The organism is Bryocella sp. (assembly GCF_058498515.1).
The window spans coordinates 57,289-114,959 of record NZ_JBMHYI010000005.1; the positions used below are offsets into that span (position 1 = coordinate 57,289).

General features: G+C 64.5%; 45 protein-coding genes and 1 tRNA gene (2 of these 46 only partly in view). 25 read left to right on the forward strand and 21 right to left on the reverse strand.

What is annotated here, in order from left to right; all coding sequences use genetic code 11:
• The 5 genes from AC5E6W_RS01235 to AC5E6W_RS01255 form a co-directional block, all read left to right on the forward strand.
• A protein-coding gene (locus AC5E6W_RS01235) for a hypothetical protein (protein WP_491750436.1) crosses the window boundary here: on the forward strand, positions 1–1,124 show its 3' portion. It extends 730 nt beyond the left edge of the window; 1,124 of the gene's 1,854 nt are visible here — the last part of the coding sequence; its start codon lies beyond the left edge, outside the window; its stop codon occupies positions 1,122–1,124.
• 38 nt (positions 1,125–1,162) lie between these two features.
• Positions 1,163–2,122, forward strand: a complete 960-nt coding sequence (locus AC5E6W_RS01240) for a polyprenyl synthetase family protein (protein WP_491750437.1) — start codon at positions 1,163–1,165, stop codon at positions 2,120–2,122.
• A 123-nt stretch (positions 2,123–2,245) separates the two neighbouring features.
• Positions 2,246–2,662, forward strand: coding sequence for a hypothetical protein (locus AC5E6W_RS01245; RefSeq protein WP_491750438.1), 417 nt, complete (start codon positions 2,246–2,248; stop codon positions 2,660–2,662).
• A 7-nt stretch (positions 2,663–2,669) separates the two neighbouring features.
• A complete protein-coding gene (locus AC5E6W_RS01250; protein ID WP_491750439.1) occupies positions 2,670–2,969 on the forward strand; it encodes a DUF59 domain-containing protein in 300 nt (99 codons plus the stop codon).
• A 45-nt stretch (positions 2,970–3,014) separates the two neighbouring features.
• A complete protein-coding gene (locus AC5E6W_RS01255) occupies positions 3,015–3,848 on the forward strand; it encodes a class I SAM-dependent methyltransferase (RefSeq protein WP_491750440.1) in 834 nt (277 codons plus the stop codon).
• 697 nt (positions 3,849–4,545) lie between these two features.
• Here the strand turns inward: AC5E6W_RS01255 and tsaE are convergent.
• Both tsaE and AC5E6W_RS01265 read right to left on the reverse strand, forming a co-directional pair.
• Positions 4,546–5,007: a tRNA (adenosine(37)-N6)-threonylcarbamoyltransferase complex ATPase subunit type 1 TsaE gene (gene tsaE / locus AC5E6W_RS01260; RefSeq protein WP_491750441.1), complete on the reverse strand. Its 462-nt coding sequence runs from the start codon at positions 5,005–5,007 to the stop codon at positions 4,546–4,548.
• A gap of 35 nt (positions 5,008–5,042) precedes the next feature.
• The gene (locus AC5E6W_RS01265) at positions 5,043–6,743 is read right to left on the reverse strand and encodes an NAD(P)H-hydrate dehydratase (protein WP_491750442.1); all 1,701 of its coding nucleotides are present in this window, start codon (positions 6,741–6,743) and stop codon (positions 5,043–5,045) included.
• A 277-nt stretch (positions 6,744–7,020) separates the two neighbouring features.
• On the opposite strand from AC5E6W_RS01265, the gene AC5E6W_RS01270 reads away from it, so the two are divergent.
• Positions 7,021–8,535 (forward strand): outer membrane beta-barrel protein, encoded by a 1,515-nt coding sequence (locus AC5E6W_RS01270; RefSeq protein WP_491750443.1) that lies wholly within the window; start codon positions 7,021–7,023, stop codon positions 8,533–8,535.
• Between the two features lie 27 nt (positions 8,536–8,562).
• Here the strand turns inward: AC5E6W_RS01270 and AC5E6W_RS01275 are convergent, their stop codons facing one another.
• The 4 genes from AC5E6W_RS01275 to AC5E6W_RS01290 form a co-directional block, all read right to left on the reverse strand.
• Positions 8,563–9,861, reverse strand: a complete 1,299-nt coding sequence (locus AC5E6W_RS01275; RefSeq protein ID WP_491750444.1) for a GGDEF domain-containing protein — start codon at positions 9,859–9,861, stop codon at positions 8,563–8,565.
• A 128-nt stretch (positions 9,862–9,989) separates the two neighbouring features.
• Complete coding sequence (locus AC5E6W_RS01280) at positions 9,990–11,087, reverse strand: penicillin-binding transpeptidase domain-containing protein (RefSeq protein WP_491750445.1); 1,098 nt, start codon at positions 11,085–11,087, stop codon at positions 9,990–9,992.
• A gap of 401 nt (positions 11,088–11,488) precedes the next feature.
• The gene (gene ftsZ / locus AC5E6W_RS01285) at positions 11,489–13,132 is read right to left on the reverse strand and encodes a cell division protein FtsZ (protein ID WP_491750446.1); all 1,644 of its coding nucleotides are present in this window, start codon (positions 13,130–13,132) and stop codon (positions 11,489–11,491) included.
• A 193-nt stretch (positions 13,133–13,325) separates the two neighbouring features.
• Entirely contained in the window at positions 13,326–14,075 is a 750-nt protein-coding gene (locus AC5E6W_RS01290; protein WP_491750447.1) for a hypothetical protein, read from the reverse strand.
• 180 nt (positions 14,076–14,255) lie between these two features.
• Here AC5E6W_RS01290 and AC5E6W_RS01295 point away from each other — a divergent pair, with 180 nt between their 5' ends.
• Positions 14,256–15,623: a Zn-dependent hydrolase gene (locus AC5E6W_RS01295; protein ID WP_491750448.1), complete on the forward strand. Its 1,368-nt coding sequence runs from the start codon at positions 14,256–14,258 to the stop codon at positions 15,621–15,623.
• Between the two features lie 160 nt (positions 15,624–15,783).
• Here the strand turns inward: AC5E6W_RS01295 and AC5E6W_RS01300 are convergent, their stop codons facing one another.
• Positions 15,784–17,454 (reverse strand): hypothetical protein, encoded by a 1,671-nt coding sequence (locus AC5E6W_RS01300; protein WP_491750449.1) that lies wholly within the window; start codon positions 17,452–17,454, stop codon positions 15,784–15,786.
• Between the two features lie 270 nt (positions 17,455–17,724).
• Between AC5E6W_RS01300 and ygfZ the strand changes: the two genes are divergently transcribed.
• The 4 genes from ygfZ (at position 17,725) to ribF (ending at position 21,756) form a co-directional block, all read left to right on the forward strand.
• Complete coding sequence (ygfZ, locus tag AC5E6W_RS01305; protein ID WP_491750450.1) at positions 17,725–18,696, forward strand: CAF17-like 4Fe-4S cluster assembly/insertion protein YgfZ; 972 nt, start codon at positions 17,725–17,727, stop codon at positions 18,694–18,696.
• Positions 18,697–19,022: 326 nt separating this feature from the next.
• Positions 19,023–19,685, forward strand: coding sequence for a DUF1844 domain-containing protein (locus AC5E6W_RS01310; RefSeq protein ID WP_491750451.1), 663 nt, complete (start codon positions 19,023–19,025; stop codon positions 19,683–19,685).
• Between the two features lie 242 nt (positions 19,686–19,927).
• Entirely contained in the window at positions 19,928–20,776 is an 849-nt protein-coding gene (locus AC5E6W_RS01315) for an MBL fold metallo-hydrolase (RefSeq protein WP_491750452.1), read from the forward strand.
• Positions 20,773–21,756 carry a riboflavin biosynthesis protein RibF gene (gene ribF, locus AC5E6W_RS01320; RefSeq protein WP_491750453.1) on the forward strand — a complete coding sequence of 328 codons (984 nt, stop codon included), beginning with the start codon at positions 20,773–20,775 and terminating at the stop codon, positions 21,754–21,756. The genes AC5E6W_RS01315 and ribF overlap by 4 nt, the downstream gene beginning before the upstream one ends.
• On the opposite strand, the gene AC5E6W_RS01325 is transcribed toward ribF, so the two are convergent.
• The 4 genes from AC5E6W_RS01325 to AC5E6W_RS01340 all read right to left on the reverse strand — a co-directional run bounded on the left by AC5E6W_RS01325 (position 21,757) and on the right by AC5E6W_RS01340 (position 26,543).
• Positions 21,757–22,236 carry a hypothetical protein gene (locus AC5E6W_RS01325; RefSeq protein WP_491750454.1) on the reverse strand — a complete coding sequence of 160 codons (480 nt, stop codon included), beginning with the start codon at positions 22,234–22,236 and terminating at the stop codon, positions 21,757–21,759.
• Between the two features lie 108 nt (positions 22,237–22,344).
• Positions 22,345–24,951 carry a penicillin-binding protein 1A gene (locus AC5E6W_RS01330; RefSeq protein ID WP_491750455.1) on the reverse strand — a complete coding sequence of 869 codons (2,607 nt, stop codon included), beginning with the start codon at positions 24,949–24,951 and terminating at the stop codon, positions 22,345–22,347.
• Positions 24,952–25,099: 148 nt separating this feature from the next.
• The gene (locus AC5E6W_RS01335) at positions 25,100–26,347 is read right to left on the reverse strand and encodes a S41 family peptidase (RefSeq protein ID WP_491750456.1); all 1,248 of its coding nucleotides are present in this window, start codon (positions 26,345–26,347) and stop codon (positions 25,100–25,102) included.
• Between the two features lie 119 nt (positions 26,348–26,466).
• Positions 26,467–26,543 (reverse strand) — tRNA-Met (locus AC5E6W_RS01340).
• Positions 26,544–26,665: 122 nt separating this feature from the next.
• Here AC5E6W_RS01340 and AC5E6W_RS01345 point away from each other — a divergent pair.
• Together AC5E6W_RS01345 and kdsB are read left to right on the forward strand one after the other, a co-directional pair.
• Positions 26,666–26,956, forward strand: coding sequence for a hypothetical protein (locus AC5E6W_RS01345; protein ID WP_491750457.1), 291 nt, complete (start codon positions 26,666–26,668; stop codon positions 26,954–26,956).
• Positions 26,953–27,717, forward strand: a complete 765-nt coding sequence (kdsB, locus tag AC5E6W_RS01350; RefSeq protein ID WP_491750458.1) for a 3-deoxy-manno-octulosonate cytidylyltransferase — start codon at positions 26,953–26,955, stop codon at positions 27,715–27,717. Before AC5E6W_RS01345 ends, kdsB begins: the two co-directional genes overlap by 4 nt.
• Positions 27,718–27,741: 24 nt before the next feature.
• Here kdsB and AC5E6W_RS01355 read toward each other — a convergent pair whose 3' ends face one another.
• The 4 genes from AC5E6W_RS01355 to AC5E6W_RS01370 all read right to left on the reverse strand — a co-directional run bounded on the left by AC5E6W_RS01355 (position 27,742) and on the right by AC5E6W_RS01370 (position 32,370).
• On the reverse strand, positions 27,742–28,410 hold the full coding sequence (locus tag AC5E6W_RS01355; protein WP_491750459.1) for an HAD-IA family hydrolase: 669 nt from the start codon (positions 28,408–28,410) through the stop codon (positions 27,742–27,744).
• On the reverse strand, positions 28,407–29,852 hold the full coding sequence (locus AC5E6W_RS01360) for a phosphoglucomutase/phosphomannomutase family protein (protein WP_491750460.1): 1,446 nt from the start codon (positions 29,850–29,852) through the stop codon (positions 28,407–28,409). Before AC5E6W_RS01360 ends, AC5E6W_RS01355 begins: the two co-directional genes overlap by 4 nt.
• 80 nt (positions 29,853–29,932) lie before the next feature.
• Complete coding sequence (locus AC5E6W_RS01365; RefSeq protein WP_491750461.1) at positions 29,933–31,078, reverse strand: mannose-1-phosphate guanylyltransferase; 1,146 nt, start codon at positions 31,076–31,078, stop codon at positions 29,933–29,935.
• Positions 31,079–31,176: 98 nt separating this feature from the next.
• A complete protein-coding gene (locus tag AC5E6W_RS01370; RefSeq protein ID WP_491750462.1) occupies positions 31,177–32,370 on the reverse strand; it encodes a pyridoxal phosphate-dependent aminotransferase in 1,194 nt (397 codons plus the stop codon).
• Positions 32,371–32,552: 182 nt separating this feature from the next.
• Here AC5E6W_RS01370 and AC5E6W_RS01375 point away from each other — a divergent pair, with 182 nt between their 5' ends.
• Together AC5E6W_RS01375 and AC5E6W_RS01380 are read left to right on the forward strand one after the other, a co-directional pair.
• A complete protein-coding gene (locus AC5E6W_RS01375) occupies positions 32,553–33,647 on the forward strand; it encodes a gluconeogenesis factor YvcK family protein (RefSeq protein ID WP_491750463.1) in 1,095 nt (364 codons plus the stop codon).
• 237 nt (positions 33,648–33,884) lie between these two features.
• Positions 33,885–34,691, forward strand: coding sequence for a DoxX family protein (locus AC5E6W_RS01380; RefSeq protein WP_491750464.1), 807 nt, complete (start codon positions 33,885–33,887; stop codon positions 34,689–34,691).
• Here the strand turns inward: AC5E6W_RS01380 and rlmN are convergent.
• Complete coding sequence (rlmN, locus tag AC5E6W_RS01385) at positions 34,688–35,992, reverse strand: dual-specificity RNA methyltransferase RlmN (RefSeq protein ID WP_491750465.1); 1,305 nt, start codon at positions 35,990–35,992, stop codon at positions 34,688–34,690. The genes AC5E6W_RS01380 and rlmN overlap by 4 nt on opposite strands.
• A gap of 93 nt (positions 35,993–36,085) precedes the next feature.
• Between rlmN and AC5E6W_RS01390 the strand changes: the two genes are divergently transcribed.
• Positions 36,086–36,553 carry a YybH family protein gene (locus AC5E6W_RS01390; RefSeq protein WP_491750466.1) on the forward strand — a complete coding sequence of 156 codons (468 nt, stop codon included), beginning with the start codon at positions 36,086–36,088 and terminating at the stop codon, positions 36,551–36,553.
• Between the two features lie 31 nt (positions 36,554–36,584).
• On the opposite strand, the gene AC5E6W_RS01395 is transcribed toward AC5E6W_RS01390, so the two are convergent.
• Entirely contained in the window at positions 36,585–37,004 is a 420-nt protein-coding gene (locus AC5E6W_RS01395; RefSeq protein ID WP_491750467.1) for a hypothetical protein, read from the reverse strand.
• Between the two features lie 111 nt (positions 37,005–37,115).
• Between AC5E6W_RS01395 and AC5E6W_RS01400 the strand changes: the two genes are divergently transcribed.
• Positions 37,116–38,450, forward strand: coding sequence for a M16 family metallopeptidase (locus tag AC5E6W_RS01400; RefSeq protein ID WP_491750468.1), 1,335 nt, complete (start codon positions 37,116–37,118; stop codon positions 38,448–38,450).
• 37 nt (positions 38,451–38,487) lie between these two features.
• Here the strand turns inward: AC5E6W_RS01400 and AC5E6W_RS01405 are convergent, their stop codons facing one another.
• Together AC5E6W_RS01405 and AC5E6W_RS01410 are read right to left on the reverse strand one after the other, a co-directional pair.
• Positions 38,488–39,498 (reverse strand): 6-bladed beta-propeller, encoded by a 1,011-nt coding sequence (locus AC5E6W_RS01405; protein ID WP_491750469.1) that lies wholly within the window; start codon positions 39,496–39,498, stop codon positions 38,488–38,490.
• Positions 39,499–39,822: 324 nt separating this feature from the next.
• Positions 39,823–40,971, reverse strand: coding sequence for an acyl-CoA dehydrogenase (locus tag AC5E6W_RS01410; protein ID WP_491750559.1), 1,149 nt, complete (start codon positions 40,969–40,971; stop codon positions 39,823–39,825).
• A gap of 250 nt (positions 40,972–41,221) precedes the next feature.
• Between AC5E6W_RS01410 and AC5E6W_RS01415 the strand changes: the two genes are divergently transcribed.
• The gene (locus tag AC5E6W_RS01415; protein ID WP_491750470.1) at positions 41,222–43,423 is read left to right on the forward strand and encodes a hypothetical protein; all 2,202 of its coding nucleotides are present in this window, start codon (positions 41,222–41,224) and stop codon (positions 43,421–43,423) included.
• A gap of 31 nt (positions 43,424–43,454) precedes the next feature.
• On the opposite strand, the gene AC5E6W_RS01420 is transcribed toward AC5E6W_RS01415, so the two are convergent.
• Complete coding sequence (locus AC5E6W_RS01420; protein WP_491750471.1) at positions 43,455–45,038, reverse strand: WD40 repeat domain-containing protein; 1,584 nt, start codon at positions 45,036–45,038, stop codon at positions 43,455–43,457.
• A gap of 231 nt (positions 45,039–45,269) precedes the next feature.
• Entirely contained in the window at positions 45,270–49,919 is a 4,650-nt protein-coding gene (locus tag AC5E6W_RS01425) for a glutamate synthase-related protein (protein ID WP_491750472.1), read from the reverse strand.
• A 344-nt stretch (positions 49,920–50,263) separates the two neighbouring features.
• On the opposite strand from AC5E6W_RS01425, the gene AC5E6W_RS01430 reads away from it, so the two are divergent.
• From AC5E6W_RS01430 to argH, 7 genes are all read left to right on the forward strand, one after another.
• The gene (locus AC5E6W_RS01430) at positions 50,264–50,701 is read left to right on the forward strand and encodes an arginine repressor (RefSeq protein WP_491750473.1); all 438 of its coding nucleotides are present in this window, start codon (positions 50,264–50,266) and stop codon (positions 50,699–50,701) included.
• Between the two features lie 126 nt (positions 50,702–50,827).
• Positions 50,828–51,949, forward strand: a complete 1,122-nt coding sequence (gene argC, locus AC5E6W_RS01435) for an N-acetyl-gamma-glutamyl-phosphate reductase (protein ID WP_491750474.1) — start codon at positions 50,828–50,830, stop codon at positions 51,947–51,949.
• Between the two features lie 100 nt (positions 51,950–52,049).
• The gene (argB, locus tag AC5E6W_RS01440) at positions 52,050–52,841 is read left to right on the forward strand and encodes an acetylglutamate kinase (protein ID WP_491750475.1); all 792 of its coding nucleotides are present in this window, start codon (positions 52,050–52,052) and stop codon (positions 52,839–52,841) included.
• A gap of 94 nt (positions 52,842–52,935) precedes the next feature.
• Positions 52,936–54,195: an aspartate aminotransferase family protein gene (locus AC5E6W_RS01445; protein WP_491750476.1), complete on the forward strand. Its 1,260-nt coding sequence runs from the start codon at positions 52,936–52,938 to the stop codon at positions 54,193–54,195.
• Positions 54,196–54,296: 101 nt separating this feature from the next.
• Positions 54,297–55,340: an ornithine carbamoyltransferase gene (gene argF, locus AC5E6W_RS01450; RefSeq protein ID WP_491750477.1), complete on the forward strand. Its 1,044-nt coding sequence runs from the start codon at positions 54,297–54,299 to the stop codon at positions 55,338–55,340.
• A gap of 421 nt (positions 55,341–55,761) precedes the next feature.
• Positions 55,762–56,202: a hypothetical protein gene (locus AC5E6W_RS01455; protein WP_491750478.1), complete on the forward strand. Its 441-nt coding sequence runs from the start codon at positions 55,762–55,764 to the stop codon at positions 56,200–56,202.
• A 10-nt stretch (positions 56,203–56,212) separates the two neighbouring features.
• On the forward strand, positions 56,213–57,671 hold the 5' portion of the coding sequence (gene argH, locus AC5E6W_RS01460; protein WP_491750479.1) for an argininosuccinate lyase. Its footprint extends 44 nt past the window's final position; only the first 1,459 of its 1,503 coding nucleotides appear in the window; the start codon lies at positions 56,213–56,215; its stop codon lies beyond the right edge, outside the window.

Genomic DNA, 57,671 nt, shown 5'->3' on the forward strand with positions numbered 1-57,671 from the left:
TCGTCGGCTTCTATCTGGTTCCAGCCGCGTATGAGCAACGCTGGGTGCAGATCGCGATGGCGACGCTCCCCAACATGCGCGTGGAAGATAGCTTCCTCTTCGGCCACACCAGCGACGCTGGCCACAACATGGTGCTGCATACGGCCAGCGTGATCGCCGTGGTGTTGCTCGCAGCTACCGTGCTTGCGCTGGGTGCGGCTTGGCGACGGAGTACATCCCCGGACACTCTGGCCGGGAGGGAGAAGAACGTCGCTGTAGAGGAGCGAGGTCTCAGGTCTCCAGGCGTGAGTGAAGTGGTGGGACTGCGGGGGCTGATTGCGTTGTTAGCGGTGACGACCGCAACCGTGCTCTTCCTGCTGACGCCGCCATCCCTCTTCCTCTGGCATCTGCTGCCCAAGCTGGCCTTCCTGCAGTTTCCCTGGCGGCTGCTATCGCTTGAAGGCGTCGTACTCGCCCTCGCCGTGGCGCTGGGCCTGCCGCAACGCAAGCTCTCCCTCCGCTGGGCGGCGCTGCTGGGCATCCTCTTCGCGCTGAGCATGAGCGCGATGGCGAATCATCTGTTCCGCCAGGGCTGCGACACGGACGACCTTCCCGCGACGCGGGCTGCGCTGCTCGCCTCGCACCACGGCATGCCGCCCACCGACGAGTACACCCCGCGCACCGCCGACAACGACGCCCTGCGGACGACGGACCCCGGCTACTGGCTCGCAGACGATGCCAACGCTCCCGCGCCCCGAACGCGACCCAACCCCGTCGAGGTCGATCCAAACTTCGATCCCAACGACCTCGACGACACGCAGACCGTCTCAGCCAATGCCCCGCTGCACCTGACGGTTCCCCTGGCCAAGCCCCACTTCCTCATCCTCAACCTCCGCGACTACCCGGGGTGGGACGTCACGTTGACCGCTCCCGACCAAGCCCAGCCGCAGCATCCCGCGCGCCTGCAGCGCGACGATGGCCTGCTCGCCGTCGCTCTGCCCGCAGGCGACTCGATCGTCGACATACGGTGGCATCCGACGCCGGATCATGAAGCGGGCCTTGGCCTCAGCTCGCTGGGTCTGGCTATCCTTGGATTGGCCGCGGGGCTGAGCACATGGCGCTCGCGTAGAGGCAAGGTCGCGTAGAATCAGGGATTGATCGCACCTTTCCGATCGGCCCCTCTATGAACGTTGATGTCCAGCAAATCCTGAAGAGCGGCGTGGTCGTCACCGACGCCGCGCTGGAGCGGCTGCTGCCCTCCGCCGACACGCTCCCCTACTCCATCCACCGCGCCATGCGCCACTCCACCTTCGCCGGTGGCAAACGTCTGCGCCCCATCCTCGCGATGGAGGCGGCGAAGATGGTCGCCGGCCGCGAAGTCCCCGGCGCCGATGAGCTCGGCGCAGCGTTGGAGATGGTGCACACCTACTCGCTGATCCACGACGACCTGCCCGCGCTCGACAACGACGACCTGCGCCGCGGCATGCCCACCTGCCACGTGGCGTTCGGCGAGGCCATCGCGATCCTCGCCGGCGACGCGCTGCAGACGCTGGCCTTCCAGACGCTCTCGCAGATCGCTGCACAGCCCGCGACGCTGATCGACATCCTCCGCGAGTTCTCCTTCGCCATCGGCACGGGCGTCGGCATGGACACGGGCCTGCCCTCGGGCATGATCGGCGGCCAGGTCATGGACATCGAAGGCGAAGGCAAGAAGCCCACCGCCGAGCTCGTCGAGCGCATCCACCGCGCCAAGACCGGCGCGCTCATCACCACCTCCATCGTCTGCGGCGGCATCCTGGGCCTGGGCGACCTGCTCGCTCAGCCCGGCGGCGATACTAATCTCGCGGGCAGCCCCAAGGACGTCATCGCAGCGCTGCGCGCCTTCGGCGAGAACGCCGGCCTCGCCTTCCAGATCGTCGACGACATCCTCGACGTGACCCAGAGCTCCGAACAGCTGGGCAAGACCGCCGGCAAGGACACCGCCAGCGACAAGGCTACGTGGCCCGCGGTCTTCGGTCTGGAGCAGGCCGAGAAGGACGCCGCCAGCTACATCGCCGACGCCTTCGCCGCGCTCGAGCCCTACGGCGAAGCCGCAGCCCCACTCAAGGCCCTGGCGCAGTACCTCGTAGAACGCAAGCACTAGGCCCCAGCGGCTGAAGTCGCCATTGGGCGAACGCAAATGGCACGGCTGAAGCCGTGCCCTGCCGATCCTGCAAAGCGCAGTCATCGCCGTCACTATTCACTACTCACTATTCACTGGCCCATCATGTCCCTTCGTCCTCGCCACTTCATCCTCATCGCCGTCGTCCTCGGGCTCTTCGTGTGGAACGTCATCCGCTACCACCGCGTGAAGACCGACCTCCAGGCCATCCCCGCCGCTCCCGCGCCGGTGGTCAATACCGCGGCGCGCGTCAACACGCCCGCGTGGACCGCCTTCGACCAGGCGGTCGACCTGCGCGACGCTCCCGACGACCAGTTCCTTCCCGCGGTGAAGGAGCTGCAGGCAAAGATCGACGCCGCTCCCAAGGATGCCGCGACCAGCGACGTGAAGGGCTGCCAGACATGGCTGGAGTTCTATCGCCAGGGCAAGCTGCACCCGGGGCCCGACACCACGTGGAAGACCCGCAGCGAGCGCCACCTGAATGGCTGCGTGCAGTTCCACCTCGACACCTCCGCCCAGTAGCTTCCCGATGAACGAAGTAGCCCTCCTCAACGCCCTCCGCGACTGCTTCCACCCCTTGCTGCGCCGCAACATCGTCGAGCTGAAGATGGTGCGCTCGGTCGAGGTCGAGCGCGACCTCGACGCTCCCGGCACGGGCATCCCCGGCGTGCCGCAGAAGCACATCGCGCGTGTGGCCGTGACGGCCCCGGGCAGCGATGAAGCCCAGAACGCACAGCTCGTCGCGCAGATCGAGAACCGCCTCCTGGGCATGGAAGAGATCAGCCGCGCGCAAGTGACCCTGCTGCCGGCACTGTTCCCAATCTTGTAACGGCACGGCCCCGGAACGCACAGACACCGTGTGTATGGTTGGGAAGTGGCATCCTCTCGTACCGCTTCCGTTGTGCATCCCTTCGACCTCAAGTTCGGGACGGAGACCTCCGGCCTGATCGCGGGGCGGGTGATCGCACGCGGCACCGGGGCCAAGGTCGAGGAGTTGACCGCCTACTACGGCATCGCGCCCAGCATCCTGCATGCGCTGCTCGATGTCTGGCTGACGCGCACCGAGCCTGAGACCGAGATTGAGCAGACGGTCTTCTTGGACGTCGGAGCAGGCAAAGGCCGCGCCATGCTGGTCGCCTCGCAATATCCTTTCCGTCGCGTGGAAGGCATTGAGCTCAGCCCCAAGCTGGCTCGCGTCGCCGAGGCCAACATCGCCAAGTTCGAGCAGCATCCGGACAACGATGAACTCGCGCCGCTGATGCTCATCGAAGGCGACGCCACCAAGCACCTGCTGCCCGCCGGCCCTTGCCTGGCGTTCCTCTTCCACCCGTTTGAGCTTCCGGTGTTGCAGCGCTTCATAGCGCACGTGGAGGCGACTCTCAAGGAGAATCCGCACCCCTTCGACCTGCTCTACGCCAACACGGAGCATGATCTTTGGCTGGACAAGCACCCGGCGTTCGAGCGGGTATGGTTCGGCAAGGTGCCCATGTCGGCGGAGGATCACCTCGCGGATGTGGCCGAGATCGAGCAGCAGATGGAGTACGGCTCCACAGGCGACGAACTCTGCGCCATCTACCGGTACGTCGGTCAGCCGAAGAGCGCCGGACGGCCGGCTCCGAAGAAGGCCGCAGCCAAAGCCGCAGCAAAGGCCGCCGCCAAGAAGGCTGGGACGAAGAAGCCCTCCGCAAAGAAGGCCGGGAAGCGATAAGAATCGCGATGCGATGATTCCCGAATCGCCCTCCTAACTTTCTGCCGGAATTCAGTTACAGAGAATTACAAAAAATATCTGCCGATGTTGGAACCTGTAGCAGGGGACCGCCGTACTGCTATATGTACGATGAGTGAGTTTGGCCGGAAATCTGAAAATAACCGTTCGGATAACGGACAAGTCGGTCGATTACAGTTGAATCTTTCCGTCGATCGAGCGATCTTATAAGTACAGGGTTTTCTGGGCTTCAAAGCTGAAGTTAGTACGCTGCGACCCGCGATCGGGGACGCGCCACACTTCCAGGGACCTAAAACCATGAGCCAGCGGCTGTAGACGGCTGAGTCAAGATCTCAGTACCGCCATCGCTGATGACACCTAACTACAACACCCTCTATGGGTTCGGCGTCGCCGCCCCGTGCGCGCGCCACAGGAGAAACTCGCATGTACACCTTCGCAATCGCATTCTTTTCCGCCGCTACCATCTTCGTTCCCAGCTTCATCGGCATCCGTTCGCGCACCAACTCGAACTGGCGCTCGCTGTAAGCCTCGAAGAATCATCACGATCGCAGCGAAGGCCGCACCCCAGGGTGCGGCCTTCGCTGTTAACCGGCAATCTCGTCCCACTCTGCGATGCAATACAGCAATGTCAATTCACGATGCCGATTGGATAAGTTCGAGATATATTTTCACAATTTCTCTAACGCCAACGCACATGGAAAAGCCGTTCGGTGTCGTTCTCGCCGTGACTCAACACGATCTCGGCATCCGCTCGCTCCACGACTGACGGGAACTTTTCGCCCCACTCGACGAGGATCAGCGAGTCCTCCGTGCGCCCGGCCAGGTCCCACAACCCGATTCCCTCCAGCTCGCGCTCGTCTTCCAGCCGGTAGAGATCCAGGTGCGCAAGGGGGATTTTGGTCGTGGGGTACTCGTGCAGCAGGGTGAACGTGGGGCTGGAGACATCCTCCTGGGTCGCGCCCAGCGCGGCGGCGATGCCCTGCACCAACGTCGTCTTACCTGTGCCGAGCTCCCCGCTCAGGATGACCAGCCGCGGGCCCTTGCCGGCGGATCGAAGAATCTCCGTAATCGTCTCGGCGAGCGCATGGGTGCCCGCAACCGAGCGGGTGCGCAGGCGCTTTTCGCGCGTGTAAGCCGTCATTCTCGTCCTTTCAGCTTCTCTTCCTCTCAGGGGAATCAGCGGTTGCGGCCCGCGAGGCCGGTGATCCAGGTAAGTCCATCCTCGTCGGCAAGCCGCGCCCGGAAGGCGTCGGCGAGATGATCCACGGTGTCCGTGGCGAGCACGGTGTGCTCATCCTGCGCCAGTGTCGCAAAATCGCCCGCAAGCCCATGCAGGAAGACCGCGGCCTCCACCGCCTGCGCCACGCGGGCCGGGTCGGGGACGCTGCCATCCTTCTCCACCGCGTACTGCGCCAGCATCGCGGCGACGATCCCGGTGAGGATATCGCCGCTGCCGCCCTTGGACATGGCGGGATTGCCCGTGGTGTTGACCGCCATGCGGCCACCCGGGCTGACGATCAGCGTCCGCCAGCCCTTGAGCACCAGCGTCACCCCGTACTCGCGCACAAAGCGCCGCGCCACGCCCAGCCGGTCGGACTCGACCTCGCGAACGCTCATTCCCGTCAGCCGGGCCATCTCGCCCGGGTGCGGCGTGAGCACGATGGTGCGCGGTTTGCCGAGCCGGCGGGCCGTGTCGGAGGCCTCCTGCAGGCTGCTCATATCGGCGGCGATGGCATTCAGCCCGTCGGCATCCAGCACCAGCGGCAGGCTGGTTCGCTCCAGCAGCGTGCGGACAAACTCCGGCGTCTCACCGAGTTGACCCAGCCCCGGACCCACGGCGAGCACATTGATGCCCTTCAGCAGGGTATGGAGCTTGTCTCCCATGAGCTGGCGCGAGTCCAGCCCCGAGCCATCGAAGTCCGAAGCCATCTCCAGCGGCGTGAGCATCAGCTCCGGCGCTACGGCAGCCACCGTGGGCAGCACCTCCCGCGGAACAGCCGCCGTAACCAGCCCAGCGCCAGCCCGCAACGCCGCCAGCGCCGCCATGGAGGGCGCTCCGGCCTTGCCCAGCGATCCTCCCACGATCAGCACATGCCCGAAGCGGCCCTTGTTGCCGTCGACCCCACGCGGGATCTCGGCGATGGCCTTCGAGGCGCCGCCCCAGTTGAGCCCCGTGGTGGCTTGAACCGCCCCGCGCGGGATGCCGATGTCCGCGACCACCACCGGGCCGAAGTTGTCCGCAAACTTCGCGGCGCCGCCCGTAGTGAGGAAACCGAAGATATGCGCGAGCTTGGGCGCGGCAAAGGTGACGACGGCATCGGCCCGGAAGGGCTGCGACGCGGGGTCCTCGGCATGGCCCTGGCGCAACGTGGACGCGTTGGCGTCCCAGCCGCTGGGCAGGTCCACCGCGACGACCGTGACCTGGCTGGCGGCAAGGACATCGCGCGCCGTCGCAGCCAGGCCGCGCAGCGGCGGCTTGAAGCCTGTGCCCACAATGGCGTCGATCACGAGCGCCGCGCCTTCGAGCGCAGCGCGCAGCCCAGCCTCGTCCGTCACCTCGACAATCTCAGGCCCGCCCGGCTTTCCCGCGGCCGCCAGCACCTCGGCGGGCTCGCCTTTCAGCTCGGCGACAGCCCCCAACAGTGCGATGCGAACCGTCCTCCCAGCGCGAGCCAGCTCCTGCGCCGCGACGATGCCATCGCCGCCGTTATTGCCCTTGCCGCACAGCGCCACGATCAGGCCTTCGCCGGAATAACGCCGCAGGCAGAACTTCGCCACAGCCAAACCAGCGTTGTGCATCAGCGTGGACACGGGAGTGCCTGCTTCGACCGCGCGTTTGTCCGCGGCCGCCATATCCTGGGCGGAGAGAATCTTCATGCTCGAGCTTCCTTGCGGCCGGACATGTCCCTTATGAGGCACCCGGACTTCGTGACGACCAAAGATTTTGCTACTTCCTAATGAAGCGACTGCTGTAATCGACGCTGCGGCCTTGCGTTCGCTCCCCGGTCGGGATCACGCGCTGGCCCTTTAGAACAGTCTTTCACCGTTCCCCGCCTGCTGACGATAGAACACGGGAACTGTGACAGCCGCGTTGATGCCGAGGAGCTTCATGTCCCACCATCCGATAAACTTTCGCCTTCGTGCGAAGCAGCACGTGCTCCGCACCTCCCCGTTCCGCCGCCTGCTCCGTCGAGGCACGCTCCGTCGAAGCCTGGCCACTGCCGTGCTCGCTCTGGCTACGGGAGCGGTTGCCGTCATAGCCCAGAGTCCAGCCCCCGCCACGCCGGCGCCCGACCGGATGAGCACGCTCGAGCACCGTGCCGACCAGCTGCAGGCCGAGCTGGATGAACTGAAGGCTCTGATCGCGGCCGAGAAGGCCCACACGACCGGTACGCCTGGCGCCGTGAGCGCGCCGCAGCCGGTGCAGTTGGCCTCGACCGCGAGTCCCGCCCCGCCACCAACATCGACATCGACAACGTCGGCGCCCGCCCCGGTAACCCCGGCCGCAGTCGCGAGCCCTGTAGCAGCACCAACGCCGCTGGTCCTGCCCGGCGGCTCCACCATCAATCTCATGGTGGACAGCTACATCGGCTACAACGCCAACCAGCCCGTGGGCCGCGTGAACTACCTCCACGCCTACGACGTGCTGGACGACGTCTACGGCATCAACCAGGCGGACGTGATGTTCGAGCTTCTCCCCGACCTGAACGCGGGCCGCCGCTACGGCCTGCGGCTCGACCTGATGTTCGGCCAGGCGACCGCTACCCTGCAGGGTAGCCCGGCCAACGAGGACCGCCCCGACATCTACCGCAACCTCTTCCAGGCCTATGGACGCTACATCGTTCCCGTCGGCAAGGGCATCACGGTGGACGTGGGCAAGTGGGCCAGCTCGCTGGGCTACGAAGGCAACTACACCAAGGACCAGATGCAGTACAGCCGCGCCTTCTTCTTCAACTTCCTGCCCTTCTACCACGCCGGTCTGCGCGCCAACTACGCCGTCAACGACAAGCTCAGCGTGAACTACTGGATGGTGAACGGAACCAACCAGACTGAGCCCACCAACAGCTTCAAGGATGAGCTCTTCGGCTTCGTCTATTCGCCGACGAAGAAGATCACCTGGACCTCGAACTACTACCTCGGCCAGGAAAATCCCGACGCCGCCGCGGCGACGAACTGCACGATCCCCACGCAGCCCGGCCTGTGCTGGACGCCGATCAACCCTGCCCCCAACGGACGCACCCACATCATCGACAACTACGTGACCTTCCAGCCCACGCCCAAGCTCACCCTGGTGGGCGAAGGCGACTACTTCATCTCGCGGGTGTGGCGTAACGCGGGCCCGGGTCAGTCGTCCGCGCCGTCGCACCTCGATGGCGGAGCGGCCTACGCCCAGTACCAGTTCAACCCCAAGGCCACGCTGTCTGTGCGTGGTGAATATGTGAGCGACCGCAACGGCCTCTTCACAGCCAGGCCGCAGGCGCTCAAGGAAGGGACCATCGCGTACAAGTACAACTTCGCGGATGGCTTCGTGGGCTTCCTGGAGTATCGCCGCGACTGGTCGAACGTGCCCTTCTTCCTGAAGGGCCCGAACGATATCTCAACCAACCACCAGGACGTCGTGACGCTGGGCATGGTCTGGTACTACGGCGGCAAACAGGGAGCGTGGTAAGCGAGGCGTCGTCCAGCCTCTCAGTCGTCAGGCGCGACTACCGGCATCGTTCTGGCTGGCCGTCGAAACGTCCTGCAGCGAGCCCTGGTGCGCGGAGGTCGCGAGGCCCTCATGGCCCAGTCCGTCGTGGCCGGGTTCATAGAAGCATGCGCGGTTGCGGCCAGCCCGTTTGGCTGCGTAGAGAGCCGTATCGGCCTCGCACAGCAGCGTCTCCCAGGTAACGTCTTCACGCCCCTTGCTGTCCGTGATGCCGAAGCTGGCGTGGACGTGGACCTGCTGCTGGCCGCTGAGATGGAAGACGTGGCCCTCCAGTAAGAGCCGGATGTCCTCCACCAGGCGCATGGCGCCATGCGGCGGGGTGGAGGGCAGCAACAGGACGAACTCCTCTCCTCCGAAGCGCGCCAGCGCGTCGCTGTGGCGGGCGCGGGTGCGCAGCAGCGACGCAATCTCGCAGAGGATGACATCGCCGGCGGCATGGCCAAAGGTATCGTTGAACCGCTTGAAGTGGTCGACATCCATGATGGCGACGGCAAACTCCTGCCGGAGCCGACGATAGCGGACGATCTCCGTGTTGGCGGCGGCAGCGAGCCCTCGGCGATTGAGCAACTGCGTCAGCGGATCGCTCGTCATCTGCATCGTCATCTGGGCGTACAGCCGCGCGTTCTGCATCCAGATAAAGGCGAACGGCAACAGGGAAACAGCGATCACGTAGACGATGCCGCTGGCGAATTCCACCGGCGGATACCCCGCGTCCGGAAGCTTGCCGGTCACGAAAAAGACAGCGACACGGGCGCATTCGACCATGGAGTAGATGGTGAGGAGAGTAGCCAGGACATAGCGGGGCCAGCGGGTGATGGGATCGCGCGTGGTGAAGAGCAGCGCGGCGCTGAGCGCGGTCTGAACAGCGAGGAGGAAGTCCTGCAGCGTGCCCATGTGCCCGTGCGGCGGGTGATTGGGGAACGACCAGAAGACATAGAACGGCAGTCCCACCAGGACAAGAGCCAGCGAAACCCAGCGGGAGCGGGAGCCTCGATTGAGGAAGAGGATGAACCCGGCGTGGTAGCAGGCAAAGGCGACCGGAGGCGCGACCCACACCATGGGAACAACGAACCAGAAGGGTAGAACGCGGCCGAAGAGTCCGAAGAGCGCGCCTGCAAAGCCGGCGACATGGCTGAGCGCAAGCCAGCGAAAGCTGCGATTCTCCCAGTCCCGCACCGCCATCAGTACGAGGACGATGGCAAACGCCGCCAGCTCGACGTTCAGGACGGAGGTAATGGCGTAAATGAGTTGGACGGGACTGATGCCCCGGATATCGAAGGTGAGCATGGGTTCCGCAGGAAGCGGCAGCTCCTCGCCCGATTAGAACATCTCCCGGTTGAGTCTCGGTTGAGTCTCGGCTGAGTCCCGGCTGAGAGGCTCATCCCTAGCCTTCAAGAGAAGGCTTCCGCAGTACCCTATCGAATCCCGATCCCTTGCCCCGCTGCCATCGAGGTCTCCATCGCAGCCGATGCCGCACGTGCCCCCTCAGGCTTCGCCGCAAAGTAATTCTTCTCGTACATGGCGCGATAGAACTCGCCGGTAAGCTCGGCAGCCTTGGGCCCGAAGGTCGGGCGCCCGCCCTCGAGGAAGATCACCGTCACGATCCGGCCCGTCGGCGCGTCGCCATAGCTGACGAACCAGCCGAAGCGCGTGCCGTTGTTCGAGCACGTGCCCGTCTTCCCGAAGACCGGAAACTGCTGGAAGTTGGTGCGCAGCGAGCGAGCGGTCCCGTTCGAGAAGTTCACCGCGCCCTGCATGCCCGGCAGCAGCTCGGGGATCACGTCTTTGATCTCCAGCAGACGCTTCACCTTGGGCACAAACGCCGCGGACTCCTCCGGCGTGGTCGGATGCTGCAGGTAGTACAGCGTGCCGCCATTCGCGACCGCCGAGACCAGCGCGCCCAGCTGCAGCGGCGTCATCGAGATGCTCTCGCCGAAGGAGCACATGCGGCCCACCCCGCCCAGCGATTGCGGAAGCTCGACATCGGGATAGGTGCCCAGCTGCTCGCCGGGGATGTTGTAGCCCGCCAGCTCGCCCAGGCCGAACTCATTGGCGTAGTGCTTCACGCGCTCGAAGCCCATCGCGCGTCCCAGCACCTCGAAGTACAGGTTCACGCTCTTGGCCAGCGCATGGGTCAAGTCCAGCGAGTAATGTCCACCCAGGTTGACCGGCGTATCCGACTTGACCAGGCCTTCCTTGAGCGCCGCCAGCGCCACGGCAACCTTGATCGTCGAGCAAGGCTCCGCACCGGCGCTCAGCGCCAGCTTCTGGTTCACCATCGCGAGGATGCGGCCGCTGGAAGGGTCGATCGCCAGCACCGTGCCATTCATGTTGCCCAGAGCTTCGAGGGCCGCCGCACGCACCACCGGATCTTCGCCAGCGGAGATGTCGCCCGAGGTGACAGAGTTGGTGTCGGCGAAGCTGGAGGCCGTAAAGCGCTCGCCATAGACTCGCCGCGCCCGCACCGGGACAGCAACTACTGCGCGGCCACGCGCGCCTCTGCGGCCGGCCAAAGAAGCCCTCCCACCGCGAGATCCGGCAGAACGGGATGCAGCGCGGGACTCAGCCGCGCGGGAAACAGCAGCCCGTGACGTTCCAGCATGGGTGCGGCTCGCGGCGACGTGGGAGCTCGCCCGCCCCGCGCTGTGTGCCTTCACTGCCACGCGACGGTGCGTTGTCGTCCCTGCAATCGCAGGAGCCGAAGCGAGCAGCGTGAGTATCCCAACAGCGAGCAGACCTATGACCCTGGAGAACGGCAAATGCTTCATGAGCCCGAAGGACCCTCCCGGAAGCGGTGAAGAACGACGGATCGTCTCCACCTGAAGGTGTGAGGTTGAAACTTCTTTTCTTTTATCGACGACCCACGTCCGGCGCTGTAGCTCCAAAGGGGCATGCGCGCCGCGCGGTGGTGCCACTATGGGTTCCGCCGCAGGAAAGCCGGAATCTCCAGCTCATCGTGGTGATCGTCCGCGGAGTCTGCAGCATAGCCCGCAAAACTTGGGATGCGGGCTTCCGGCCACGCGGACTCCGGCGGCGTTACCTTTTCAGGTTCGGCGCGGAGCTCGTCGTTGGCCTTGCGGAAGAAATCATCATCGAAGACCGAGGCCGGTACCGGCACCAGCTCCGGTGGCGGCGCGCTGGCGGCCGAAGGTACATACGATCCCGGAGCCACGATCCGCGGCGGCGCCTGCTGCGTATAGGCATCCATCGGGCGCGGCCGGGGCGGCTGCGGATCCTCGAAGTTCAACGTCGCGGAGCCGCCAGAGGAAGACGACGCTCCCCGGTACGCCTCGCGGCGGGCATCCGTGGAAAACCCGGGAGCCGGCTCCTGCACGGGGACCGCTCCCTGGTTCGCCGATGGGAAGCTCGACGCGGACGTTGCGCCCACAGGAGCCGTGGGAGCTACGACCGGAATCGGCGGAGCCACCGGTGCAGCCGCCGCCTGGACCTCGCTGGCGAAGGGTACGTTCGCGACGCGCGGAGCGACCGGCGTCAGCACGGGCTCGTCGAGCTCCTCGTCCATGTCCCTCGACGAGGCGAGCGCCCCCGAGAGCATGCGCTCCCGCCGCGCGGGCTGCGAGTCGCGGAAGCCGGTGGCGATGACGGTGATCTTCACGTCCTCGCCCATACGCTCGTCCTGCACCGCGCCGAAGATGATGTTCGCATCCTCGTGGGCCGCGTTCTGGATGATCGTCGAGGCCTCGTTGACCTCGTTCAGCTTCAGCGAGCTGGAGCCGGTGATGTTGATCAGGATGCCCTTGGCGCCATCGATCGCGCCGGCCTCGAGCAGTGGCGAGGCCATCGCCGCCATCGCGGCTTCGCGGGCGCGGTCCGGGCCGGAACGCACCGCGGTGCCCATCACGGAGTAGCCCATGCCCGCCATCGTCGTCTTCACGTCCGCGAAGTCGCGGTTGATGACGCCGGGAATGGTGATGATGTCCGAGATGCCCTGCACGCCCTGGCGCAGCACATCGTCGGCGATGCGGAAGCTCTCAAAGAAGCCTGCATCCTTGGCCACGGCCAGCAGCTTCTCGTTCGGAATGACAATGAGCGTGTCGACCGACTCCAGCAGTTCCTGCACGCCACGGTCGGCCTGCTTGGTGCGGCGCTTGCCCTCGAAGGCGAACGGCTTGGTCACCACCGCAACAGTGAGCGCGCCCATCTCGCTGGCGAGCGAGGCGATGACCGGAGCCGCGCCCGTGCCGGTGCCGCCGCCTAGCCCGGTGGTGATGAACACCATGTCCGCGCCTTCCAGCGCCTCAATGATCTTGTCGGAGTCCTCGAGCGCCGCACGGCGGCCGATGTCGGGATTCGCTCCTGCGCCCAGCCCGCTGGTCAGCTTCACGCCCAGCTGCAGCTTTACCGCAGCATGCGACTGCTCGAGCGCCTGCGCGTCGGTGTTGGCAGCGATGAACTCCACGCCCTCCACACCCGCGGCAATCATGCGGTTCACGGCGTTGGTGCCACCGCCGCCGACACCAATGACCTTGATGCGCGCGTTGCGCTGAACCTCATCGTGATAGTGAATTCGCAGCGCGTCGTCAGGCTGACTGGACATAGGGAAAAGGACTCCTTCAGACACACGCGTGGCCGGGCCCGCGTTAACTCATTGTGCAACACCACGCAGGAAAAGTTCTCCGCAAACTTTCCCGCAGGCACCCAGTTGGGCTACAGGGATGTGATGCGTTTCACCGCGTCCACAAATGCCACAAGCCGCCCGCAGGCGGCTTGCGGCCTGAATCCAGAAGCCCTTACCGCGAAGGCGTGTGCAGGATGATCCCGCCGCCGACAGACGAGAGGCCCACCGAGCTGGTGGTTCCGCTGGTGCCGCCCCCGAAGCGGTTCATGTTGCCGTAGCCGACTTCGATGGCCCGCAGCGACAGGATGCTCGAGATGCGAATGTCCGCGCCCGCAAAACCCTCGACGGTGAAGAAGCTGTCGTACTGGCGGGGCGAGGGGCTGTTCACGTTCGTCGGGCCGCAGAGCAGCGTGCCGCCTGCACCGGTGACGCAGGGAGGTTCGGTGACGTTCGAGCTCGTGCGCCCGAAGGAGGCCTGCAGGTAGGGCCGAAGCCAGTGGATCGGCGTCCCCACCGAACCGCGCACACCGCCCAGCACCGTGTTCGAGGTGACCATGTTCGGGCCGCCGCCGGAGCTCACAGCGCTCTTGTTGGAGCGCGCGTCCATGTACCGCAGGTCGAAGCCCAGCTTGATCGGGCCAAAGTTGCGCCAGTCGTAGTAACCGCCGACGAAGATGCCCGAGGGATTCAGGTGCCCGGTGGAGACGGTCGTGCCGTTCACCCCCGCCGTGCCGTTGGAGCACGCCACCGAGACCGAGAGGCAGGAGATGCTGCTCATGCGCGTCGCCGCATAGCCCACATACACACCAGCCTGCGCCTGGGCCGAAGGAACGGCCAGCAGCCCAGATGCCGCCAGCCCACACGAAACCAGGGCCAGCCCGAGGCCGGACCTCCACCCACCAAAACGCTTACCGAAAATCATATGTACAAGTCTACCGTCTGCAGCGAGGAATCGTCTCGCGCGCCGCCCAAATCCGGGTTGGAGTTTCAGTCCTTCTCAGTAGACGTACCCTCGGCAAAACGGTTTCCCGCCCAGTTCAAACTGGCGTGGGCACGGTGGGGTGTAGGCTGGCAAAAACCAAGGCTTTCCAGAGGTGACCCCATGAGGCGAGTCGTGCCGACGACGCATGCGATGAAGCTGTCCCGATTCCCCGCTGCCTTTGCGCTGGGGCTAGCCTGCTGCTCTCTCGCCGTCTCAGCCTCGGGCCAGGCGCCAGCATCCGCCGCGCAGGCCCGCGTCAACTCTGCCCGCCTGCAGCAGTCCCTCGAGACCCTGAGCACCTTCGGCCGACCCGCCGGAGGCACCTTCGCCGATGGCGTGAGCCGCGTCGCCTACTCCGACGCCGATGTAGCCGGCCGCGCCTACGTCATGGGCCTGATGCGCGATGCCGGGCTCGATCCCTACATCGACGCCGCAGGCAACCTCATCGGCAAACGCGCGGGCACGGACCCCTCGCAGAAGCCCATCGTCCTCGGCTCGCACATCGACTCCGTCCGCGGGGGTGGTAACTTCGATGGCGACGTCGGCTCCCTGTCCGCCATTGAAGTCATCCGCACCCTCAACGAGCAGAAGATCCAGACCCGCCACCCGCTCGAGGTCGCCATCTGGTCCAACGAAGAGGGCGGAACCCACGGCAGCGGCGCTCTGGTCGAGACACCCACCCCTGACACCCTGAACCGCGACTTCTACGGCATCACCATGCGCGACGGCCTGCGCAAGATCGGCGGCGACCCCGACAAGCTGGCCGCGGTGCGCCGTCCACCAGGCTCCATGGCCTGCTACCTCGAGCTGCACATCGAGCAGGGCGGCAACCTCGAGAAGGCCGGCATCCAGATCGGCGTCGTCGATGGCATCGTCGGCATCGATGACTACGCCGTCGAGGTCAAGGGTTTCGCCAATCACGCCGGCACCACCCCCATGGCCGGCCGCCGCGATGCGCTTTACGCCGCCTCCTACATCGTGCAGGCCGTGCGCGACGTTGCGACCGCAACGGAGGGCCGCCAGGTAGGAACCGTCGGCCGCTTCGAGGTCACCCCGGACGCTCCCAACGTGATTCCGGGAAAGGTCAGCCTCTCCATCCAGTTCCGCGATCTCTCCAAAGACAAGCTCGACCAGATGGGCGCGGAGATCACCCTGCGCATCCAGCAGATCGCCAAGCAGACCGACACCGAGATCAGCCTCACCCGCGTACAGCGCACATTGCCCGCACTCGCGAATAAGACGATCCAGCAGGATATCGAAGCCTCCATCGCCGCACTCGGCTTTACGTCGATGCATCTCCCCAGCGGCGCCGGTCACGATGCGCAGGAGATCGCCCGCCTCACGCCCATGGGCATGATCTTCGTCCCCAGCATCGGCGGCATCAGCCACTCGCCGAAGGAACTCTCCCATTGGCCCGACATCGCCAACGGAGCGAACGTCCTCACGCAGACCCTGCTGCGAATCGACAACAACCCCGACCCGCACTAGGCCGGGTCGACACAGCAATTGAGCGTAAGTGTCCGATATACAAAAGATCGTCCTCCTGGGCAAAGCCTCTCGCAACGTCATCGCGCGATGGCCCAGTCGAAGGATCTGCTCCCCGCCCGCACTGACAACGACAGCCAGTAGGTCTATACGAACCAGGCCCCTACCGCACCGCCGCCCGAATCATCCCAAACCGAGCCAGCGACGCGCCAAATCCCGTGAGCAACTCACCCCGCGGCACAAGCTCCCGCGCACTCTGACCCCTTGGCCCTTGGCCCTTGACCCTCGGCCCTTCGCCCAGGCCCCTATCGTTATCCGCCTGCCGCATCGGCCCCGAGCCCTGCGCGCCTTCCACCATCTCCCGCAGCTTGCGCGCCAGTGGCATCTCGAAGCCCTCGCTCACCCACACGCGCTCGCCTTCGACCGACAGCACCACATCGCCCTCGCGCGTCGTGTACACGCGCTCATCGTCGCCGCTCTCATCCTGCTTGCGCCGCTCCAGGCCGTTGTACTGCCGGCCCAGCTGCTGCTCGAAGACCCCCATAAAACTCCGCGCCGCGTTCTCGTCCTTCCACTTCGAGCTATACAGCAGCGCAATGGACTTCGTCGTCTGCTTCTCCGCCGGCGTCGCATTCTTCCGCTGAGCCGCAAAGTAAATTCCACCATCCCACTGCGGAGCCAGAGCCTCCGCCAGCGGCCGCCCACCGAACAGCTCCGTCGTCATGTGCACATCCAGCTCACCCATCACGCCAATGTCGTACGGCTCATACCCTGCCTCGTCGATCAGCGGATGGATGTTCGGCATCGCCATCACCGGCACCGGCACACGCTCCAGGTAGGCGCTGGGGTTCATCACCTCGTAGCTCGAGTTCGGCGGCTGCGTCAGCACGCCCGTAAATGCCGCATCCGCGCCCTTGCGCAGCAGCACCGCCTGCTCGAACGCCAGCCCCTTCGTATACGGAAACAGCAGCGCCTCCTGCAGCACCAGCGGAGCCCGCGCCAGCACCGGCGAATCCGACGCATCGCCCGCGCCATTCGAAATCTGCGTGCCCACCTGCGGCAGGTCCTTCAGCGTCTTGCCCGGCTGCTGCTGGTTGATCAGGTAATCCGCAAACGAGACCATCGCCTGGCCCTCGACCGCAGCCTCGCGCGCCGTGCCAGCCTCATCGGTCTGCAGGTGCGCGTTGTCCTCCTGCATATTCTTCGCGACGCCCTCCGGCTCCGGATCTTCCCACTTGTCCAGGTTCACCTTCTGGTCCTGCAGCGCGTGGGTCAGCTCGTGCGCCATCACCGGCTTCTGCTCGTCGATCGGCACCCAGTTGAGCAGGTTCATCGTCTTGGTCTTGGCGTCGTAGAATCCCGCAATCTGCTCCGTCAGCAGGCTCAGCAGGAACGGCCGCAGCTGGAAGTCCGCATCCAGAAAGCCGAACTTCTTCAGCACCAGCTCGCTGCGCTCCATGCGCTTGTTGCCCTTGTCCTCGTCGAACTTCTTGCGCAGCTCCGCCGCCACCTGCTCGCGCGAGATAAAGACCTTCTTCACCTTGTGCTGGATGGGCAGTCCCGTCACCTTGGACGCGAACTTGAACAGGTTGTCGGCATCGGCCAGGATCTCATCCTGCTGCTGCTTGCTCAGCACCGTCTGCACGGTCACCATCTGCTGCCCACTCGTGACCTGCGGAGGCGTCACCCCCGGGTCAGTAGCCTGCACCGGAGGCTGCGAGTCCGGTTTCGCTTCCGGCGTGCTGCTCTGTCCCTGTGCTCCCGCGGCCAGAACGCCCGCCAGCAACGCACACCCAACTCCCACCATCCCCCAACCCACCCGCTCACCACTCACTCGCTCGAAATCTCCATATCCTGCCGCACCCCAGTGTACGTGCGGCAACCAACGGCCGACCCACGACTGCTCCCCTAGGCACACCCCTGGCACTTGCCCTAGACCCTAGACCGCCGGCCCAGGACCCTTGGCCCTTGGCCCTTGGCCCTTGGCCCTGGACCCTAATCCCTGTTCCCTAATCCCTAATCCCTGCTTTCGAACCCTTTGCCTTCCGCCAAGCATCCTCTTTCCATAGACGCGAGAAAGCGCCACACTGATCACCTGACCCTTATGACGAACGTCTCCAGCACCGACCTCGACGCCCTCCGCCACCACGCCGCTTACGCGCAACTCACGGACCGCACCTTCCTCCGCATCACCGGCTCCGACGCCACCCGCTGGCTCAACGGCATGGTCACCAACAACATCAAGGACCTCGCCCCCGGCGAGGGCAACTATAACTTCCTCCTCAACGCCCAGGGCCGCATCCAGGCCGACGCGACGATCTACCGCGAGCCCGGCGAAGGTGACCCCACGTACTTACTGGAAACTGGCGACTGGCAACTGGAAACTGTCCAGCAACACCTCGACAAATTCATCATCATGGACGACGTCGAGCTATCGAAGGAAGGCGTGCTCGGGTTCGGCATATCTGTGGCAGGCACGGAAGCGTCTTCGATACTCACAAAGGTCTTGCTCACGTCTGACGACGGACCGCTAAAGCCAGGGATGCTCAACTACATAACTCGCGACGGTGAGCTCCCAGTGCTTTTACTCTCATCTCCCCACAAGTTCGCAACTGCATACGAGCTTTGGACCAACGACGCCAATTCGCAAAATACACTCCTCCGTTGGCTGCAAGCAGCCGGGGCGACTTTAGTTTCGGAGGAAGCCCTCGAAGCCCACCGCATCCTCTCCGGCATCCCCAAGTACGGCGTCGACATCACCGAAAAAGACCTCCCGCAGGAGACCAACCAGACCCACGCCCTGCATTTCTCCAAGGGCTGCTACCTCGGCCAGGAGATCGTCGAGCGCATCCACTCCCGCGGCCAGGTCCACCGCATCTTCTCGAAGTTCACCCTCACCGGCGTCGCCCCCACGCTGCCCGCCCCACTCACCGTCGACGGCAAGCCCGCCGGCGAGCTCACCTCCGCCATCGAGGTCGACGGCCAGCTCCACGCCCTCGGCTACCTCCGCCGCGAGTTCGCCGCCAAACCGCTCTCCTACGAAGGAGGAGTCGCCACCGCGACCGCTTCCCACTGAAGACTTTTTGGGCAGGTCCGTCTCGGGCACATCCCCCAACGCTAACGGCGCGACATATCGCGAGATCTTCACCCGCTGCAAGCCCGAGCACTGTTTGGCATACTTCCCCCCTGAACTCACTACAATGGAAGTAGAGGGCTGCTTCCACGGAACCCGCCGCCGCACCTGCACGGACCTCCACATGGAGGTCGCGACAGAAGGTCCACCTTTAACTCGCCTCGAATGAACATTTGCGCGTTGAGGGGGGAGGGGGGGTGCCCGCCAGCGGCCAGCCCCGGTAGCACCGAAGCTGGTACCCTCAAAGATCGAGAGAGTGAGATCTTCCCATGCCTGACAAGCCATTCGTCATCAACGATCGCCGCAAGTTCACCTCCGAAGGCGAGCTGCGCCACGATCACCCCGCCGAGCCCCACCAGGAGCCCGCCGCCGAGCCCGCAACTCCCGCCGCTCGAAGCGCCGAAGAAGCCGCTCCCACCGGTGGCCCGCACCTCGTCACACCGCCCGACGAGTTCGTCCCCGAGCCCGAATCCGACCCCACCACCGCCGAAGAGGCGATGCAGCAGCTTCCTCCCCTCACCGCCGAGCAGATCGAGCAGGTCAAGCGCGCCTACGACGACACCCTCGACCGCCTCGACACCGCCATCCGCGCCCAGAACCTCGGCGCCGACCAGCCGCCGCCGGTCACCTTCCAAAGCGTCGTCCAGACCCTCTTCATGCAGGCCCTGATGATGCTCGGCGGCGCGACCGAACCCGGCCAGCCCGTCTCGGTCGACCCCATGGGCGCCCGCCAGATGATCGACATGATCTCCGCCATCGTCGGCAAGGCCAAGGGCAACCTCACGCCCGATGAAGAGAAGTTCTGCGAGAACGTCCTCTTCGAGCTGCGCATGGGCTTCCTCGACGTCACCCAGCGCCTGGCTCGCCAGGCCGCAGCCCGCGCCGGACAAGGTATGCCCGGTGGTCCCGGCGGCCCCAGCATCGTCCGCTAACGTATGGGCAGGTGCAGCAGGCGTCAGATCAGGTATCCCCGGCACAAACGGCAGGTCACGGCTTTTAGCCGTAACAAGAAGCGCAAGAAGTGACGCGGCTTTAGCCGCTGAGGGCATGTCGGCCACTTCGATACGCGTTGCGTTCGGCGCGATGTTCTGAACACAGCAGGGGATCGCCGTTTGCTCGAAGCGCCGACGAACTTCCGCTCTTCTTCACTATTCACTACTCACGATTCACTCCTGTGACCGCTACCCTCACCTTCCTCGGCACCGGCACCTCGATGGGCGTTCCCACGCTCGGGTGTCCGTGTGCCGTGTGTGCGGATGCTCGCACACCAGGCTCGCGCAACCGCCGCACCCGGCCGTCGGTGATGATTGCCTATCCCGACGCCTCTGAGCCCACGCACACGCGCCACGTCCTCATCGACACCGGCCCCGACTTCCACGCCCAGGCCATCGCCTGTGACGTGAACGCCGTCGACGCGGTCCTCTACACCCACGGCCACGCCGACCACATCCTCGGCATGGACGACCTCCGCCCGCTGTCCTTCGGTCACCCCGGAGGCCTGCCGCTCTACGCAGACGATCCCACCGCCATCACCATCGAGCGCATCTTCGAGTACACCTTCCGCAAGGAAAACAAGTACCCCACCAGCGCCCGTGTACAACTCCACCGCCTGCCCGACCAACCAGACACGAAGGTCGATCTGTTTGGCGCAACCTTCCTCCGCGTCCCCGTCCTCCACGGCAAGCAGCGCATCGCCGGCTACCGCTTCGGCGCCGCCGCCTACCTCACCGACATGAGCGACATCCCCGAGGAGAGCTACCCGCTGCTCGAAGGCCTCGACATCCTCATCCTCGATGCCCTCCGCCGCGAGCCCCACCCCACCCACTCCCACCTGGAGAACTCCGTCGCGCTCGTGAACAAAATCGCTCCGCGCCGAGCCTACTTCACCCACATCTCCCACGACCTGGACCACGAGCCGACCAACACAGAACTACCCGACCACATCAAGCTGGCCCACGATGGCCTGAAGCTGGAATTCGAGATATCGCCACAAGAAGCGGTTCACCGGAGCGAGGCACGATGAAGATCTATCGCTCGCTCTCCGAACTGCCGCCCGAGGCCACCCGCTCCGTCGTCACTATCGGCAACTTCGATGGCGTGCACTGCGGCCATCGTGCCGTCATCGCTTCGGTGCTGGCGCGAGCCAAGGCACTCGGGGTTCAGTCGATCGCCGTCACCTTCGACCCGCACCCTGCGAAGCTGCTTCGTCCCGACAAGGCCCCGAAGCTGCTCACGCCAACGCCCATCAAGCTCGACCTGCTCGCACAGACCGGCCTCGATGCCACGCTCGTCCTTCCCTTCACCGAAGAGCTGCGTCACTGGACCGCGGAGCAATTCGCACGCACCGTATTGAGCGAAGCCCTGGGCGCAGTCGAGGTCCATGAAGGCGAAGAGTTCCGCTTCGGCTACGACCGCCAGGGTGGCATGGCCAGCCTCGCCGACCTCGGAAAGCTACTAGGCTTCACCGCCGCGCCGCATCAGCCCGTCATGGCGCGCGGCGGAGCCATCTCCTCCAGCCGCATCCGCGCCCTGCTCGCCCGCGACCTAGTCACGCGCCCGCAGGCACTCGCCGAAGCCCGCAATCTTCTCGGCCGCCCGTTCTCCGTGCACTCCACGCCGGCACATGGCCGCGGCTTTGGCACAAAGTACGCTGTGCCGACGATCAACCTCGCCGCCTACGACGCCCTTCTGCCGGCGAACGGCGTCTACGTCACAACACTGCGCATTGGCAGCGGCGAAGGATCGAGGCTCTTCCGCGGCGTGACCAACGCCGGCAATCGGCCCACGTTTGGCGAGGACTCCTTCGCCGTCGAGACGCACCTGCTCGGCTTCGAGCCCATTGCGCTCTTCGAGGACACGCCACTGGAACTCACGTTCCTGCTGCGCCTCCGCTCAGAGCAGAAGTTCGACTCGCCCGAAGCCCTCAAGCAGCAGATCTTCCGCGACGTGAAGCGCGCGCAACACTACTTCCAGCTCAGCGACCTGCTCGCTACGCGGCGCTGACTACCAGTCGTCCGAATCGTTGTCCTCGTGGTTGCTGATGCCGTGCACAAACACCAGCTGCCGCGCCTCCACGATGATGTCCACCGCATCGTGGTATCCATCCGCAAGCGGCTTCCGGCACTTGTACCGCACCGCTCCCGGCTTGCGGTGCGACGGGAGCGTCTCGCAGCTCCATCCCGCTGGCGCAAGCTTATCCGCATAGGGCTTCACTTCGGCAGGATCGTAGGCGCCGTCGCGGTCGAACTTGAAGACGTAGACCACCGAAGAGCTGTGGCGTCGCTCCGTGGCAGTCCCCTCGGCCCGCTCCAGCGTGACCGGCCCCTTGTCCACCTCCACCACGGAGGCCGCATTATGCTCAAACTTCTCCACGCCCGCGAACAGCGGATCGCGCACCGCGGCCTGGCTGCGCCGCGCTACCGTGGCCATCAAGACACAACCCATCACCACCATCACACGCTTCGAGATCCATCGTATCTGCATCGCATCGCTCCGTAGGCCGCGCGGAAACTGCGCTGCTCTACCCGCTAATACGACCGGCGCGCAGGCTCGGAATGCAAAAGGTGATGTCCCAGCGATATTCGCAGCGCTCTACTGCGGAGGCAACGTTACCGGACGTACCGGCTTCGGCGCGGCAGTGGCAGGCGCTGTACCCGGCCGCACCACCGGCGCAGTTCCCGGGGTCGCAGGCTTCGCCGCGGGCGCCTGCCGCACGATCGGCGCTGGCGCACCCACACGGGCCGGCTCATCGTTCGGCAACGCATCCGCCGGCGGAGGAGTCGCCGGCGTCACTGGCTGCGCAGGCTTGGGCTCAGCCGGAGCCGCCGCATCCGAGTCGCTCGAATCATCCGAGTCGTCCGCGGCCTTGGCCTTCGGCAGCACCACCGCATCGTCCGCCGTCTGCACTTGAATCTGCTTCTTCGGTGCGCCCGCCTTGGAGAACTGCTCGTTCGGACGATCCGCAACCGCCACCTTCATGAAGTCCATCCAGATCGGCAACGCGGCGCGCGCTCCGGTCTCCTTCTCGCCAAGCGAGATGCGGCTGTCGAACCCCACCCACACGCCCGCTGTGATGCTCGGCGAGAAGCCGAGGAACCAGGCATCCGTGTAGTTGTTCGTCGTGCCCGTCTTGCCGCCGAGCGCATGCTTCATCGAGACCGTCGCCGCGGCCGTGCCATGCGCCGTCACGGCCTGCAGCAGGATCATCATCTGCCGCGCGGTCTCGAGCGACAGCACTTCCTTCACCTCAGGCGTCTTCTGCTCCACCGGCGAGCCATCCGGCATCGATACCCGCCGGATGTAGTGCGGCTGAATGCGAATGCCGTCGTTCGGGAAGACGCTGTAGCTCGCCACCTGCTCCGCCAGCGTGATGTCCGCCGCACCGATGGCCACCGGCAGGAAGTTCGGGATGTTGCTGGTCACGCCGAAACGATGCGCCACGGCGATCACGTTCTTGATGCCCACCTTGTCCGCCAACCGCAGCGCCGGAATATTCCGCGACTCGGCAAACGCATCGATCAGGCTCATCGAGCCCGCAAAGCTGCCGCGTTCATAGTCGTGCGGCGTATACGGTCCACTCGGTGTGTAGAACGTCGTCGGCACATCGGAGACGGAGTCATACGGCTTCATGCCATACTCCAGCGCAGCCACGTAGTCGTAGATCTTGAACGACGACCCCACCTGCCGCTGCGCCTGCGTCGCGCGGTTGAACTGCGACAGGTTCGGGTCGCGGCCGCCAATCATCGCCAGTACCTCGCCGTTGGAGTTGTCCACGGCCATCAGCGAACCCTGCGCTCCGGAGTCTTCCTCCAGCACCACAGTCGGCTTCGCTCCACCGGGAACCGCCGTCACGCGCACGTAAGCAATGTCGCCGACCTTGAACAGGTCGGTCGCCTTGAACTTCTGTGTCCACGCCCAGTCCGGAGGCGTCATCGTCGCTTCCTGCTGGCCGATGCGCACCGTCAGCTTCGCCGGGCCAACCTCCGTCACCAGCGCATGAACGTACGACCCCACCTTGAGCGGCTCGTTCCAGTCCGGGTGTTTGTACTGGCTCAGGTCCGGATTGGCCGCGAGCACGTTCTCGATCCTGCCCTTCCATCCGTGCCGTCGCTCGTAGCTCGCCAACCCGTCGAGCAAGGCCTTCTTCGCGGTCCGCTGCAGCTCCATGTCGAGCGTGGTGTACACGCGGAGTCCAGCGCCGTGCGCCTCCTCGATGCCATAGTCGTGCTCCAGCTGGCGGCGCACCTCCTCAACGAAGTACGGAGCCTCGGTGTTCGCGGGCGGCTCGATGTGCAGCCCCAACGGAGCAGCCTGCGCTTCCTCTTCCTGCTCGCGCGTGATCTTGTGGTCCTGCAGCATCTCCGTCAGCACGAGGTTGCGGCGCGTCATCGCGCGCTCCGGATGGCGGATCGGGTTGTAGTACTCCGCGCCCTTGGGCAGCGCGGCCAGCAGCGCGGCCTCGGGCAGGGTCAGCTCATGCACATGCTTGGAGAAGTAGTACTCGCTCGCCGCCTCAAACCCATACGTCCCGCGGCCCAGGTAGATCTGATTCGCATACAGCGTGAAGATCTGTTCCTTGGTAAACCGCCGCTCGATCTGCAGCGTGAGGAAGATCTCCTGGAGCTTGCGGCCGTACGTCTTCTCGCTCGAGAGGAACAGGTTGCGCGCCAGCTGCATCGTCAGCGTCGACGCGCCCTGCACCTTGCCATGCGAGTGCACATCCTCATACGCGGCCTCGGCCATGCGCGTCAGATTCAGGCCGGAGTTGGAGAAGAAGTTCTTGTCTTCGATGGAGACGATCGCGTCCTGCAGGATCTGTGGGAACTCGCTGTACGGCTCGACCACGCGACGCTCCAGTGCGAACGACCCGATCACCTCGCCGTGCACGTCGTAGAGCTCGGTTGTGGTGCTCGGCCGGTAACGCTCCAGCTCCGCCATCTGCGGCAGGTTGATCGAGTACACCAGCAGCAGCCCGACCATGATGCCAAAGACCGCGGACGCAGCCATCAGCAGGGCGAAGCTCGCGCGCGAAGCCACCTTGCGGGTGCGAAACTCAGGCTCGAAGAACGGGAAGCGCCGCACCGCGCGCCAGAAATCGTGCTCCGGCGGCACGGACGTGTTCTCGGCTTCAGGGGCCCCCACAGCGGCGGAGTCGCCTTTGCCGGGCCGTTCCGGTTCCGGCCCGTCGAGGTTCAGCATACTCGGCACAATGCTCCCAAGGTACCACGCAGGGGTATCTCACAAAGGACGCTCCGGGAGGGCCCAAAGGCTGCCTGCAACACCCGAAACAGGCAAGGAAAAAGGCCCGGCGCACCGGGCCTCCTCCATTCTCGGGACTCGGTCGCTGCTACGCCGCCTTGGCCTTCAGCAGATCCAACCCCTTGTTCAGCAGGTTGTCCTGAGCCGGGGTCGGCTTCTTGTGTGGAACGCTGGCCTTGGAAGCTCCGGTAGCGTTGCCCGTGGTGTCGGCGGAGTCATCCTCATCCGAAAGATCGTCATTCGCCGCCACCATCGTCGTCGGCGTCACTGCATCGTCTTCGAACTTCTTGCCCGCGGGCGAGGCGTACTTGGCAATCGACAGGATCACCGCGCTGCCGTCCGAAAGCTCGAAGGTCTTCTGCTCCGTGCCGGCGCCGAAGGTCTTCTCGCCCACCAGGTCGCCGCGATGGTTATCGGCGATCGCCGCAGCCACCAGCTCCGCTGCTCCCGCCGTGCCGCGATTCACCAGCACCACGATCGGCGAAGTCGCATCGACGGCCTTCGAGGCATCGGCCCCAAACGTCTGCTTGGGGAACTTCTGGCCCTCGAGCGTCGCAATGGTGCCTGACTTCAGGAACAGGTTCGCTGCGCGGACACCCTCCTGCATGCTGCCCGCCGAAACATCGCGCAGGTCCAGCAGCACCTTGCGGTTGCTCTTGGCCGCACTCTTCAGCTTCTGCTCCATCTGGCTCACATGGTCGTGATCCAGAATCGCCGGCGCGAGATAGACGATCGTCGAATTCTCGTACAGCGTCTCGCTCACCGCAGGCTCGCTGATCATCGCGCGGCTAAGAATGATCTTTTCCGGCTCCGCCTTGCGCGGCCGGATCACCGCAATATGCAGCTCGCTGCCCGGCGTGCCCTCGAGCATCGTCTGGATCATCGCCAGCGAGAGGTCGCGCGTATCCTGGGTGCCAATCGCCTCGATGATGTCGCCATCGGAGATGTTCGCCTTATCCGCGGGCGAGTTCGGCACCACCGAAACCACCGTCGCATAGCCGTAGCGCTTGGACACATTGATGCCCACCTGCGCCTTGCCGCCCTTGTCCGACTTGTACGCCTTATAGTCCTCTGGCGTCAGGTAGCTGGAGTCCGCATCGAGCGACTCGAGCAGCCCCCGCAGCGCGCCGTTGGTCACGGCGTGCATGTTCGGGTCGACCACATACTCCGTCTCGATGTGCTGCAGCACCTCGCCATAGACGTTGATCTGGCGGTACGCGCCCTCCTGCGGGCCATCGCTCGCCGCGTGCACGCCGCGCGCATTCACGCCAACGAACACTCCAACAACCAGCATCACGGATACGGCGAGGAGGGAGATCTTGAAGCTCTTGGGCATAGGGACGGTACGGCTCCGGGGGAAGAATCGCGACTACCGGGGTTAGACGCCCCCCGTAACAGAAGATCATATATCCCTCCGCAACCTGAGGCGAGCGGAGGATCTGCGCGAGGGGTGATTGGTGGCGGTGAGAGGAATCGAACCTCTGACCTACGGGTTATGAGTCCGTCGCTCTAACCATCTGAGCTACACCGCCGGAGGGAGCGATCGCGCATCCAGCGGCACACGGCCGCGACGCACAGCCGCTTGCACCATCATACGGTTACGGGTTTCCCCGGGTCAAACGTCGGCGCATCCGTGCGAAACTGCTCTCTGACCATGCGCCGCGCTCTCGCCAGCTCCCCGGGTACGCTCTACGCCACGCTCGCAGGCCTCGCCCTGGCGACGCCCCGCACCCTGCTGGCGGCTCCTCCGGATTGCTCCAGCACCACGGACACCATCGCCTGCCGGCTGGATGAGTTCCTCAACTGGCTGCACTTCGCCGCCGGTGCGCTTGGCCTGCTGCTGGTTGTGGTCCTCATCGTCGCCGTGCGCATCTTCCGCCACAAGCGCAACTCAGACGATCCGCTCTTCCGCAAAGAAACAAGCCGTAAGGATTCCAGCCGTTGAACGTTCCCGCAAGCCCCCGTGTCGTCGCCGTCATCCCCGCCCGCCTCGCCTCCACGCGCCTTCCGCGCAAGGTGCTGCGCGAAGTCGCCGGTCAGCCTCTGCTGCACTGGGTCTACGCCGCCGCCAAGGCCTGCCCGCAGTTCGCGGAGGTCATCATCGCCGTCGACGCGGAAGAAGTCGCCGCCCTGGGCCGCGAGCGCGGCTGGCCCGTCGTCATGACCTCGCCCGACCTGCCCAGCGGCACCGACCGCCTCCACGCCGTCTCGCAAAGCATCGACGCCGATATCTATGTCAATGTCCAGGGCGATGAGCCCATGCTGACGCCGGAGCACATCGCAGCCATCCTCGCGCCGTTCGCGCTGCCGCATGTCGAAGTCACGACGCTCAAGGTCCCGTGCCCGCTCGAGGACATCGCCAACCCCAACGTGGTCAAGGTCACCACCGCCGTCGATGGCCGCGCCCTCTACTTCTCGCGCGCCACGATTCCCTTCCATCGCGACCCGCAGACGCCCGCCGCCGCGCAGTGCTTCAAGCACCTCGGCCTCTACGCCTATCGCAAGCACGCGCTGGAGCGTTTCGCCTCGCTGCAGCCGAGCCCGCTGGAGATGACCGAGCGCCTCGAACAGCTCCGCCTGCTGGAAAACAACCTCAGCCTCTACGTCGCCGAGGCCCCCTTCGACACCGTCGGCGTCGATACGGAAGAAGATCTGGCGCGAGTAGACGCGATCCTGCGCCAGCGCACACTGGCAACTCAAAGCTGAAGACTCACAGCTCGATCATCCTTCTTAGACCGCTTTGATCTCCAGCGTGATTCCAGCGTTTGTCGCGGTCGCGCGGACGTTCGCCAGCGTCTCCACCACCCACGTCGCGCCAGTCGCTCGCAACTCCTCGACCGTGTGCGTCCCCGCAACCGCGATCACACGAGCTCCCGCGGCCAGGCCCGCGCCAATGCCGTTAGGCGCGTCTTCGACGACTACGCACTTCGTCACATCCTGCCCGATGATCTCCGCGCCTTTGCGATAGGGCTCAGGATCCGGCTTGCCGCGCGTCACACTCTCCGCCGTGATGAGCTCATTCGGCACCGGCAGACCCGCCGCACCTAGCCGAGCCAGCAACAGCAAGCGCGTCGCTGAGGTCACAATCGTCCAACGGTCCTTGGGCAGGCTATCGAGCAGCGCCTTCACACCATCCAGCAGCTCGATATCGTGCACATCCGCAACTTCGATGTCCTCGATCCGCTTGAGGCCCGCCACGATATCGACGCCGGGCTTCAGCGATTCCATGATCTCAACAGCCCTGGTACCGTGCGGTACCACAACTTGATCGGCATCAGGCACACCATACTCCTCAGCCCACTGCCGCCAGCTGCGCACCACGCTGCCCAGCGAGCTGACCAGCACACCATCCATGTCGAAGAGCAGGCCCGCGGCTTCCACGGTCACGAATTGACTCACTGCTTTTCTCCCTCGAGCACGAAGCTCTTTGCCGTCGCCAGCACCTCGTTCACGCTCTCCACCGAGCAGCTCTCGCAGTAGACGCGCAGCAGTGGCTCGGTGCCGGAAGCGCGCAGCAGCAGCCACGTCTCAGCGGCGTTCGGCTTGCTCGCGCATGTGGGGTTTTCGAGGAAGAACTTGATGCCGTCCAGCCTCTCCACCTTGAGAATCTTCATGCCCGCGAAGCTGTCGCCGGCCTTCAGCTCGGAGGCCCGCGCAATCGCCGACTGCTTCAGCGCCTCGTTGATGTGCATGTCGATGCGGCTGTACTGATGCTCACCGTACTTGGCCTGCAACGCGGCCACAAGCTCGCCCAGCGTCTTGCCTTCATCGGCCATCACGTTCGCAATCAGCAGGCTGTTGAGCAGCCCGTCCCGTTCAGGAAGATGGCGCTTGATCCCCACGCCGCCCGACTCTTCGCCGCCAATGAGCACATCGCCCGCGAGCATCAGGTCGACCACATACTTGAAGCCGATGCCATGCTCCAGCAGCGTGCGTCCATGCGCCGCGGCAATGCGGTCGAGCATCTTCGTGGTGTTGAACGCGCGCGTCACATCGCCCGGCCAGCCCTTGCGCTCCAGCAGCCACTCCAGAATCACGGAGTAGATCTTGTGCGCGTCGACGACATTGCCATGCTCATCGACTGCGCCAATGCGGTCCGCATCGCCATCCGTGATCAGGCCCGCGGCGCACTTCGACTCGACGACTGCAATCTGCGTTGCAGCAATATGAGGAAGAATCGGCTCCGGATTGATGCCTGGAAACGCCGGGTTGTACTCGTTGCGAAACTCCACGAACGGTATGCCCGCACGCGTGAAGATGCCGGCAATGTATCCCGCGCCCGCGCCATACATCGTGTCGATGAGGAACCGATACCCCGACTTCTTGATTGCCGCCAGATCGACGAAGGCCTCGAGCGCCGCGATGTACTCCGGCGCGAAATCCACGATCTCAATAGGCGCCGGTGTCGCGGCATCCGCCAGCGGAGCGAGCAGGTAGCTCTCGATCTGCTGGATGATCGCCGGCGAGCCCGAGCCGCCGTAACTCGCCTTGTACTTCACGCCGTTCCACTCCGCAGGGTTATGGCTGGAGGTAATCATCACACCGCCCGCGGCCTTGCGGCCCCGCACTGCAAACGACAGCTCCGGCGTCGGCGTCACCTTGTTCGCGAGGAAGACCGGGATGCCGGCCTGCGAGATCACATCGGCAACAACATTCGCGAAGGACTTCGACCCAAAGCGCGTGTCATAGCCAATGCAGACTCCGGCAGCTGGATCTTCATGGTGCTGCACGTACAGCGCAATCGCCCGCGCCGCCACGCGCACGTTCTCATACGTGAAGTCATCGGCGATGATGCCTCGCCAGCCGTCCGTTCCGAACTTTACTACCGTGGTCTCACCCATCTCGTGACAGTCCTCATGCGTGGCGAGAGTGCGGGTTCGCCTCTCGCGTCTCGTATTTCGTATCTCGCATCTCTGCGCGTCTAGATCAGATCTTCGCGTCCACTCTCGTGGATCGCACGCACCAGCTTGGACACATCCTGCGAGCGCGCCCGCGTCGTGATGAGCAGCGCGTCCGCCGTCTCCACCACCACCAGCCCGTCGACGCCAAGCAGAGCTACAGTCTTGCCCGGAGCGTACACGTAGTTACCTGCGGACTGGATAGCGAATAACCCCGTGGTCTCGCCGTCCATCACGTTGTCGCGATCGTCCTCGCCCAGGTGCTCATGCAGCGAGGCCCATGAGCCGAGATCGTTCCATCCAAAGTCCGCCGGCAGGCAGTAGATGTTCGATCGCGATTCACCCTTGCCCGAACGCGGCTCCAAGACAGCGTAGTCGACGCTGATGTTTTCGCACTTCGGATACTCCTCGCGGAAGACGCGTTCGAACTGCGGCGTGCCATAGGCCGCGGCAATGCTCTCCAGGATCGGAGCCATCTCCGGTGCATGTTCGCGAACCGCATTCGCCAGCGTCTTCGCGCTCCACAGGAAGATGCCCGCGTTCCACACGAAGTTCCCCGCCGCGACGAAGCGCTCCGCGGTCACCGGATCAGGCTTCTCACGGAAGCGGCGAACGCGATAGACGTCGATCGGCGCAAACCCTGCCTGGGTTTCGTCGCGGCGCACTCGCGCGCCCCGCTCGATGTAGCCATAGCCGGTCTCGATGCGCGTGGGCTTCACCCCCAGCACCACGATGTTGTCTCCCGCCGCGGCAAGCGCGATGCCCTTCTGCAGCACTTCGACGAAACGGCGATCGTTGCTCACGACATGGTCGGAAGGGAAGATGCCCAGCACCGTGTCGGGCTCGGTCTTCTCCAGCAGGAACGCCGCCAGCGCGCACGCCGGAGCCGTGTTTCGCGGCGCAGGCTCCGCCAGCACATGGCTCCCCGGAATGGCAGGCAGCTGGTCCACGATCACCTGCCGCAGCCAGTGGTTCGTCACCACCCACGTGTCCTCGCAGGAAGCCACCGGCCCCAGCCGCGCCAGCGTGTCCTGGATCATCGTGCGCTGCCCCTGCAGAGCCAGCACCTGTTTCGCCCGGCTGCGGCGACTCCGCGGCCAGAACCGTGTACCACTGCCGCCGGCCAGAATCACCGGAGCAAAGCGTATACCCTGCGTGGATTCACTCATTGTTCCCTATCGTACCGAATGCCGCCCGCATAAAAGTGAAAACGGCAGCCCGAGGGCTGCCGTTCGTACTTCATCCAACAAAATTCAGCGAGCAGGAGCTACGCAAGCTTGGCGAGGAAGTCGCGCATCCGCTCCACACCCTTGTCGATCACGTCCGCTGAGACGGCATACGACAGACGCACATGCTCATGCGTCCCGAACGGCTCGCCCGGCACCGTCACCACGTGTGCCTCCGTCAGCAGCTTCGACGCAAGATCGCTCGCCGACTTGATGCCGCCCTTGCCGATGAAGTGCTTGATGTTCGGGTAGACATAGAACGCGCCCTCAGGCACCGTGCAGGTGAGACCCGGAATCGTTTTGAAGCCTTCCAGGATGCGGTCGCGCAGCTTGATGTAGTCCGCGCGCATCTCGGAGACGCAGGTCTGGTCGCCGCTCAGCGCCACCACGGCAGCCTTCTGCACAAACGTCGCCGTGTTGGAGGTCGACTGCGACTGCAGCTTGCTCATCGCCGCGATGATCTTCTTCGGACCCAGCGCAAAACCCGCGCGCCACCCGGTCATGGCATACGTCTTCGAGAGCGACCCGAGCACCAGGATGTGCTCCTTCGCTTCCGTTACGCTTGCGCCGGAGACCAGCTCGCCATTGAAGCTCAGGTACGCATAGCACTCGTCGATCAGCACATAGATGCCGCGTGCGTGCGCCAGCCGCACAATCGCGTACAGCTCGTCCGTCGGAATCACATTGCCTGAGGGGTTCGAGGGAGAGTTGAGAATGATCGCCTTCGTCTTCGGCGTGATCGCGTCCTCGATCATCTTCGCGGTCAGCTTGAAGTTCTCCGCCTCGTTCGTCTCGACGAACACCGGCGTGCCTCCGGCAAACTCGATGATGTCCTTGTAGCTCACCCAGTACGGCACCGGCACGATCACCTCATCGCCGTGATTGATCAGCACCTCGACCGCATTGAAGATCGCCAGCTTGCCGCCTGCCGTAAACACGCACTCTTCCGGCGTGTACTGCGTGCCAAAGTCTGTGGCGTGGCGCTCGACCACTGCCTTGCGCACATCCGGGATACCGGCCACCGCGGTGTAGCGCGTAAAGTTCTTCTCGATGGCGTCAATCGCAGCCTGCTTGATGTGCGCGGGAGTCGAGAAGTGGGGCTCGCCCGCGCCGAAATCGGCGAGGTCGATGCCCGAAGCTTTCATCTTGAGCGCCTCGGCGGTGATGGCCATCGTGGCCGAGACTTCGATGCGTTCAATGCGGTCGGTAAGGGTCTTCTGTGCTTCGGCGATCATGCCTCCTAGTGTCTCAGATTCATCCCGCTCTTCGCATCTGCGGCACCCGCATTTCCATCCCTCGAGACAACCGTTCCCGTCGCCCTGCGCCGTGTCCCCCGTTGCAGGAAGCGGTCCCCATTCGGGCCTGCGAGATGCAGGATGGACCTACGGCGGTCGCTCCCGTCGCTTACACTGAAGCGATGCCCGAATCGTCTCCCCGTCCGCTTCGTGTTGTCGCCATCGGCGGCGGGACCGGCCTTTCCACCTTGCTGCGCGGCCTCAAGCGCTACGTCAGTGTGCCTGGGGTCTCGGCTGCCAACTTCGAGCGCCGGCTCTATCCCTCCGCGCCCCACGTGCCGGATCGCCGCATCGTCCAGGGAATCTGCCCGACGCCGCCATGCCTGATCGGTGAGCTCTCCGCCGTCGTGACGGTCACCGATGATGGCGGCTCCTCCGGCCGCCTCCGCGAAGACCTCAACATGCTTCCCCCCGGCGACGTGCGCAACTGCATGGTCGCCCTCAGTGAGGACGAGCACCTGCTCTCCCGCCTCTTTCAGTACCGCTTCGAGCATGGGGAGCTCGAGGGCCACAGCTTCGGCAACCTCTTCCTCGCCGCGCTCTCCGGCATCACCGGAGATTTCGCGCAGGCCGTCCACACCAGCTCCCAGATCCTCGCCACGCGCGGCCGCATCTACCCCTCCACCACCGCCAACGCCACGCTGGCCGCCAAGATGGACGACGGCACCATCGTCCGCGGCGAAACGAAGATCACCAAGTCGAAGCGCTCCATCGTCGAGCTCATGCTCGAGCCCTCCGACGCGCCGCCCCTGCCCGAGACCCTCGAGGCCATCGCCGCCGCCGACCTCATCACCCTCGGCCCCGGCTCGCTCTACACCTCGCTCATCACCAACCTGCTCGTCCGCGGCATCTCCGAGGCCCTGCGCGCCAGCTCCGCCACCCGCGTCTACATCTGTAACCTGATGACCCAGGCCAACGAGTCGCTCGGCCTCTCCGCCTCGCAACATATCGAGCGCATCTTCAACCACGCCGGCGGCCGCATCTTCGACTACGCGCTCATCAACACCGCGCCCATCCTCCCGGCCACGCTCGACCAGTACGCCCGCGAGGGCCAGACGCCCATCGAGGCTGACCTCGCCCGCGTCCGCGCCCTCGGCGTCGAGCCCATCATCGGCAACTACCTCCACGAGGGCGAAGTCCTCCGCCACAGCTACGACAAGGTAGCCTCCACCCTCATGACCCTCGCCCTGCAGCCGAAACCCACCACTGTAGGCTGACGATCGGGCGACAAGGTCTTCGCCATCCGTCTGAGGACCCCTGCCGCCCGGAAGGGTTATCCCACCCTCACCAATCGGTGGACTGCCCGCCAGCCATTCCTTGCGCTAGACCATTTTCCTGTAGGTGTAGTCCGGGGCCTCGGTCTCCATGGGCGTTTTCCCCAATGAAAACGCCGCTGCACACCAATCATGGGATACCCAGCAACAGGAAAAATGGTCTAGCATGGCCTCACGTCCATGGGTAAGCCTCCCAGCACCGCGCTCAAGATGCCACGCGCCTTCTTCGGGCGCGTGATCCTCGGCGCCGCGATGATCGCCTTCGGCGTGGAGTTCGCGCTCGCCGGCCACCCGCTGGACGGCCTTCCTCCGCTGCCCTGGTTCTCGCCGCAACCCGCCATGCTGGCCTTGATCCTGAGCGTCCTCCTGCCGGTCCTGGGTGTCGCGCTCCTCTCCCGCTTCCGCGTCCGCGAGTCCAGCTTCCTGCTGGGCGTCGTGCTGATGGCAGGAGCAGCCGTGCACCTGTTGCACCTCATCGACGTCCTGCACGACCCCATGGAGCGCAACCGCTTCCTCATCCCCGTCGCCCTCGCCTGCGGGTCGTTCGTGCTCAGCCGGCTGGCGCTGCAGACCGACCGCAACTACCTCTTCCTCTCAGCCCGCGCGCTCTTCGCCTTCATCCTCATCAGCTTCGGAGTGAACCACTTCCTCTACACCGGCATCTTCGCTGGGCAGCTGCCCGACTGGTTGATCCTTCACCTGGTTATTGTCCGCTTCACCGGCGGCTGCTTCATCGCAGCGGGGCTCGGCATGCTCTCCGGCTATTTGGCCCGCCCGGCAGCATTACTGCTCTCGGTCATGCTCGCGACCTGGTTCTTTCTGCTCGATGTGCCCGCCATCCGCGCCGACCACCTGGACGCTAACGCCCGCATCCACGGCGAAGTCCTCGTGGCCCTCATCGGAGCCGCGCTCCTGATGGCAACCTCGCCCAAGGTCCCTTCCCTGTATCAGGACATGGCCCTCGATAACCTGTCCCGCGGCCGCTAGCTCGCAGCGCTGATGGCTACCAGCCCTTGACGAGCTTCCGGCTCCACAGTCCTCTTCAACTGCCCGCAAGCCGCATAGATATCCCGCCCCCGCGGCCGCCGGATGTACGTCGCCATCCCGCCCTCGATCAGCATTGCCTGGAAGCGCGCTACATCCTCGGCCTTCGGCTGGTGGTAGTCGACCCCCGGCCCTGGGTTCCACACGATCAGGTTCACCTTCGCGCGGACGCCCTTCAGCAGCTCCAACACCTCGAGCGCATGCTCCTGCTGATCGTTCACCCCGCCCAGCAGCACGTACTCGAACGTCACCCACTCCCGCGTGCGCAGCGGAATTCTCAACACCGCCTCCAGCAGCTGCGCGATGTTCCACTTGCGCGTAATCGGCATGACGCGTTCCCGCACCACATCGTTCGACGCATTCAACGACAGCGCCAGCTTCGGCCGCATCGTCTCCTTCGCAAACGCTTCAATGCCCGGCAGAATCCCCGAAGTCGACACCGTCATCCGCGACTCCGGAATGCCAATCCCTTCGACCAGCAGGCGCACGCTCTTCATGAATTCGTCGTAGTTCAGGAACGGCTCGCCCATGCCCATAAACACCAGGTTGATGCGGTCCTTGCCGATGCGAATCGTCTGGCGATTGAGCACCGCGGCCACCTGCCCTGCAATCTCTCCCGCCGTCAAATTCCGCCGGATCCCCAGCTTTGCCGTCAGGCAGAATTGGCAGTTCACCGCGCAGCCCACCTGCGACGAGATGCAGATCGTAGCCCGTCGAAAACCCCGCTCCGCCAGCGCCCCAAACTCCGACTTCGCCCGGCCCTTAGCCCTACGATCCCAATAGCCGCCGCCTGCCGCTAGGTCCTGGTCTGCTGTTCCGCTGTTCTGCTCCTGTGCTGTTCTGCTGCTCTGCTGCGCTACACCAGCGACCGCCTCTTCCGCTGTCTCCACCTCGCCGGCCTCTTCCTCAGCCGCCTCGGAGCCATCCCCGCGCTCGCCGCCATCGCCATCCGGCATCCACACCGTCTCGACCGTCTCACCATCGGCCATGCGCATCAGGTACCGCTCGGTACCGTCGACGGATACCGCCGTCTGCACGATCTCCGGCATCCCGACGCGAAAACCGTCCTGCATCAGCGTGTCCCGTAGCGACTGCGAGAGCGTCGTCATATCCTCCACGCTCGCCACGCGCTGCCGGTACAGCGCCTCCCACACCTGCCGCGCCCGGTAGGGCTTCTGACCGAGGCTCTTCATCTGCTCCGTCAGCTCTACCAGCCCCATCCCAAAGAGTGCGCGCGTCTCCATCGCTCTAGTTTACGACCCCCGCGCCGGACCGGAACTCGGCGAGCGACGCCACTGGGACTCGCCTAGAATGGAACCTCCCTGAGAGGTTCCCAGATGAGACGCTTTCGCCTGCTCTGCCTGCTGACTCTCGCAATGCTCTGCCTGTCCTGCCCCTCGCTCGCCCAGGAAGGCGACCGGGCGGCCCTGGAGCGCACCAGCGCCGCGATCCGCAAGGCGTTCTCCGACGGCGATGTCGCCGCTGCCATGCGGTACCACCATCCCCAGGTCCACAAGGCCCTCGCTTTCCAGAAAGTGCTTATTGGCCGCGAAGCCGTAGCCTCCGATCTGCAAAGCACGCTCGCGCAGTTCCACCTGGAGTTCGTGGAGAACAACGTCGAGAGTCTGCTCATCCAGGGCGATACGGCCGTCGAACAGACGCTCTTCACCATCCGGGGAACACCGCTTCACGGCGGCGCTCCGTTCCTATTCAAGGGCCGGTCCATGATCGTATACGTCCGCTCGCAGCAGAGCCCCAGCGGCTGGGCCTCGATTCGCGAGATCATCCAGCCTGCGACGGAGTGACACGACCCCGCTTCCAGACCGCACAGTGTCCTCAGTGCAAGCCGATCTCGCGCAGCCTGACATCCGCCTCATGCACCCCAGCGTCGACACCTGCCTGCGCGTAGAGAGCACGCGCCTCCGTCCAGCAGCTGCCTGAGGACTCCTCCTCGCCACGAGCCTGGTGGGCAAGCGCCAGCACCCGCAGGGCGTTGGCCATCTCCAGCGGCAAAGGAACCTGCTCGCGATAGAACGCCACCACCGCGCGGGCATTCGTCAGCGCCGCATCGAGCTCTCCCAGCTTGCGCTGCAGCGCGGCCGCGTGCCGCATCGCGTGCGGCCATCCCGGAGTTTCCTCCCCTGCATCTGCGCCCTTCGTGGCAGCTTCGACGTAAAGCTCGACCGCCCGCGCACGATCCCCGCCACGGCTTGCCTCCGCCGCCCGCGCCTCAATCTCCCGCCAGCCTTCGCTCATGATCGCCTCTCCTATGCCGCTCAAACTATCACCAACCCCAGGCGTGAGATACGGCTTTCCATGCGCTGAAGGCTGGGCTTCACGATTCTCCGCTGTGAAACAATATTCGTGATGCCTATCTCCGTTCCCGTCGCCCCCACATTGGATCCAGCCGCGACGCTCACCACCCCACACTCCCGCGACATCCGCTCTACTCGCCTCTCCAACGGCCTCCTGGTCCTGACCGAGCGCATGACCCATCTGCGCTCCGTCTCCATGGGCGTCTGGGTCGACTCCGGCTCGCGCGACGAAGCGCCCGAGGTCAACGGCATCTCCCACTTCCTCGAGCACATGGTCTTCAAGGGAACGACCACGCGCTCCGCCTCGCAGTTCGCCCGCGAGGTCGACGCGATCGGCGGCAACCTCGATGCCTTCACCGGCAAGGAAACCGTCTGCTTCAACATGAAGGTGCTGGACGAGAACGTCCCCGCGGCGCTCGACCTGCTCAGCGACCTGGTGCTCCATCCCACCTTCGCCCCTGAAGACATCGCGCGCGAGCAAGGCGTCATCCTCGAAGAGATCAAGATGGACGAGGACAATCCCGACTACCTCGTGCACGAGCTCTTCTCGCAGGCCTTCTGGAAGGGCGACGCCCTCGGCCGTCCCATCCTCGGCACCGCTGCCACCGTCTCCAGCTTCACCCAGCAGATCGTGCTCGACGAGTACGCCCGCCGCTTCACCCCCGCGAACATGCTCTTCACCGCGGCCGGCAATCTCGACCACGACGACTTCCTCGCCCAGGTCGAAGCCACCTTCGCCTCGCTCTCCGCGACTGGCAGCCAGCGCCTGGAGCACGAGCCCGCACCCAAGACCTACCCGCACATCACGCTGCGCAAAAAGAAATCCCTCGAGCAGGTGCAGTTCTGCCTCGCGCTCGAGTCCATCCAGGTCGCCCACCCCGACCGCTACGCCGCCTACCTGATGAGCAACATCCTCGGCGGCGGCATGAGCTCGCGGCTCTTCCAGTCCGTCCGCGAGGACCGCGGCCTGGCCTATTCCATCTACTCGGAGATGAACCCGCTCCGCGACACCGGCTCGCTCGCCGTCTACGCCGGTTGCGACGCCGCCAACGTCCGCGAGGTGCTATCACTCACCCTCGCCGAGTTCACCCGCCTCAAGCAGACTCCCGTCTCCGCCGAAGAACTCACCCGCGCGCAAGACCAGATCAAGTCCAACATGGTCATGGGGCTCGAAAGCTCCTCCTCGCGCATGAACTCCCTCGCGCGCCAGCAGATGAACTTCGGCCGCTTCTTCTCCATCGACGAGATCGTCACCGAGGTCGAACGCGTCACCGCCGCCGACATCCAGCGCCTCGCCAACGATCTCCTGCAGCAGGACCGCATCGCCCTCACGTTGCTGGGCAACCTCGGCCCCCTCAAGATCACCCGCACCGACCTCGCCTGCTAAACCGCATTGGCTCGACGACAGTGATGCTGGCCCTCCATCAAGGCGTGAATACCACGATGCGGTTATTGATGGTGGTCATGGGATGGCCATGGCCATCGTCTTCCACCGTATGCAGACCGCCGCCCTCGGTCACTGGAACGTAGCCTAGTATCTTCCCGCTCTTGCGATCGAGCTTGACGATCCAGCCGGGAGCTCCGGTCGGTGCGTTCAACGGCGCGGTACCAGCCCACAAGCTGCCGTCCGGCCCCAGTGCAAGCGAATAAGTGCGGCCCAGACTCCCAATCTCTCCGAGGAACCTGCCTTCGAGATCGAACTTCTCGATGCGACCGTTCTCGCGGTCCGCAACATACAGCACATCGTTTTCGTCGACCACGATCGAGTGCGGGAGATGAAACTCCGCAGGACCGTTGCCATGGGTTCCCCACTCACGAACCAGCTTCCCGAATGCGGTGTACTCGAGGACACGGGCGTTGCCATAGCCGTCGGTGATGAAGATACGGTCGTGCGGCGCAAAGGTGATGTCGGTCGTGCCTTTGAAGGGGTTGGGGATATCGGGCTGACCGCCGACCTCGATGCGAAGCAGCTCCTTGCCGTCGGGCGTGTATTTGAGGATGCGCGAGCTGGAAGCATCGACAGTCCAGACATTGCCGTCGTGGTCGAGGCGGATAGCATGCGGGATGGTGTAGAGGCCTTTTCCGAAGGCATGGAGGATACGTCCTTGCGGGTCGACGGCGAGGACCGGATCAGCCTTATCACCCCGCTGGATGAGCCATACCACTCCAGTCTTTCTGTCGCGTGCGATCCATGAGACCTTGCCGAGTTCCTGACCCTCTGGGAGTTGGACGGCGAGGTCGTGCGGCGTGAGCGGGAGACGGGGCGAGGCTTCGATCAGCGCCTTCAGACGGTCGGCCGCCTCGGCCCTCGATTCGATCTCTGCCGGTGTCAATCGGGAAGGCGTTTGAGCCGGCGAGAGGTGCGCCGCCGTGAGCAGCGCGAAGCAAAGCAACAGCCTGGGTCGAGCATGGTGAGAGTCCAGCGGCGCGAGCATGGCGAGAGTCTAGCAGCGATTGAGGGAGTGGGCATTGAGCACCCCTGGATTCCCTTATCCCCGCTGCAGTCGCTAATGCTACGAACCTCGGCCTGACTCCACCATCTCGGCGCCAGGATCCCGGCGGCGACTGAAGCCAACAGCAACAACTTCGCTTAGCAGCGCAGTCGACGCCGCACCGCTCCTGCAGAAGTCAGAAGACAGAAGCCAGAAGACCCGTCCCAATCACCTGCGCCAGTCCTTCGACGCAAGAGGCCCTCTGCTGAGACGTCCATGGGCATCGGAGACGCAGTATGTTCACCCGCTGAAGAGGAACCGCTCTCTTTACAATCCCGCCTTCAGCAACTCCCGAGCAATCACGATCCGCTGAATCTCGCTCGTCCCTTCGCCGATCGTGCACAGTTTCACATCGCGATAAAACTTCTCTGCCGGATAGTCCTTGATGAATCCATAGCCGCCGTGGATCTGCACACCCTCATCGCAGATCCGGCACGCGACCTCACTCGCAAACAGCTTGGCCATCGCGGACTCCTTCGTCACGTTCTTCCCTGCATCCTTCATCCGCGCCGCACGCATCGTCAGCAACCATGCGGCTTCCAGCTGCGTCGCCATGTCCGCGAGCTTGAACTGAATCGCCTGGAAGTCGCTGATCGACCGCCCGAACTGCCGTCGCTGCTGCGCATACTTCAGCGCCGCATCCAACGCTCCCCGCGCGATGCCCAGCGCCAGCGCCGCAATCGAGATGCGCCCGCCATCGAGCACGCGCATCGCATCCTTGAAGCCCTCACCCTCGTTGCCCACAAGGTGATCGTCCGGCACAAAGCAATCCTCGAAGATCAGCTCCGACGTATCGCTCGCCCGCAGCCCCAGCTTGTTCTCCTTGCGCCCCGCACGAAATCCAGCCGTCCCCTTCTCCACCAGAAACGCCGAGATACCGCCATGCGTCTTCTTCTCCTTGTCCGTTACCGCGAGCACCAGCGCACAGTCCGCATGGCTTCCATTGGTGATGAACGTCTTCGAGCCATTGAGCTTCCACCCTCCATCCACCTTCGTCGCTGTCGTCCGCATGCCTCCCGCATCCGAGCCCGACCCTGGCTCCGTAAGTCCCCACGCGCCAAGCCACGCTCCGCTCGCGAGCTTCGTCACCCAGCGCTTCTTCTGCTCATCATTGCCCGCAAGCATTACGTGGTTCGTGCACAGCGAGTTATGACTCGCCACAATAATTCCCACGCTTCCATCCACGCGCGATAACTCCTCGATGGCGAGCACATACTCCACGTAACCCATGCCCGCGCCGCCCAGCGACTCCGGGAAGATCACTCCCATCAGCCCCATCGCGCCAAGCTGCTTCACGATCTCTGCCGGGAACTCGCTCTTCTCATCCCACTCCGAAACGTGCGGCCCGATCTCCCGCTCCGCAAAGTCGCGAATCCCCTGCCGCAGCTGCTCCTGTGCCTCATTCAGCTCGAACATCTCTCTACCCGGCCCTTCCGCGCTGCGTTCCACACCACCGCGCATCGCGCTGCTCTGCGCCACGCAAGCTAGCACAGTCGAGACAACGCTGGCCGCGCGCTGCAGCGCCCAGGCGCCACCACACCAGGAAGAATCTCCGCCACCCGTGATCCCGTTTTCTCCTCCGCGGTGTCTAATGGCGCAGAAGTCAGCCGCCGTTCGGGCCCACTCAGAGTTCCATTAAGACGCGTTCGCGCGCCAGGGGATCATCATGCGCCTCCCGCTTCCCGTAGCCGTCCTCACGCTGACCGCATCCGCTTCGCTCTCCGCGCAACAGCCAGCGAAGCCCGCGCACCCAACGCCGCATCCCGCGACCGCCTCCACGCTCCCCGTCACCAGCGTCTCGCTCTACAAAAACGGTGTCGGCTTCTTCGAGCACACCGGCAACGTCACCGGCAATGGCGCGGTCACCATCGACTTCACCAGCGCCCAGCTCAACGATGTCCTCCAGTCCCTCACCGCCATCGACCTCGGCGGCGGCCGCATCGCCGGCGCCGGCTATAACTCCGCCACGCCCCTCGACCAGCAGCTCCGCACCCTCCCCTTCACTCTCAGCGACGACTCCTCCGCAGCCGACTTCTACGCCGCCATCCGCGGCGCCCGCGTCGAGGTCCACGCTCCGGGTGGCTCCATCACCGGCCGCCTGCTCTCCATCGAAACCCGGACTACGAACGCCGGCGATGATGCCAAGCCTGCCGCCGAGCGCCGCTATCTCACCGTCGTCTCCGACTCGGGCGAGGTCCGCACCCTCGAACTCACCTCCGCCACATCAGTCCGTCTGCTCGACCCTGCGCTTCAGCAGTCCGTCGGCCGCTATCTCCAGCTCGTCGAATCCAACCGCTCCCAGGGCCTCCGTCACCTCACCCTCCAGGACAACGGCACAGGAACGCGCGAGATCCGCGTCTCCTACATCTCCGAGGTGCCGGTCTGGAAGTCCACCTACCGCATCCTCTTCACGCCGTCGTCCAGTGGAAGCACCACGACGCTCCAGGGCTGGTCCGTTGTGGACAACACCACCGGCGCCGACTGGGTCAACGTCCACCTCTCCCTCATCGCCGGCGCCCCGCAAAGCTTCATCCAGCCGCTCTCCCAGCCCATCTACTCCCGCCGCCCCGAGATCCCCATCGCCATCGAAGCCCAGCTCACGCCGCAGACCTTTGACAGCTCTATGGAGCCAAACACATCACCCAAATCGGTCATGGCCGACGCACCTCCCCCGCCCGTGCCGACGATCATGACCCGGCGCGCCCTTTCATCCGTCGGCGTTGCAGGCATGAGCGGCATGGCCGGAGGCGCTTCCAGAGGCATCATCGGCGGCATGCCTGGAGCGGCCGGAGGGCCCCTCGCACAGAACGATCGCTTTTCCGGCGGTGGTTTTGAGGCTCTCTATGAGAACGCAGCGGCATCCTCCATCACCCCCAACAGCTCCGCCTCCGCCTTCGACGACTACTTCGCCTACACCCTCGACAACCCCGTCACCATCCTCAAGAACCAGTCCGCGCTCGTCCCCATCCTGCAGACCAAGATCCCCGCCGAGAGCGTCACCCTCGTCTCCTACGCCAACGGCCGCATCTCGCAGCCGCTGCGCGCCCTCTGGCTCACCAATGCCTCGGGCTTGACGTTAGACCGCGGCAGCTTCACCGTCATCGAGTCCGGCAACTTCGCCGGCGAAGGCCTGCTTGACCCCGTCCACGCCAACGAGAAGCGCCTCGTCTCCTACGCCGCCGACCAGGCCGTGCACGTCACCACCGAAGGCGACAAGACCACCAACCACGTCACCCTCATCCGCGGCTCCAAAGGCGTCCTCGACATCCATCGCGCCGACATCCACGAGATGACCCTCGTCTTCCATAACGCCGCGGCGACCCAGCGTACCGTCGTCTCCGAGGTGCCCGTCGTCAAGGACTGGGAGCTCGATAGCAACCCCAAGCCCGTCGAGACCACCGCCACCGTCTATCGCTTCCGCACCGAGGTCGATCCCGGCGCGACCGTGCGTCTCCACGTTGGGGCCAAACATAGCGGCTTCAACACCTACTACCTCACCAACAGCAACGACAATCAAATCCAGTTCATGCTGCAGCAGACCAACAACAATGCGGCTCTCAAGGCAGCGCTCGAACCCGTCCTCGAAGCCCGCCGCAAAGTCTCCTATGCGCAAGACCGCGTCAACGAGATCAATACCAAACTCACCGATCTCCGCAGCGACGAAGACCGCCAGCGCGCCAACGTCGTAGCCCTCGCCTCCGCCGACCACACCGCCCGCGACCGCTTCGTCAACGATCTCAACAAAACCGAAGACGCCATCCATGCCGCCCAGGCCGAACTAACCCTCCGCCAGAAAGCGCTGGAGGATGCGAAGTCCGACCTCGCCAACAAGATCGAAGCCTTCACCCTTGACGAGCCCCTCAGCTGACCGAAGCCCGGAACCGACTCTGCTAGAGCGGTCAGTGGATCAGTGATTCTTCAATCTCCGCAGTCCTCTCCACCGCCCGCTCCCCGTCCCATCGCAGCACCTCGTCCCGGCAATCCATGTACAGCTTTCCTTTTTCAAGGACAACCGCAACGTTAGAGTCGGAGGGAGATATGCACCCCGTCAGCCCTCCGCGGTATCGCCCGGACTCGCTGTTCCAGATGCCAATGATCGATCCCCCAAAACGCCCCTCGCGCGTGAGTGCCAATAGGTATCGTCCATCCGGCCACCATACAGGCGCGCCAAAACCGTCACGCGGTGTTCCCTCCAGCGGGCGCAGCTCCCGAAGCATCCGTCCCGTGGCCACATCCCAAATCCGCAGGTGGCACGGGAACTCGACCGACCAATTCTGGCTGACCGTCACGATCGCCACCTTTGACCCGTCCGGGGAGTACACCGCCGCTTGCAGCTCATACCCAGGATCGATCTGCACGATCGTTCGCCCCGTCTCAGACTCGATCAGGTTGATCTCTCCTGTGGGAAGCACCCCTATGCCACGCTTCCAATCTGGTGCTGGATAGTATGCGACTGCGCCCGCAGGGACTCCCTGCATGCCATCCACCCTCTGCCACGTCGCGGTGTCGTAGACCTGGAGATCCGGGATACTGCTCTGCAACAGCAAGCGCCGCCCGTCCGGAGTGAACTGCGCCGCATAGACGAACTCCCGTCGGTTGCCGATCGGCGGCTGCCGAAACTCGTGGAGGAACGCTCCACTCCGCACATCCTCAATGCGCAGCGTTGTCCCTGGATCGTGACCCTGCGGTGCTTCTCTCGGTTGATGCAGCTTCTCAACCCGTACCGTCGTGTCGAACCACTGTCCGGGATTGACCTCGACCGCGCGCAGACGCCCATCCGAGCTGACGGCGAGAACACGCTTCTCTCCGACTAGCGCCATCTGCCAGCTGTCCGGCGCAGGATTCAGTGAGTCCTTCCAGAGCGCCTCAGGCTCGAATCGAGGAAAGTCGTACAGCGGCCACGTATCCGCCCCTAGCAGGTCGGCCATCTCAATCACCGCTTCCGGCAGGTTCGCACGGTCATACACCCGCGCCACCATCCCTCTTCCGGAATCCAACTGGACCACCAGACGCCTCCTTTTCGGCGGTAACCACGCGTGATCGTCAGGCAGATCTCGCATCAACTCCTTCAGCCTTTTGAAGTCCTCCTTGGGAATCTTTTCCGGGCCACCGCCCTGCACTGCCATCGACGTATACCGCACCATCGAAAGCGTACCCTCCGTCGAAAGCGCAAACGTCGTCACCATGCTCTGGAGCAGCTCGCCGCCCTCTCCCACAGCACCATCCGGAACGTCGTCCGCGAGCAGGCTCATCGCAAGCTCAATCTTGTGATTGTCCCCTGGAGCCCCACGCAAAGGCCCCTGCCTGTACTCGGCAATCCAGGACGCGTAGCTCTCCCTGGCCGCCTCGGCAGAAGCCCCCTGCACAGAGGTCTCCGGCACAGAAGCCTCCGGCACCGCCACCGCGCTCCCGCTCTGCGCACACGCAAGATTCGCAGCCCAGCAACTCACCAGCACGTACAAAGCAACTCTCGTTCCGGCCATACTCGTTTGACTCCCGACATCTCAACTGGAGTGGTAATGGAAGATCATCCCACAACACGGGCCAACCTACCCCGAACAACCCGCCGTCAGCACCTACAGAGCCGCCACGCATTCAGCAACGCGTTCTCCATCCAACCCCTCGCTTGACTCCCAAACAATAACGGCGGCCCGAAGGCCGCCGCTGTCGTTCTTCACTACTCACTGTCTACTGTCTGACCTCTACTCACTGCCTCACTGCGGCTTAGGAGTAAACAGCACAAACCTCGCGCTCTCCTCGGCCCAGTTACTAAGCAGCCTCGTCGCCAGCTTGCTGTGCGCCAGCGACTCCTGCTCCTTGACAAGCGCATAAAGCGTCGCCTGTTGCTCCGGCGTAGCCTCGGCATAACTCTGCGCGCCCAGGAACTCGTCGTGGTAGCGCTTCTCGCTGACCATCGTCTGCTCCTGGTCGTAGATCCACGCCAGCCCGCCCGTCATACCGGCGCCAAAGTTGATCCCCACGCACCCCAGGATGACCACCATGCCGCCGGTCATGTACTCGCAGCCATGGTCGCCCACGCCTTCGATCACCGCCGTCACGCCCGAGTTACGCACCGCAAACCGCTCCCCCGCGCGTCCCGCTGCGAACAGCCGGCCCGCAGTGGCACCATACAACGCGACATTGCCCAGCAACACGTGATCGTGGCTGTTCTCCGCCGCCAAACCCACAGCACGCAGCACCAGCTCCGCACCCGAGAGCCCCTTGCCGACAAAGTCATTCGCCTGGCCGGTAAGAATCAGCCTGATCCCCGTAGCCGAGAACGCCCCGAAGGACTGCCCCGCCGTGCCCTCCAGCTCAAAGGTGACATCAGCTTTATCTAACTCACCCTTGGCGCGCTTGAGAGCCAGTTGTCCCGATAGCCGCGCACCCACCGCACGATGCTCATTCGTGATGTGCGACTTCACGTGGAAGCTCTCACCCTTTGCCGTCGCCTCGAGCGCAGGCTCGGTCCACGGATCGTCCAGCGGATGATCTTCACCCGGCCGCGCATTGCGCATTCCCATCCAGCGCGCGGGCGTACCCTCCCACGCTTCACCGTCTCCATTCGCCAGCACCGGCGTCAGGTCGATGTTGCCATCGAAGCGCACCTGCTCCAGCAGATCGACGCGCCCAATCGCCGCCTCAAGGTTCGGCAGGCCGAACTTCGCCAGCAGCCGCTGCAGGTCTCCCGCCAGCTGCTTGAAGAACGTGACCACGTGCTCCGGCTTGCCGCGGAACTTCGCCCGCAAATCTTCGCGCTGCGTGGCAATGCCCGTAGGACAAGTGTTGAGGTGGCACTGCCGCGCCATATCGCAACCCAGCGAGACCAGCACCGACGTTCCGAACGCAAACTCATCTGCGCCAATCAGCGCCGCGATCAGCACATCGCGCGCCGTCGCGATGCCGCCATCCGCACGCAGCCGCACACGCTCGCGCATGCCATTGGCGCGCAGCAGCTGCTGAGCCTCGGCAAGGCCAAGCTCCCACGGTCCGCCCGCGTACTTGATCGACGACAGCGCCGCAGCGCCCGTGCCGCCGCCATGGCCCGCGATCACGATGTAGTCGGCATAGGCCTTCGCCACTCCCGCAGCCACCGTGCCCACACCGAACTCGCTCACCAGCTTCACGCCCACAGCCGCGCTCTTGTTTACGCGCTTCAGGTCGTAGATCAGCTGCGCAAGATCTTCGATGGAATAGATGTCATGGTGCGGCGGCGGCGAGATCAAGCTCACCCCAGGCTGCGCATGACGCAGCCGCGCAATCAGTCCCGAGACCTTGTGTCCCGGAAGCTGTCCCCCCTCGCCGGGCTTCGCGCCCTGCGCCACCTTGATCTCGATCTCTTCAGCATGCGCCAGGTACTCGGCCGTAACGCCGAATCGCCCCGAAGCAATCTGCTTAATCTTGTTGTTCAGCGAAACATGCACCGCGGGAGCGGCAACGACCTCGGCGACAGCAGTGCCACCCGAACCCGAATGGGCCGCCACAAGATTCCCACCGTCCGGACCCTCGACCCTTGTCCCTTGACCCTTGACCCTATACACATCCGGATCCTCGCCACCCTCGCCCGTATTCGACCGCGCGCCCAGCATGTTCATCGCCGCGGTAATCGTCTGGTGTGCCTCCGGGCTCAACGAGCCCAGCGACATCGCGCTCGCGATGAACCGCTTACACAGCGTGTCGGGCGCTTCCACCGAGTCGATCGTCAGCTCTGGCCCGGAAGGACGAATCTCCAGCAGGTCGCGAAGGTTCTTCGCTTCCCCCGCATCCATATTGCGGCTGAAGATCTGGAACGCAGCTGCGGGATCGCTGGCCTGCGCCACGCCGCGCGCGCTGCCCACCACCGTCTGCAGCGCCTTCACCGTCGGAGGCTGCCAGGCATGCGGCTCCGTGATGTCGCCCTTGCGATACCGCACCCAGCCGTAGTCCGGAAGATCAATCGAGGCGGACTCACCCGGAGTAGCGCCCCAGCTCTCACGCAGCCGCCGGTCGAGCTCCGCAAACCCAATGCCGGAAAGCGGCGCAGGCGTCCGCGGGAAGCACTTCGCGATGATGCTCTGATGCAGCCCAAGAATGTCGAACAGGTGCGTGCCGCGGTAGCTGTCCACCACGCTGATGCCCATCTTCGACATGATCTTTGCCAAGCCCGCATCGAGCGACTTCAGCAGCATCTTCTCGCCGTCGACGTTTTCGGGGTAACCCTTCTCGCCGGCAAAGCTCGCCGCCGTCTCCAGCGCCAGCCACGGGCACACCGCGCCCGCGCCGTAGCTGAGAATGATGGCCGCGTGGTGAATATCCCGGCAATCGCCAGCCTCCACGGCAATGCCGCACAGGGTGCGCATGCCAGCCTCGACCAGCGCCTCATGCACGCCGCCCGTCGCCATCGCCATCGGGATCGGCAGCGCCTGCGCACTCGCGCCGCGGTCCGTCAGGATCAGCAACTTCGCGCCGTTGCGCACCAGCTCCACGGCCTTCGAGCAGAGGTCGTCCACCGCCTGCTCCAGGTTCTTCTCCGGAGCAAACAGACACGGCAGCTCTTCGAGCCTCAGCTCGCTCGCGTGCGGATACTCGCCCGAGCGGATCGCCTCCATCTGCCCGCGCGAAAGGAACGGCGAGTCCAGCGAGATGCCCGGCAGCGGTGCATTCTTATCCAGCAGGTGAGCCCACGGGCCGAAGCGCGTGCTCAGCTTCACCACGATGGCCTCGCGCAACGAGTCAATCGGAGGATTCGTCACCTGCGCAAACCGCTGCCGGAAGTACGCATACAGGGGCCGCGGCGACTTCGCCAGAAACGCCAGCGGCGTGTCATCGCCCATCGACCACACAGCATCCTTGCCAGTCGCAGCCATCGGCTGCAGAATCATCCGCAGATCTTCCTTGGTGTAGCCGAAGCCCTTCTGCAGCTCGCCAAGATTCGCAGCGAGCGCAGGCTTCTCCACCGGGGCCAACGCCTCGCGCTCCACCAGCACCGCGTACGGCGCCTTGGCGTCGAACGCATCCAGCATCGCATCGTTGTGGTAGATGCGGCCCTCGGCCATATCCACGCCCAGCATCTCGCCAGGCCCCAGCCGGCCGGACTCAACGATCTTGTCCGGATCGAGATCCACCAGCCCAGCTTCAGAGCCAGCCACCACGATTCCGTCGCTCGTGATCGCGTAGCGGCAAGGCCGCAGGCCGTTGCGATCCAGCGCAGCGCCCACAACAATGCCATCGGAGAACGCAATCGCTGCAGGCCCATCCCAGGGCTCCGTGCATCCTGTGTGATAGCTCAGGAACGGGCTCGGCTTGCCATCGTGGCGAAGCCCGCCCGCCGGCGGCAGCAACATTCGCACCGCCTCCGCGATCGTTCGCCCATTCTGGCTGATCAGCTCAATCGTCTCGTCGAGAGACGTGGAGTCCGTGCCGTCCTTGGTCAGGACCGGCTTGCTCTCCACCGGCAACGTCGCATCGCGCGCCAGCATGCGGGAGCGATTGCCCCACACCGTGTTGATCTCGCCGTTATGCCCCAGCTTGCGGCCCGGCTGCGCGCGATGCCACGCCGGCAGCGTGTTGGTCGCATAGCGCTGATGGAAGACCGCGAACGGCGTCACAAACTCCGCGGACTCCAGGTCCGGGAAGAACGCCGGAAGCAGCCGTCCCAGGCACATCGCCTTATACACAACCGTCTGCGCCGAGAGCGAACAGATATAGCCCGTCGTCTCGCCCAGCTCCACCGCGCGCTCGAACTGCTTGCGCGCCAGGTACAGCCGCCGCTCGATCGAGTCCGTATATTCCTCGCCCTGCGGATTGGGGTTAAACGTGAAAGGCCGTCCACTGGCGTCCGCGACCAGCACCTGCCGGATCTTCGGCATGGTGCTCAGCGCGATCTCTCCCAGAATCTCCGGGCGGGTGGGCACGTCGCGCCAACAAAGCACCTTCAGCTGCTGCGCCGCGAGGCTGTCCGCAAGCACCGCCTCGGCCCGGGTCTCGCCCTCCGGCAGGAACACCATGCCCAGGCCCAGCGCCTCGCTGTCCGGCAGCGCAATCCCAGTCTCCTTCAGCAGCAGCGCGCGCGGCACCGCCGTCATCAGTCCAATGCCGTCGGACGAGGCTCCATCCGACGCCACCGCGCCGCGATGTTCCAGCCGCGACAGCGCCGTAAGTGCATGCTGCAGAATGGAATGGCTCGCCTGGAAGTCCTTCTGCGCGACAAAACCAACGCCGCACGAATCGTGGTCAAAGCGCGAGTCGATCAGATTTTTCGGCCCGAGCGAAGCAGCCGCGCCCGCCCTGGAAATCGAGGCTACAGGGGCGGCGGTAGAAGACTGCTGCGCGCGGGTCCAACCCTCAGGTCCGGACCCTTGTCGTGGAGAAGATGACAAGGCCATGATTCAATATAATTCCGTTTCCCGGCCCAAAGCGAATCTGCTTCGGACACACAATTAGGGGCTCAAACCACGCCCTCCAGCAGACAGAACGAGACTGGACAGCAATCCTCGCCCCGCCCGATCCACCCAGTCCCAAAGCGGCCAGTACGACCGTTGACCGATCCAGCAGAAGAACTTCGCCCGGCCGCCGACCGTCCCGTCACCGCCAGGGGCATGTTCCCCCTTGACATGCCGCTTATGAATATTTATACATGATTAGTGGATGTTTATGCATTGAACGTGGCGCCCCCCCGGCGTCACGTTTTTACTTGCATAGGCTTGCCATAGATAGGCTGCAAACCGGAATGAAGACCGAACGGCACAACGCGATCAAGAGCCTCCTGGTGAAGACCGTCGTCACCAACCAGGACGAGTTGCGCCGCAAGCTCGCCGGCCAGGGCATTCATGTCACCCAGGCCACGCTCTCTCGCGACATCCGCGAACTCAAGCTGCTCAAAGGTCCCGACGGCTATGAACTCCCCGAAGAGGATTCCGACGAGGACGACATGCCGGCCATCGCCGGCGTACTCCGAGACTTCGGCACCGGCGTCAAGCAGGCCCAGAACCTCATCGTGGTCCACACCACCATGGGAGGAGCTCAGCCCGTCGCCGCCTCCATCGACTACGAAGAGTTCGATGAGGTCATCGGCACCATTGCAGGTGATAATACAGTGCTGGTCATCTGCCCGGACCTTCGCAATGCGGACGAGTTTCGCAGGCGAATGGAGGCCTACCTTGCGTAGGCCGGAAACACCGGCGCCGGGCCGCACATGAGGCTCACGCGCGCACTTCCCCATCGTCCCTTTCTCTCGCCGCCTGCATCCATGCCCCGCGAGTTGACCGAAGCCTGAACCGGAAGGCGATCTGACGTGACTGTTACCGCACAACTCGACATCGACACAGCTCCAAAGGAAGCCTCTTTCACGGAGAAGCCGACCCTCCGCACCGCCATCGCTGGAGTCACCGGCTATGCCGGAGCCGAGCTCGCGCGCCTCCTGCTCTCCCATCCGCGCCTCAAGAACACGCCGCCCATGCTGCTGGGCCGCGCGGGCGACGCCTCCGGACCTCCGGTCACCCTGACGTCGCTTCACCCCCAGCTCTCACACCTTCCCCACGCCGACGAGCTGGCCCTCGTGCCGTTCGACTTTAAGGCTCTCGCGCGCGAGCAGATCGACATCCTCTTTCTCGCCACGCCACATGAGGAAGCCCGCAATTGGGCACCCATCGCGCTCCAGCACGGCATCCGCGTCATCGACCTCTCCGCCGCCTGGCGTCTCCAGGAAGACGCCCACCGCGCCATCTATAAGCTCACCGACTCAGATCCGGCTGCCTCCGCTCTCCTGCAGCGCGAAGCCGTCTATGGTTCCCCTGAACTCCATGGGCCCCAGATCAAGACAGCCCGCCTCGTAGCGAACCCCGGCTGCTACGCCACCTCGGTCATCCTCGCGCTCGCGCCGCTCGTGCGTGCGAACGTGCTCGATCTCGATCGCGGCATCATCTCCGACTCCAAGTCCGGCGTCAGCGGAGCCGGCAAGAGCCCCACCGCTAACACCCACTTCATGCACGCGGCGGACAATCTTTCCATCTACGCTCCCTTCGGCCATCGCCACACCGGAGAAATGCTGGAGCAGCTCTCGCTCGACAACAGCCAGCTCCAGTTCACGCCGCATCTGCTGCCTATCCCGCGCGGCATCCTGTCCACGGTCTACGTCAAACTCTCCGAGCCTTCGACGCCCGAGACCATACAAGAGATCTTCGACACCTTCTACGCCGACGCCCCCATGGTCCGAGTCCGCACGTCACCTATGCTTCCCGAGATCCAGCACGTCGTCCGCTCCAGCTTCTGCGACATCGGCTTCCAGCTCGCACCTGACCATCAGCGCCTCCTCGTCGTCAGCTGCCTCGATAACCTGCTCAAAGGAGCAGCCTCACAGGCGGTCCAGAACATGAACCTCATGGCCGGCTTCCACGAGGCCGACGGCCTCCAATAGAGCTAGCGTCTAGCTTGCCTTCGCACTTTCGGTTGTCCTTCCCGAAGGGAATCTGCTTCTCGCATCTCGTCTCTCGCATCTTGTTCCTCGGAGTAACGCAATGAAATTCGTAGTCAAACTCGGCGGCGCGACGCTCGAAGATCCGGAGCTGCTCGAGCGCTGCTCGCGCTCCATCACCGAGCTCGTCCGCGACGGTCACAAGGTCGCCGTGGTCCACGGCGGTGGCGTCCAGCTCACCAAGCTGCTCGCCCAGATCGGCAAGAAGAGTGAGTTCGTCTCCGGCCTTCGCATCACCGACGCCGAGACCCGCGATGCCGCGCTCATGGTGCTCGGCGGTCGCGTCAACAAGACGCTCGTCGCCGCTCTCACCAAGGTCGGACAGTCCGCCATGGGCCTCACCGGCGGCGATGGCCACGTCTTCCGCGCCCGCAAGAAGCAGACTGACCCCAGCGTCGGAGATCTCGGCTTTGTCGGAGAAATCGCCCAGACCGATCCCCGCTGGCTCGACGCCATCTGGGCCATGGACGCCGTACCCGTCATCAGTAGCATCGCGTTGGGGTTTGACGGCGAGTACTACAACATCAACGCCGACGAGATGGCCTCCGCCTGCGCCGTCGCCACCAAGGCCGACGCCCTCGTCTTCCTCACCGACGTCCCCGGCGTCAAAGGCGCGGACGGCAACGTCATGCGCTGGCTCTCGTTGAAAGAACTGCCCGCGCTCGAGCAAAACGCCGTCATCACCGGAGGCATGCTGCCCAAGCTCGAAGCCTGCAAGAACGCTCTGCTCCACGGCGTCAAGCGAGTCCGCATCCTTCCCGCCAACCGCGCCGAGCTGCTCACCGAATTTGTCACCTCCCGCGTCGACGACGGCACCGAAGTCGTCGCCGCATAGCCCCACCGTCCCTCGCTTCACGTACAACGTAGAACGCGCAACGTAGAACGGTGCAACAGCCCGCACGCTCCGACACCGCCCCAAGGAGTCACCCATGCCCCTCGCCGATCTCCAGGCCGCCGAATCCAAGCTGCTGATGCAGACCTACGCCCGCAACCCCATCGAGTTCGTCTCCGGCGATGGCGTCTACCTCCGCGACGATCAGGGCAACGAGTACCTTGACCTGCTCTCCGGCATCGGCGTCTGCGCCCTAGGCTATAACCACCCCGTCATCACCGCCGCGCTCAACGAGCAGGCCCAGTCGCTCGTCCACACCTCGAACCTCTTCTTTCACGCCAACACCACGCAGCTCGCTCTTCGGTTGACCGAGATGACCGGCCTCGACCGCGTCTTCTTCTGCAACTCCGGCACCGAAGCCTGGGAGGCCGCACTCAAGCTCGCGCGTGCCCACGCCGGCCTGCTCCGCAGCTTGCCTCCAAGTGACGGGGGCAAGCACCTCGGCACACGCTTCATCGCGCTCGAGCACAGCTTCCACGGCCGGACCATGGGCTCCGTCGCCACCACCCACAAGGCCGCCTATCGCGAGCCCTTCCAGCCCGTCATGCCTGACGTTGTGCACATCCCCTTCAACGATGTCGCCGCCCTCAAGGCCGCGTTCTCCGACGAGGTCTGCGGCGTCTGCATCGAGGTCCTGCAGGGCGAAGGCGGCATTAATCCCGTCAGCGCAGAGTTCCTCCGCACCGCGCGCGAACTCTGCGACTCCACCGGGGCCCTCCTGCTGCTCGACGAGATCCAGTCCGGTATGGGCCGCACCGGCAAGTGGTGCGCCTACCAGCACTACGGCATCCAGCCCGACGTCACTACCCTCGCCAAGCCCCTCGCCGGCGGCATCCCCATCGGCGCCATGCTCGCCACCGAGGAAGCCGCGCGCGCCTTCACGCCCGGCATGCACGGCACCACCTTCGGCGGCAATCCGCTCGCCACCGGAGTGGCCATCGCCGTCATCGACGAGATCAAGCGCGCCAAGCTCCTCGACCACGCCACCGAGGTCGGCAACTACTTCCTCGCTGAGCTCAACACCCTCAAGGCGAAGCATGCAAGCATCGCCGAAGTTCGCGGCACCGGCCTCATGATCGGCCTCGAGCTCCACTCTGCCGACACCGCACGCGACATCCTCGCCGGCATGTTCGCGAAGCGCATCGTACTCAATCGCACGCATGAGACGGTGCTGCGCTTCTTGCCGCCCTTCCTCATCACGCGCGAGCACGTCGACCAGACCATCGCCGCACTCGACGATCTGCTCACCCAACAGGAAGCCAGGCTCGCCGACCGCACGCTCGTCACGAACAACTAATCACTCGCAACTAACCACTCGCAACGTAGAACGTACAACGCATCACGTACAACGAGAAGATTCGCTAGCAGCCAGGAGCTAGAAGCTAAGAGCTATCCCCCATGGACAAAACGATCCCCATCAACTCCCGCGCCGTCACGCTTGGCATTCAGTCCGACACCGCCTACACCGAGGTTGCGAAGGGCCTCGCAGGCCGCGACCTCACCTCCATCGCAGACCTCTCGGTCACGGAGCTCGCCGCGATCCTCGAGCTCGCACACACCGTGAAGGCGCAGCCCGAAGACTTCCGCCACGCGCTCGACGCCAAGCAGATGGTCCTCTTCTTCGAGAAGCCCTCGCTGCGCACCCGCCTCACCTTCGAAGTCGCGATGAACACCACCGGCGGCAACGCCATCTTCGTCGACCAGAAGGGCGAGCCGCTCGGCGAGCGCGAGTCCATCCCCGACGTCGCGCACAACGTCGAGCGCTGGGCCAACGTCATCGTCCTCCGCACCTTCGCGCACGACACCGTCACCGAGATGGCCGAGAACTCGAAGGTCCCCGTCATCAACGCGCTCTCCGACCTCGAGCATCCCTGCCAGGCCATCGCCGACTTCATGACCCTCGAAGAGCGCTTCGGCTCCGTCGAAGGACTCAAGTTCACCTACGTCGGCGACGGCAACAACGTCTGCCACTCGCTCATGCTCACCGGCGCTCTGCTCGGCGTGCACACCACCATCGCCACGCCCAAGGGCTACGCCCCCGAGCTCGACATCATCCACAAGGCCATCGAGATCTCCGAGGCCACCGGCGGCTCCCTCACCCTCACGCACGATGCCATGAAGGCCGCCATCGGCGCCGACGCCATCTACACCGACGCCGTCTACTCCATGGGCCAGGAGAACGAGGCCACCAAGCGCGCCCCCATCTTCAAGCCCTACCAGGTCAACGAAGAGATGATGTCCAAGGCGCTCGAGTCCGCGGTCTTCATGCATTGCCTCCCCGCCCACCGCAACGCCGAAGTCACCGACGCCGTCCTCGACGGCCCCCAGTCCGTAGTCTTCGACCAAGCCGAAAACAGAATGCACGCCCAGAAAGCCATCACCCTCATGCTCCTAGGCGGAGCCAAAAAGCTCCCCGCCAACCACAAACGCACTCGACGGTAGCGGCAGGCGCAGGCACCGCGGTATCGGCTCTTAGCTCTTAGCTGTTAGCTGTTAGCTCCATCAGCGTCGTTCCTTTGCAGTTGCTGTTGCCATTCTTGTTGTCATCCTCGGAGAGGATCTGCTTCACCTCTCCGCACTCAGCCGGGCCGCAGCCGCACGAAGTGCAAACGCCAGCAAAATGACAGGCGCCCACGCTGCAATCGCACCAAGCGCCAACGGCGCGACCACATACCAGCCTGGGCCGAAGGCCCAGGTACAACGCCCGCAGAATCCCAAGCGCTGAAAGCGCGACACATCAACGCCAGCACGAACGGCAGGGCACGGCTTCAGCCGTGCCACTGAAACAACCATAAGGAGGCGGCTTTAGCCGCTGAGGGACAGGGAGGCAGGAATGCATCGAAGTCTACGGATTGCCTTCATCGTGGCATCCCTCTCAACCCTCATTCTCCCGCACACTTCCTCGGCGCAACGTACACGAAACCATGAGCTTGTCGAGCCTGAAGATCGCGAAGTGTCCGTCACGGGAATGATCCGTCTCGTGCATGACTTTGGGCCGCCAGGATTCGGCAAAGACCCGAAGCATGACTCACACGTGAGCTATTGGGCTCTTGAAACGCCATCGCCCATCAATACTCTCTGTGCGCCTGAAAAATCAGATTTCTCCGGGCAAGATTGTGCGCCAGCGAAGAGGATGAAGCTCTTCTTTTCCGGGCACGAACTCGACAAGCTCAACGATCTCCCCGCGGCGAAATGGAAGGACAAGCAAGTCGTCGTTCGCGGAAAGTTACATCGTGCAGACACCGCCGGAGAGATGACACCGATCTACATGGACGTCATCGTCATCAACCAGGCCACTCATTAGAAAGAGACGAATGTCCGAACAGCAACAACCCGCCAAAATGTGGTCCGGCCGCTTCCGCGAGCCACTCGACCGTACCTTCGAGCAGTGGCAGCGCAGCTTCCCCTTCGACTGGCGCCTCCTCCCGCAAGAGGTCGCCGCGAGCCAGGCGCACGCCCGCGCCATCGCCGCGGCCGGCGTCCTCACGCCCGAGGAACTCGAGACCATGCTAGCCGGCCTCACTCGCGTCGGCGAACGAGTCCTCAACTGGTCGAATCGCATCTCTGCAACGAGTGGCCAAATTGACTACGAGGTCTCCGATGCCCAGGTCGGCGCAGCCATCGTCGCCTCTGCGCCCCAGGCCGAAGACATCCACCACTTTGTCGAGCTCGAGCTGACCAAAGAAGTCGGCGGCCTCGCCCTCAAGCTCCACACCGGCCGCTCGCGCAACGAACAGATCGCCACCGACATGCGCCTCTTCGTGCGCGATGCCTGCGACTCTACGACCAACGGGCTGCTTGCCTGGTGTAAGGCTCTCCTCACACTCGCCGAGAGCTCAGGCGACGCCGTCATGCCCGGCTTCACCCACCTCCAGCGCGCCGAGCCCGTCCTCATCGCGCACTGGCTGCAGGCCTACGTGTCTATGTTGGAACGAGATCTGTCTCGCTTTTCAGCCGCGCGCGAGCGCATGAACTTCTGCCCCCTAGGCTCAGGAGCCATCGCCGGCGCGACGCTCAAGCTCGACCGCAACCTCGCCTCCAATTTCCTCGGCTTCACCGCTCCCACCGCGAACAGCATGGATGCAACCTCCGACCGCGACTTCATGCTCGACTTCGCGCAGGCCGCGGCTACAGTGGGCGTCCACATCTCCCGCTTTGCCGAGGAGATCACCCTCTACGCCACCAACGAGTTCGCCTTTATCGAGCTCCCCGAAGCCTTCTCCACCGGCTCCTCCGCGATGCCGCAGAAGAAGAACCCCGACCTCACCGAGCTAGCTCGCGGCAAAAGCGCTCGCCTCATCGGCGCAAGCACCGCGCTCTCGACGCTCGTCAAAGGCCTGCCCCTCGCCTACAACAAGGACCTGCAGGAGGGCCAGGAGCAGATCTTCGACATCGCCGACACGCTCGCCGGCCTGCTCTCCGTACTGCCCAACTTCACCCGCGCGCTCAAGTTCAAGACTGCCAACCTCCGCATCGCCGCCGAGACCGGCTACCTCAACGCCATGGCCGCCGCCACCTATCTCAGCAACAAAGGCGTGCCCTTCCGCAAGGCGCATGAGATCGTCGGCAACGCCGTCCGTCTTGGCCTCGAGAAGGGCGTCGAACTCAACGCGCTCTCGCTCGAAGACCTTCGCTCCCTCAGCGAAGCCTTCGACGCCGACGTCTTCGATGCCATCTCGCTCAAGGCCACGCTCGATTGCCACGATGTCATCGGCGGCACCGCCACGCACCAGGTAGCGGCCGCACTCATTGCGGCGAAGGAACGTATCTCGT

Coding starts and splice junctions, on each gene's coding strand:
- AC5E6W_RS01240 (WP_491750437.1), top strand. CDS start 1,163: ATGAACGTTGATGTCCAGCAAATCCTGAAGAGCGGCGTGGTCGTCACC.
- AC5E6W_RS01245 (WP_491750438.1), top strand. CDS start 2,246: ATGTCCCTTCGTCCTCGCCACTTCATCCTCATCGCCGTCGTCCTCGGG.
- AC5E6W_RS01250 (WP_491750439.1), top strand. CDS start 2,670: ATGAACGAAGTAGCCCTCCTCAACGCCCTCCGCGACTGCTTCCACCCC.
- tsaE (WP_491750441.1), bottom strand. CDS start 5,007: ATGACGGCTTACACGCGCGAAAAGCGCCTGCGCACCCGCTCGGTTGCG.
- AC5E6W_RS01265 (WP_491750442.1), bottom strand. CDS start 6,743: ATGAAGATTCTCTCCGCCCAGGATATGGCGGCCGCGGACAAACGCGCG.
- AC5E6W_RS01275 (WP_491750444.1), bottom strand. CDS start 9,861: ATGCTCACCTTCGATATCCGGGGCATCAGTCCCGTCCAACTCATTTAC.
- ftsZ (WP_491750446.1), bottom strand. CDS start 13,132: ATGTCCAGTCAGCCTGACGACGCGCTGCGAATTCACTATCACGATGAG.
- AC5E6W_RS01290 (WP_491750447.1), bottom strand. CDS start 14,075: ATGATTTTCGGTAAGCGTTTTGGTGGGTGGAGGTCCGGCCTCGGGCTG.
- AC5E6W_RS01295 (WP_491750448.1), top strand. CDS start 14,256: ATGAGGCGAGTCGTGCCGACGACGCATGCGATGAAGCTGTCCCGATTC.
- ygfZ (WP_491750450.1), top strand. CDS start 17,725: ATGACGAACGTCTCCAGCACCGACCTCGACGCCCTCCGCCACCACGCC.
- AC5E6W_RS01310 (WP_491750451.1), top strand. CDS start 19,023: ATGCCTGACAAGCCATTCGTCATCAACGATCGCCGCAAGTTCACCTCC.
- ribF (WP_491750453.1), top strand. CDS start 20,773: ATGAAGATCTATCGCTCGCTCTCCGAACTGCCGCCCGAGGCCACCCGC.
- AC5E6W_RS01325 (WP_491750454.1), bottom strand. CDS start 22,236: ATGCAGATACGATGGATCTCGAAGCGTGTGATGGTGGTGATGGGTTGT.
- AC5E6W_RS01330 (WP_491750455.1), bottom strand. CDS start 24,951: ATGCTGAACCTCGACGGGCCGGAACCGGAACGGCCCGGCAAAGGCGAC.
- AC5E6W_RS01335 (WP_491750456.1), bottom strand. CDS start 26,347: ATGCCCAAGAGCTTCAAGATCTCCCTCCTCGCCGTATCCGTGATGCTG.
- AC5E6W_RS01345 (WP_491750457.1), top strand. CDS start 26,666: ATGCGCCGCGCTCTCGCCAGCTCCCCGGGTACGCTCTACGCCACGCTC.
- AC5E6W_RS01360 (WP_491750460.1), bottom strand. CDS start 29,852: ATGGGTGAGACCACGGTAGTAAAGTTCGGAACGGACGGCTGGCGAGGC.
- AC5E6W_RS01365 (WP_491750461.1), bottom strand. CDS start 31,078: ATGAGTGAATCCACGCAGGGTATACGCTTTGCTCCGGTGATTCTGGCC.
- AC5E6W_RS01370 (WP_491750462.1), bottom strand. CDS start 32,370: ATGATCGCCGAAGCACAGAAGACCCTTACCGACCGCATTGAACGCATC.
- AC5E6W_RS01375 (WP_491750463.1), top strand. CDS start 32,553: ATGCCCGAATCGTCTCCCCGTCCGCTTCGTGTTGTCGCCATCGGCGGC.
- AC5E6W_RS01380 (WP_491750464.1), top strand. CDS start 33,885: ATGGGTAAGCCTCCCAGCACCGCGCTCAAGATGCCACGCGCCTTCTTC.
- rlmN (WP_491750465.1), bottom strand. CDS start 35,992: ATGGAGACGCGCGCACTCTTTGGGATGGGGCTGGTAGAGCTGACGGAG.
- AC5E6W_RS01390 (WP_491750466.1), top strand. CDS start 36,086: ATGAGACGCTTTCGCCTGCTCTGCCTGCTGACTCTCGCAATGCTCTGC.
- AC5E6W_RS01395 (WP_491750467.1), bottom strand. CDS start 37,004: ATGAGCGAAGGCTGGCGGGAGATTGAGGCGCGGGCGGCGGAGGCAAGC.
- AC5E6W_RS01400 (WP_491750468.1), top strand. CDS start 37,116: ATGCCTATCTCCGTTCCCGTCGCCCCCACATTGGATCCAGCCGCGACG.
- AC5E6W_RS01405 (WP_491750469.1), bottom strand. CDS start 39,498: ATGCTCGCGCCGCTGGACTCTCACCATGCTCGACCCAGGCTGTTGCTT.
- AC5E6W_RS01410 (WP_491750559.1), bottom strand. CDS start 40,971: ATGTTCGAGCTGAATGAGGCACAGGAGCAGCTGCGGCAGGGGATTCGC.
- AC5E6W_RS01415 (WP_491750470.1), top strand. CDS start 41,222: ATGCGCCTCCCGCTTCCCGTAGCCGTCCTCACGCTGACCGCATCCGCT.
- AC5E6W_RS01420 (WP_491750471.1), bottom strand. CDS start 45,038: ATGGCCGGAACGAGAGTTGCTTTGTACGTGCTGGTGAGTTGCTGGGCT.
- AC5E6W_RS01425 (WP_491750472.1), bottom strand. CDS start 49,919: ATGGCCTTGTCATCTTCTCCACGACAAGGGTCCGGACCTGAGGGTTGG.
- AC5E6W_RS01430 (WP_491750473.1), top strand. CDS start 50,264: ATGAAGACCGAACGGCACAACGCGATCAAGAGCCTCCTGGTGAAGACC.
- argB (WP_491750475.1), top strand. CDS start 52,050: ATGAAATTCGTAGTCAAACTCGGCGGCGCGACGCTCGAAGATCCGGAG.
- AC5E6W_RS01445 (WP_491750476.1), top strand. CDS start 52,936: ATGCCCCTCGCCGATCTCCAGGCCGCCGAATCCAAGCTGCTGATGCAG.
- argF (WP_491750477.1), top strand. CDS start 54,297: ATGGACAAAACGATCCCCATCAACTCCCGCGCCGTCACGCTTGGCATT.